Source organism: Burkholderia sp. SCN-KJ (assembly GCF_024656005.1).
Taxonomy (GTDB): Bacteria; Pseudomonadota; Gammaproteobacteria; order Burkholderiales; family Burkholderiaceae; genus Burkholderia.
Genome location: NZ_JANKOG010000020.1, coordinates 57,672 through 112,522, shown reverse-complemented (window position 1 = coordinate 112,522; position 54,851 = coordinate 57,672). Strand labels below are relative to the sequence as shown.

General features: G+C 61.8%; 63 protein-coding genes (2 of these 63 cut by a window edge). 17 read left to right on the top strand and 46 right to left on the bottom strand.

What is annotated here, in order from left to right:
- From traD to NQV17_RS27915, 29 genes are all read right to left on the bottom strand, one after another.
- Positions 1 to 914 carry the 5' end (the start) of a conjugative transfer system coupling protein TraD gene (gene traD / locus NQV17_RS28055; protein ID WP_257774760.1) on the bottom strand. It extends 955 nt beyond the left edge of the window, so 914 of the gene's 1,869 nt are visible here — the first part of the coding sequence; it begins with the start codon at positions 912 to 914; its stop codon lies off the left edge, out of view.
- Entirely contained in the window at positions 911 to 2,257 is a 1,347-nt protein-coding gene (locus NQV17_RS28050; RefSeq protein ID WP_257774759.1) for a TraI domain-containing protein, read from the bottom strand. The genes traD and NQV17_RS28050 overlap by 4 nt, the downstream gene beginning before the upstream one ends.
- The gene (locus NQV17_RS28045) at positions 2,257 to 3,267 is read right to left on the bottom strand and encodes a type IV secretion system protein (RefSeq protein WP_257774758.1); all 1,011 of its coding nucleotides are present in this window, start codon (positions 3,265 to 3,267) and stop codon (positions 2,257 to 2,259) included. The genes NQV17_RS28050 and NQV17_RS28045 overlap by 1 nt, the downstream gene beginning before the upstream one ends.
- Positions 3,264 to 4,007 carry a DUF4141 domain-containing protein gene (locus NQV17_RS28040; RefSeq protein ID WP_257774757.1) on the bottom strand — a complete coding sequence of 248 codons (744 nt, stop codon included), beginning with the start codon at positions 4,005 to 4,007 and terminating at the stop codon, positions 3,264 to 3,266. The genes NQV17_RS28045 and NQV17_RS28040 overlap by 4 nt, the downstream gene beginning before the upstream one ends.
- A gap of 10 nt (positions 4,008 to 4,017) precedes the next feature.
- Positions 4,018 to 4,230 carry a hypothetical protein gene (locus tag NQV17_RS28035; protein WP_257774756.1) on the bottom strand — a complete coding sequence of 71 codons (213 nt, stop codon included), beginning with the start codon at positions 4,228 to 4,230 and terminating at the stop codon, positions 4,018 to 4,020.
- 10 nt (positions 4,231 to 4,240) lie between these two features.
- Positions 4,241 to 6,718 (bottom strand): VirB4 family type IV secretion system protein, encoded by a 2,478-nt coding sequence (locus NQV17_RS28030; protein ID WP_257774755.1) that lies wholly within the window; start codon positions 6,716 to 6,718, stop codon positions 4,241 to 4,243.
- Complete coding sequence (locus tag NQV17_RS28025) at positions 6,715 to 7,026, bottom strand: VirB3 family type IV secretion system protein (RefSeq protein ID WP_082725241.1); 312 nt, start codon at positions 7,024 to 7,026, stop codon at positions 6,715 to 6,717. The genes NQV17_RS28030 and NQV17_RS28025 overlap by 4 nt, the downstream gene beginning before the upstream one ends.
- The gene (locus NQV17_RS28020) at positions 7,019 to 7,399 is read right to left on the bottom strand and encodes a TrbC/VirB2 family protein (RefSeq protein ID WP_059534619.1); all 381 of its coding nucleotides are present in this window, start codon (positions 7,397 to 7,399) and stop codon (positions 7,019 to 7,021) included. Before NQV17_RS28020 ends, NQV17_RS28025 begins: the two co-directional genes overlap by 8 nt.
- Positions 7,400 to 7,416: 17 nt before the next feature.
- A complete protein-coding gene (locus tag NQV17_RS28015; RefSeq protein WP_257774754.1) occupies positions 7,417 to 8,463 on the bottom strand; it encodes a CpaF family protein in 1,047 nt (348 codons plus the stop codon).
- 275 nt (positions 8,464 to 8,738) lie between these two features.
- The gene (locus NQV17_RS28010; protein WP_257774753.1) at positions 8,739 to 9,947 is read right to left on the bottom strand and encodes a VWA-like domain-containing protein; all 1,209 of its coding nucleotides are present in this window, start codon (positions 9,945 to 9,947) and stop codon (positions 8,739 to 8,741) included.
- Between the two features lie 7 nt (positions 9,948 to 9,954).
- Positions 9,955 to 10,884 carry a hypothetical protein gene (locus NQV17_RS28005; protein ID WP_060221199.1) on the bottom strand — a complete coding sequence of 310 codons (930 nt, stop codon included), beginning with the start codon at positions 10,882 to 10,884 and terminating at the stop codon, positions 9,955 to 9,957.
- 100 nt (positions 10,885 to 10,984) lie between these two features.
- Positions 10,985 to 12,010, bottom strand: coding sequence for an ATP-binding protein (locus tag NQV17_RS28000; protein ID WP_257774752.1), 1,026 nt, complete (start codon positions 12,008 to 12,010; stop codon positions 10,985 to 10,987).
- 118 nt (positions 12,011 to 12,128) lie between these two features.
- On the bottom strand, positions 12,129 to 12,380 hold the full coding sequence (locus NQV17_RS27995) for a DUF3717 domain-containing protein (protein ID WP_257774751.1): 252 nt from the start codon (positions 12,378 to 12,380) through the stop codon (positions 12,129 to 12,131).
- Positions 12,381 to 12,636: 256 nt separating this feature from the next.
- Complete coding sequence (locus tag NQV17_RS27990) at positions 12,637 to 13,101, bottom strand: hypothetical protein (RefSeq protein WP_060321686.1); 465 nt, start codon at positions 13,099 to 13,101, stop codon at positions 12,637 to 12,639.
- Between the two features lie 14 nt (positions 13,102 to 13,115).
- Entirely contained in the window at positions 13,116 to 14,636 is a 1,521-nt protein-coding gene (locus NQV17_RS27985) for a hypothetical protein (RefSeq protein WP_257774750.1), read from the bottom strand.
- A 79-nt stretch (positions 14,637 to 14,715) separates the two neighbouring features.
- Positions 14,716 to 15,126, bottom strand: a complete 411-nt coding sequence (locus NQV17_RS27980; RefSeq protein WP_096506462.1) for a hypothetical protein — start codon at positions 15,124 to 15,126, stop codon at positions 14,716 to 14,718.
- Between the two features lie 216 nt (positions 15,127 to 15,342).
- Positions 15,343 to 15,816 (bottom strand): hypothetical protein, encoded by a 474-nt coding sequence (locus NQV17_RS27975; RefSeq protein ID WP_124902172.1) that lies wholly within the window; start codon positions 15,814 to 15,816, stop codon positions 15,343 to 15,345.
- Positions 15,817 to 15,824: 8 nt separating this feature from the next.
- Complete coding sequence (locus tag NQV17_RS27970; protein WP_124902173.1) at positions 15,825 to 16,217, bottom strand: hypothetical protein; 393 nt, start codon at positions 16,215 to 16,217, stop codon at positions 15,825 to 15,827.
- Positions 16,218 to 16,303: 86 nt separating this feature from the next.
- Positions 16,304 to 16,765: a hypothetical protein gene (locus tag NQV17_RS27965; protein ID WP_059848450.1), complete on the bottom strand. Its 462-nt coding sequence runs from the start codon at positions 16,763 to 16,765 to the stop codon at positions 16,304 to 16,306.
- 270 nt (positions 16,766 to 17,035) lie between these two features.
- Positions 17,036 to 17,308: a hypothetical protein gene (locus NQV17_RS27960; RefSeq protein ID WP_175753957.1), complete on the bottom strand. Its 273-nt coding sequence runs from the start codon at positions 17,306 to 17,308 to the stop codon at positions 17,036 to 17,038.
- Positions 17,309 to 17,394: 86 nt separating this feature from the next.
- Positions 17,395 to 18,213 carry a PRTRC system ThiF family protein gene (locus NQV17_RS27955; protein ID WP_175753958.1) on the bottom strand — a complete coding sequence of 273 codons (819 nt, stop codon included), beginning with the start codon at positions 18,211 to 18,213 and terminating at the stop codon, positions 17,395 to 17,397.
- Positions 18,213 to 18,848, bottom strand: coding sequence for a PRTRC system protein A (locus NQV17_RS27950; protein WP_257774749.1), 636 nt, complete (start codon positions 18,846 to 18,848; stop codon positions 18,213 to 18,215). The genes NQV17_RS27955 and NQV17_RS27950 overlap by 1 nt, the downstream gene beginning before the upstream one ends.
- Positions 18,845 to 19,573 (bottom strand): PRTRC system protein B, encoded by a 729-nt coding sequence (locus NQV17_RS27945; RefSeq protein ID WP_257774748.1) that lies wholly within the window; start codon positions 19,571 to 19,573, stop codon positions 18,845 to 18,847. Before NQV17_RS27945 ends, NQV17_RS27950 begins: the two co-directional genes overlap by 4 nt.
- An 11-nt stretch (positions 19,574 to 19,584) precedes the next feature.
- On the bottom strand, positions 19,585 to 20,694 hold the full coding sequence (locus NQV17_RS27940; RefSeq protein WP_257774788.1) for a PRTRC system protein F: 1,110 nt from the start codon (positions 20,692 to 20,694) through the stop codon (positions 19,585 to 19,587).
- Positions 20,616 to 20,834, bottom strand: coding sequence for a hypothetical protein (locus NQV17_RS27935; protein ID WP_059888121.1), 219 nt, complete (start codon positions 20,832 to 20,834; stop codon positions 20,616 to 20,618). Before NQV17_RS27935 ends, NQV17_RS27940 begins: the two co-directional genes overlap by 79 nt.
- Positions 20,827 to 21,045, bottom strand: a complete 219-nt coding sequence (locus NQV17_RS27930) for a PRTRC system protein C (protein WP_175753961.1) — start codon at positions 21,043 to 21,045, stop codon at positions 20,827 to 20,829. Before NQV17_RS27930 ends, NQV17_RS27935 begins: the two co-directional genes overlap by 8 nt.
- A gap of 8 nt (positions 21,046 to 21,053) precedes the next feature.
- Complete coding sequence (locus NQV17_RS27925; RefSeq protein ID WP_257774747.1) at positions 21,054 to 21,500, bottom strand: PRTRC system protein E; 447 nt, start codon at positions 21,498 to 21,500, stop codon at positions 21,054 to 21,056.
- Between the two features lie 78 nt (positions 21,501 to 21,578).
- Positions 21,579 to 23,258 carry a PRTRC system ParB family protein gene (locus tag NQV17_RS27920; RefSeq protein WP_257774746.1) on the bottom strand — a complete coding sequence of 560 codons (1,680 nt, stop codon included), beginning with the start codon at positions 23,256 to 23,258 and terminating at the stop codon, positions 21,579 to 21,581.
- 276 nt (positions 23,259 to 23,534) lie between these two features.
- Entirely contained in the window at positions 23,535 to 24,536 is a 1,002-nt protein-coding gene (locus NQV17_RS27915; protein ID WP_257774745.1) for an N-6 DNA methylase, read from the bottom strand.
- A gap of 495 nt (positions 24,537 to 25,031) precedes the next feature.
- On the opposite strand from NQV17_RS27915, the gene NQV17_RS27910 reads away from it, so the two are divergent.
- The 7 genes from NQV17_RS27910 to NQV17_RS27880 all read left to right on the top strand — a co-directional run bounded on the left by NQV17_RS27910 (position 25,032) and on the right by NQV17_RS27880 (position 29,503).
- Positions 25,032 to 25,472, top strand: coding sequence for a hypothetical protein (locus tag NQV17_RS27910; RefSeq protein WP_257774744.1), 441 nt, complete (start codon positions 25,032 to 25,034; stop codon positions 25,470 to 25,472).
- 24 nt (positions 25,473 to 25,496) lie between these two features.
- On the top strand, positions 25,497 to 25,817 hold the full coding sequence (locus NQV17_RS27905; protein WP_257774743.1) for a hypothetical protein: 321 nt from the start codon (positions 25,497 to 25,499) through the stop codon (positions 25,815 to 25,817).
- Between the two features lie 7 nt (positions 25,818 to 25,824).
- Positions 25,825 to 26,334, top strand: a complete 510-nt coding sequence (locus tag NQV17_RS27900; protein ID WP_257774742.1) for a hypothetical protein — start codon at positions 25,825 to 25,827, stop codon at positions 26,332 to 26,334.
- Positions 26,334 to 27,581: a DUF1173 domain-containing protein gene (locus NQV17_RS27895; protein WP_257774741.1), complete on the top strand. Its 1,248-nt coding sequence runs from the start codon at positions 26,334 to 26,336 to the stop codon at positions 27,579 to 27,581. The genes NQV17_RS27900 and NQV17_RS27895 overlap by 1 nt, the downstream gene beginning before the upstream one ends.
- Positions 27,582 to 27,634: 53 nt before the next feature.
- Complete coding sequence (locus NQV17_RS27890; RefSeq protein WP_257774740.1) at positions 27,635 to 28,054, top strand: hypothetical protein; 420 nt, start codon at positions 27,635 to 27,637, stop codon at positions 28,052 to 28,054.
- Between the two features lie 110 nt (positions 28,055 to 28,164).
- Positions 28,165 to 28,836 carry a Lar family restriction alleviation protein gene (locus tag NQV17_RS27885; protein ID WP_257774739.1) on the top strand — a complete coding sequence of 224 codons (672 nt, stop codon included), beginning with the start codon at positions 28,165 to 28,167 and terminating at the stop codon, positions 28,834 to 28,836.
- An 85-nt stretch (positions 28,837 to 28,921) separates the two neighbouring features.
- Positions 28,922 to 29,503, top strand: a complete 582-nt coding sequence (locus tag NQV17_RS27880) for a cold shock domain-containing protein (RefSeq protein WP_257774738.1) — start codon at positions 28,922 to 28,924, stop codon at positions 29,501 to 29,503.
- Between the two features lie 203 nt (positions 29,504 to 29,706).
- Here the strand turns inward: NQV17_RS27880 and NQV17_RS27875 are convergent, their stop codons facing one another.
- Complete coding sequence (locus tag NQV17_RS27875; protein ID WP_257774737.1) at positions 29,707 to 30,837, bottom strand: integrase domain-containing protein; 1,131 nt, start codon at positions 30,835 to 30,837, stop codon at positions 29,707 to 29,709.
- A 1,474-nt stretch (positions 30,838 to 32,311) separates the two neighbouring features.
- Here NQV17_RS27875 and NQV17_RS27870 point away from each other — a divergent pair.
- The 4 genes from NQV17_RS27870 to NQV17_RS27855 all read left to right on the top strand — a co-directional run bounded on the left by NQV17_RS27870 (position 32,312) and on the right by NQV17_RS27855 (position 34,189).
- On the top strand, positions 32,312 to 33,316 hold the full coding sequence (locus tag NQV17_RS27870) for a PRTRC system protein D (RefSeq protein WP_257774736.1): 1,005 nt from the start codon (positions 32,312 to 32,314) through the stop codon (positions 33,314 to 33,316).
- Positions 33,317 to 33,325: 9 nt separating this feature from the next.
- Entirely contained in the window at positions 33,326 to 33,664 is a 339-nt protein-coding gene (locus tag NQV17_RS27865; RefSeq protein ID WP_059913757.1) for a hypothetical protein, read from the top strand.
- A gap of 118 nt (positions 33,665 to 33,782) precedes the next feature.
- Complete coding sequence (locus tag NQV17_RS27860) at positions 33,783 to 33,938, top strand: hypothetical protein (RefSeq protein WP_168799608.1); 156 nt, start codon at positions 33,783 to 33,785, stop codon at positions 33,936 to 33,938.
- Positions 33,935 to 34,189 carry a hypothetical protein gene (locus tag NQV17_RS27855; RefSeq protein WP_257774735.1) on the top strand — a complete coding sequence of 85 codons (255 nt, stop codon included), beginning with the start codon at positions 33,935 to 33,937 and terminating at the stop codon, positions 34,187 to 34,189. Before NQV17_RS27860 ends, NQV17_RS27855 begins: the two co-directional genes overlap by 4 nt.
- A 45-nt stretch (positions 34,190 to 34,234) precedes the next feature.
- Here NQV17_RS27855 and NQV17_RS27850 read toward each other — a convergent pair whose 3' ends face one another.
- The 6 genes from NQV17_RS27850 to NQV17_RS27825 form a co-directional block, all read right to left on the bottom strand.
- A complete protein-coding gene (locus NQV17_RS27850) occupies positions 34,235 to 34,462 on the bottom strand; it encodes a hypothetical protein (protein WP_226158749.1) in 228 nt (75 codons plus the stop codon).
- Between the two features lie 96 nt (positions 34,463 to 34,558).
- Positions 34,559 to 35,701, bottom strand: a complete 1,143-nt coding sequence (locus tag NQV17_RS27845; RefSeq protein ID WP_257774734.1) for a toprim domain-containing protein — start codon at positions 35,699 to 35,701, stop codon at positions 34,559 to 34,561.
- A gap of 397 nt (positions 35,702 to 36,098) precedes the next feature.
- On the bottom strand, positions 36,099 to 36,686 hold the full coding sequence (locus NQV17_RS27840; RefSeq protein WP_257774733.1) for a single-stranded DNA-binding protein: 588 nt from the start codon (positions 36,684 to 36,686) through the stop codon (positions 36,099 to 36,101).
- Between the two features lie 11 nt (positions 36,687 to 36,697).
- Positions 36,698 to 37,540 carry a hypothetical protein gene (locus NQV17_RS27835; protein ID WP_374692760.1) on the bottom strand — a complete coding sequence of 281 codons (843 nt, stop codon included), beginning with the start codon at positions 37,538 to 37,540 and terminating at the stop codon, positions 36,698 to 36,700.
- Positions 37,528 to 37,977, bottom strand: a complete 450-nt coding sequence (locus NQV17_RS27830) for a hypothetical protein (protein ID WP_257774731.1) — start codon at positions 37,975 to 37,977, stop codon at positions 37,528 to 37,530. The genes NQV17_RS27835 and NQV17_RS27830 overlap by 13 nt, the downstream gene beginning before the upstream one ends.
- 113 nt (positions 37,978 to 38,090) lie before the next feature.
- On the bottom strand, positions 38,091 to 38,453 hold the full coding sequence (locus tag NQV17_RS27825) for a hypothetical protein (RefSeq protein ID WP_257774730.1): 363 nt from the start codon (positions 38,451 to 38,453) through the stop codon (positions 38,091 to 38,093).
- Positions 38,454 to 38,877: 424 nt separating this feature from the next.
- Between NQV17_RS27825 and NQV17_RS27820 the strand changes: the two genes are divergently transcribed.
- The 6 genes from NQV17_RS27820 to NQV17_RS27795 all read left to right on the top strand — a co-directional run bounded on the left by NQV17_RS27820 (position 38,878) and on the right by NQV17_RS27795 (position 44,072).
- A complete protein-coding gene (locus NQV17_RS27820; protein WP_257774729.1) occupies positions 38,878 to 39,579 on the top strand; it encodes a nuclease-related domain-containing protein in 702 nt (233 codons plus the stop codon).
- Between the two features lie 229 nt (positions 39,580 to 39,808).
- A complete protein-coding gene (locus tag NQV17_RS27815; RefSeq protein ID WP_096506430.1) occupies positions 39,809 to 41,044 on the top strand; it encodes a hypothetical protein in 1,236 nt (411 codons plus the stop codon).
- 52 nt (positions 41,045 to 41,096) lie between these two features.
- Complete coding sequence (locus NQV17_RS27810) at positions 41,097 to 42,296, top strand: flagellar transcriptional regulator FlhC (RefSeq protein WP_257774728.1); 1,200 nt, start codon at positions 41,097 to 41,099, stop codon at positions 42,294 to 42,296.
- Positions 42,286 to 42,483 (top strand): hypothetical protein, encoded by a 198-nt coding sequence (locus NQV17_RS27805; RefSeq protein ID WP_257774727.1) that lies wholly within the window; start codon positions 42,286 to 42,288, stop codon positions 42,481 to 42,483. Before NQV17_RS27810 ends, NQV17_RS27805 begins: the two co-directional genes overlap by 11 nt.
- 7 nt (positions 42,484 to 42,490) lie before the next feature.
- Positions 42,491 to 42,856 carry a hypothetical protein gene (locus NQV17_RS27800; RefSeq protein WP_059534545.1) on the top strand — a complete coding sequence of 122 codons (366 nt, stop codon included), beginning with the start codon at positions 42,491 to 42,493 and terminating at the stop codon, positions 42,854 to 42,856.
- Positions 42,857 to 43,049: 193 nt separating this feature from the next.
- Positions 43,050 to 44,072, top strand: coding sequence for a CAP domain-containing protein (locus tag NQV17_RS27795; protein WP_257774726.1), 1,023 nt, complete (start codon positions 43,050 to 43,052; stop codon positions 44,070 to 44,072).
- Between the two features lie 883 nt (positions 44,073 to 44,955).
- Here NQV17_RS27795 and NQV17_RS27790 read toward each other — a convergent pair.
- The 10 genes in view from NQV17_RS27790 to NQV17_RS27745 are tightly spaced (at most 29 nt apart) and all read right to left on the bottom strand, a layout consistent with a single transcriptional unit that may run on beyond the window.
- Positions 44,956 to 46,173 (bottom strand): hypothetical protein, encoded by a 1,218-nt coding sequence (locus tag NQV17_RS27790; protein WP_257774725.1) that lies wholly within the window; start codon positions 46,171 to 46,173, stop codon positions 44,956 to 44,958.
- A 9-nt stretch (positions 46,174 to 46,182) separates the two neighbouring features.
- Positions 46,183 to 46,776, bottom strand: coding sequence for a type 4 pilus major pilin (locus NQV17_RS27785; protein WP_257774724.1), 594 nt, complete (start codon positions 46,774 to 46,776; stop codon positions 46,183 to 46,185).
- Positions 46,777 to 46,787: 11 nt separating this feature from the next.
- Positions 46,788 to 47,891, bottom strand: a complete 1,104-nt coding sequence (locus tag NQV17_RS27780) for a type II secretion system protein (protein WP_374692763.1) — start codon at positions 47,889 to 47,891, stop codon at positions 46,788 to 46,790.
- Positions 47,892 to 47,917: 26 nt separating this feature from the next.
- A complete protein-coding gene (locus NQV17_RS27775) occupies positions 47,918 to 50,209 on the bottom strand; it encodes an ATPase, T2SS/T4P/T4SS family (RefSeq protein ID WP_257774722.1) in 2,292 nt (763 codons plus the stop codon).
- Complete coding sequence (locus NQV17_RS27770) at positions 50,206 to 50,790, bottom strand: hypothetical protein (protein WP_257774721.1); 585 nt, start codon at positions 50,788 to 50,790, stop codon at positions 50,206 to 50,208. The genes NQV17_RS27775 and NQV17_RS27770 overlap by 4 nt, the downstream gene beginning before the upstream one ends.
- Positions 50,777 to 52,099 carry a hypothetical protein gene (locus NQV17_RS27765; protein ID WP_257774720.1) on the bottom strand — a complete coding sequence of 441 codons (1,323 nt, stop codon included), beginning with the start codon at positions 52,097 to 52,099 and terminating at the stop codon, positions 50,777 to 50,779. The genes NQV17_RS27770 and NQV17_RS27765 overlap by 14 nt, the downstream gene beginning before the upstream one ends.
- A 5-nt stretch (positions 52,100 to 52,104) precedes the next feature.
- Positions 52,105 to 53,709: a type II secretory pathway protein gene (locus tag NQV17_RS27760; protein WP_257774719.1), complete on the bottom strand. Its 1,605-nt coding sequence runs from the start codon at positions 53,707 to 53,709 to the stop codon at positions 52,105 to 52,107.
- A 5-nt stretch (positions 53,710 to 53,714) separates the two neighbouring features.
- Positions 53,715 to 54,257: a toxin co-regulated pilus biosynthesis Q family protein gene (locus tag NQV17_RS27755; protein WP_257774718.1), complete on the bottom strand. Its 543-nt coding sequence runs from the start codon at positions 54,255 to 54,257 to the stop codon at positions 53,715 to 53,717.
- 2 nt (positions 54,258 to 54,259) lie between these two features.
- Positions 54,260 to 54,652 carry a lytic transglycosylase domain-containing protein gene (locus NQV17_RS27750; protein WP_257774787.1) on the bottom strand — a complete coding sequence of 131 codons (393 nt, stop codon included), beginning with the start codon at positions 54,650 to 54,652 and terminating at the stop codon, positions 54,260 to 54,262.
- 29 nt (positions 54,653 to 54,681) lie between these two features.
- Positions 54,682 to 54,851 carry the final stretch of a TrbG/VirB9 family P-type conjugative transfer protein gene (locus NQV17_RS27745; RefSeq protein ID WP_257774786.1) on the bottom strand. 1,096 nt of this gene lie beyond the right edge of the window, so only the last 170 of its 1,266 coding nucleotides appear in the window; the start codon falls outside the window, past its right edge; its stop codon occupies positions 54,682 to 54,684.

The window sequence follows — 54,851 nt, the reverse complement described above, 5'->3', positions numbered from 1 at the left end:
AGCTGCGCGTACTTCAGGATCGAGCGCAGGTTCGGCTTGTCGCCGATGTACAGTTCGCCGTTCACCGATCGGCTGATGAACAAGTACGCAAAATCCCGAAATGGCCCTTCCTCCATCAGCTGCGCAATGCGGCTCGGAATCTCGGACGGCTGCGACCAACTATCGAGCGGCTCGAGACGAATGGACTCGGATGGCTTTGCCTGATTGAAATATAGGAACTTGCGGCCGGTACGCTTCGCCTCGCGCTCGACACGCGCCTTCCATTCCTTGTCGTTTTTCGGATCGATATCGATCAGCACATCGCCGCAGTGGATCACCTGCGTCGAGATGACTTCGTACGTCCTCGTCTTACCCGAGCCAGTGGTGCCGCCCACAGCGGTATGGCCGCCCATCGCCTTGTAGTGGAACGGCACGTACCCCTTTTTGGCCTCCAGCCCGTGTGTCCAGGACACGCCCTGCGGCGTCCGGTCTCGGATACTGTCTTTTGGTGCGAACAGATTCTCGATCATCTCCTCGAACGCACGCCCTATCTGGGTCTTCGGCAGCCACCTAGGCAGACCCGGGATCTCGGTGGTCGGCATCCGCAAGATGTCGTGGGCCATCTGGCAGTGCTTCTGTGTCCATTCGAAGCCCGTGCCGAGGAACATCGCGTCCGCCTCGGCCTTCATCCGCGTCTGGATCGACAGCAAAGCCGGCACCGCAAGTGTCGTCAGCCATTTCGTCGACAGCCCCATCCGGAATTTCAGCGCGCGCCAGACTTGACTCGAGCGGAACGTCCACAATGCCAGCGCCACAAGCGCGAACGCCCAGCCGTACGGCATGCCCGAGAACGGAAGAACGAGCAGCGCAACCAGCCACCCAAACGCGGCCCTGACCTCGTAGATCGGCCGAAAGTGGTTGATATAGCCCCTCATGCACCACGCTCCTGAATCAGCTCACCGATGCGCGGCGCCAACGTGACTTCCGACGGCTCGTTGGCGAGCAGCAAGCTTCGGCGGCGCATGTGCTCGATCAGGGTGTCGCTCGCGACGCCATAGCTGCCGATGGTCCGCTTCGACAGGACGAGTCCCTGGTCGGTCCAGCGCACCTTCGCCTTCGCCGCCGCGACGTCCTGCTGCAGCGCCGAGAAGAAGTCTACGATCATGCGCGGTGCACCCTTCAGCACCTCATCGAAGTGGTTGCCGCTTGGCGCGGCAGCGGCCGGCTCGCGACGAATCTCGACCGGATTAACGGCGGCGGCCGGCGGCGGAAGCTCGAGCGCCATCTGCCGCGCATCCGGGCCCTTCGGGGCCGTGTGCGCAGCCGGCGCCGCTGGCGTCACCGCCGTCGTCGTACTTTCGGGGGCAGCAGTCGGCAGCGATCCTGAACCAGACGGTGCGCTACCGCCGGCTGCAACGGGCACCGGCGCAAGATCGGCTGTCGCTGGCTGTGCCGGTGCCGGTGCCGGTGCCGATGCCAGTGCCGGCGTTGGCGTGGCCGCCGCCGACGCCGCCTCGACCTTCGGCTCCAGTTCCGCCGCCACATGGATAGCAGAGGGAACAGCGAACGTCACCGGCTCGAAGACCGCCTGCTGCGCCTTCCGATCGAAATCCGCAGCCGTCGCGACTGCCTGCCGCACGACCTTGTGGGTCAGCGACTCGACACCCATCGGGCTCCGCGTCGGGTTGATGGCGCCGAACATCTCGGCCTGAACTTCGGAATCGAGTCCGCCGAGCAGCTCGGTGCCGACCAGCGCATGCGCCAGCATGCCGGTCCTCATCCGTTCGACGGGAAGTGGCGTAGCGCGACGCGCCACACGGTAGCTCACGCCGGCAAGCCACGGCCCGAGTGCACCGTGAACGGAGGGATTCCAGACCTGACGGTCCGTCGCACGTTCTATGTCGAAATGACGGTACGGTTCGTCCAGGCCCGAGCAGATCGCTGCGAGAAACACGCCGTAGTTGTATTGCGGTTCGATCCGCCGGCGACGCTCGGACGAGAGGTTGGTTCCAAACTTCAACCCACCGGCCAGCCGCATCGCATAGAACGCCGTTTCCACCGTCCAGCGGAACGCGCCGGCTGGCTCACGGTACAACTCCGGGCTGAAGGGTATGGAGGAAAACCAGTCTGCGCAGCGCCGGATCAGCACCATCCACTTTCGATCGAACTCGGCACGTGACGACTCGTTCGCACACTGCGCGATGAGGTCGATTCGGCGTTCATTGCGGGTCACCAGCTCCCCCGCGTCAATTGGCTCGAAAAGACGTGCGTCCGTCATCACACCACGCCCTTCGTTGCGAGTTTCGTCAGGCTCTTGAATGCCGCGCCGCTTGCGTTCGCGCCACCACCGAACATCGAAGCGAACTTCGGAATTTCGAATGCGAGGATCAGGACGAAAATCGACAGGTCCAGGGTCAGCGATCCGGAATACGGTGTCGTAAGTCCCTTCGAGATCGTGTTGCCGAACGACGTCGCAAGCGTCGTCGTCATCAAGCGCTGAAGAATCGCCGCGACGACCATGTACATGCCTGCACCGATCGTGAAATCGAGCCAGCTCTTGAACCACCCCCGCGTAAACTCCGACATGCCGAGCGCGAACGCGATCTTTCCCATCACGATCGCGACGGCCATCTGGATCGTGCCGAGCGAAACATAGAAAAGAAACACCAAGGCCGCGATCATCAGGAACAACCACGCGAACAGCAGCGGTGCAAGGTTGATCAACAGCGCAATATAGTTCCACCAGTGCTCCGCCTTCAGCGCCTCGATGACTGCGTCGTAGATCGCGCCAGCCGACTTAACCATGGCCATCGGCAATGACTGGGCGTCGGTACCTGACACTGCGATCGCCATGTCGTTGAACCATTTGTAGAACCCGGGCGCCCACCTGCCGTAAGCGATATAGACCGCCGCGAAGATGCCCAGTATTGCGAGGTCTTCGAAGAGGCTCTGCCAAGCCGCGATCGGATCTCTAGTAGCCGCGAATCGGAGCGACGCCAGCACGACCGTCGTCACCGACAACCCAAACGCCATCTTGTTGGATTCGTTGTCGAGCGTCTTGCTGACCTCTACCGCGAGATCGATCAGATTCTTCATGATTTTCGAAATCTCTTCGATCGCCGCAGTGGCGCCCTTCGCGACCTCCCCGTTCACATAGCTCGAGCTCCAGCCGGACGACATCGCCTGCGACAAGCCGTCCATTAGCCCCGCGCGTGCCGCAGTCGGTAGCGCGAGCGCGAGAATGAGCAGCCCACATCGGAGCCACATGCGAAGTACGCTTTTCTTCATTGCTGCCCGATCCCGTACGCAGCCCGCTCGGCCTGTTGCTTCGAGATGAATTTCTCCGCGTCGCCCGCCTTTTCCTTGTCCTCCTCTGCTTGCTGCGCATCCTTCTGCGCGTCCTTCTGCGCCTTGGCCGCGTTCAACTGGAGGATGTCCGCGTTCTGGCTCGTCACAATATCGAGGTAGTGCGTCGTGATCTCGGCCGTCGCCTGCTGAGTCGGCGACATCGCCAGCTCGGACTGCAGTTGCTGTCGGCGCTGCGCCATTTCGTTCGTGTGCTGCATGATGTTCGAACCCATCTGGAACAGGTTTCGCGCGACCTTGTCGTTCTGTTGGACCAACGTGTTCAGGTCCGCGAACCACTGCGCATTCGACTTGCCCGAGCGAGTAACCAGTCCCTGGACCTGGGTGACCCATTCACCGCCCTTCTGGAGATCGCCGTAGAGGCCCTGCAGCGTGCCGACCAGCCCCTTCACCTTGTTGATATCGCCGGTGATCTGGTCATACGCAGCCTTCCACGCAGCAGGATTCAGATTCTTCGCCTGCAGCAAGTCATTCACCATCATCTGGTACTGGTAGAGGATGTTGGTGTTCTGATATATCTCGCCCTTGACAGCCTTAGCCGCCGTGATCACGTTCTGCGCAAAGTTCGTCGGGTCGAACACCGTCAGCTGCGCGAACGCATGTTGGGTAACGAACATCGAGGCCGCGAATGCCGCGGCGCGAAGGGTCGGCAAGAGTTTCATCGTGGGCCTTTCAGTCGAGGAATTGAACCGCCGTACGAGCGGCGCACGGCATCGTGGGTGCGTCTTCCGGCTTTTCCCGGGGTGACGGCTGCTGGCCGGCCTGCGGCGCCACCAGTCGCACGCGGACGGGCGTCCCGATGGCGATGTTGTTGATTTCGTCTGCCGTGAGCGCGAAGAGGTCGCGGTACAACGACTGCCGGGTAGAGCTCAAATTGAGCTTCATCGGGTTCCTGTCAGTCGACGGTGGCCATTTCACGCAGATAGTCCTCACGCCAGGTCGGCGAGCCGCTCGCGAGATGCTTGTCGAGCGTGCGCTGCGCCGCGCCGTCCGCGCGCAAGATCGAGAGCGCTTCTTTCGGGAACTTCGCCTGGAGCATCCGCGAGTGATCCGGCGTCACCCATAGGTAGTCTCGGTTGGGAACGCCTTCGCTGATCATGTCGATCTGGTCTTCGGTCAGCCCGAACACATCGCGATAGAGCCGCTTGTTGTTTCGCGCATCGCGGTTTGGCAGAAAGAAGAAGTTCTGGATGTTTTCCTTCAAGATCTCGAAGTTCGGAACCCGCTCAAGCTGGCTCAGCGACTGTGTCGCCATCACCAGCGTGCCGTTCAACCCACGGATCGTGACGGCCCACATTTCCAGACGCGCATAGAAGCGTGGGTACCGGAAGAAGAAGCCGCACTCCTCGACCTCGATGATCGTGACGCGCTTGCCATCCAACCATTGCGAGATGCGGTAGAAGGCGTAATCCATGAACAGCGCGGCGGCGACCGGATAGCTCTCGAACAGCTCGCCCATCTCGATCGCAAGATCGTCGGAAAGGGAGAACGCGTCTTCGACGTGATCGAAGAATCGACCGTTCTTCTCACCCTTCGACCAGATCTGCAAGCGATCCCGCAGCTCAACGGGCAACAGCGTGGTCAGGAACGAGAGCGTCCAGTACTCCGGGCCATAGCCCTGCGCGAGCGTGACGACCCGCTCATAAATCGTCCGCTGCTGCTGCGGGGTGCAACGGAAATCCTCCCCGTCGCCCTCGATTGCCATCTGGACCCAGTCCGACACGTAGGTGTAGTGCCGTGGGTCAACCAACATCGAAAGCGGATTGACCTGCGTCGCCGCCGCGAACTTGCCGGTTGCATCGACGAACTTTCCGTCTGCGAACACGGTGGGGATACGTGTCGATCGATTCTTGTCGAACTTGATGCGCCGCGGAGCGAAGCGTCCAGTTTGCGAAACGAGAAAGTTGAGAAAGATCGTTTTGCCCGCGCCGATCGGGCCCACGATCAGCGTGTGAGACTTCCCGCTCGGATCGTGCAAGGTGATACGCTGCAACGTCCGGTGACGCGTCGGGAGCAGCGTGAGCGGGCCGACCTTCTGTCCGAGCTGCTGTGTAAGCCATCGGTTGACGTCACTGCCTTCCGCGACACCACGCACCGGCGCAATGTCCGAGACCACGGGTGTCTCGACGAACTGCAGCCGCTTCTGCTGATCCCACCGGCCGGGCAGCGTCGAGGCCCAGGCTGCCGCGAGATTTCGCTTCTCGACCAGCACGCCGAAGCCAGCGTTGCCGATTCGGCCGACGATCTCGCGCGCGTTGTCGTCGCACTCTTCGATCGTGTCCCCGTAAACGACTACCGAGATGTTCGCGAATCCGTATTGCTGACCGTCCGCGATCAGGCGAGCGAGCGCGGTTTCTGCCTCTTCGGCCAGGATCTCGCGCCCTTTCTCGTTTTCCATGTTCTCCTTCTTCTCATCCTTCGAGAAAAAGCTCTTCAAGATCTTCATCGGGCTAAACGCTGCGACCTTGTAGAACGCGCGCATTTTCTCGATGTACGCCTGTGCCTTGCTGGTCGACAGGAATCGAAACATGACGCACACGTCGAACTCGGCGTCGACGTCGGCGAGCACGTCGAGCGCGGCCTCCTGGAAGCCCATCCACTCTTTCACCGCGATGATCTTCGCGTACCGTGTCCCATAGGCGGACTCGAACATGATGTGTTCTGCACCGTATGTCACGAAGCTTTCCGTCAGATGCGTGTCCAGCATCGTCACGGGGTAGCGTACGCGCCGCGGTGGAACCGACGGATTGGCGGTCTGGTGGAGGAATGCCAGCGCGTTTTGCAGCTGGAGCCGCGTCATCTTGAGGCGCGCGACGCCACCCTTGAACGCGTCCAGGATGCCTTCGAAGCGCTTGATGTCCGACGCAATGCGCTCCATGTCGAACACGAATGCACTACGCGCGAACACCATATCCTTGACGGTCTCGAGCAATGCAATCGGAACCGACTTGCCACCGACCGTGATGTGATACGCGATCTTCTCGAAGAGCTTGTTGATCCCCGTCTCGGGCGTATACGCAAGCGCGAGCGAGTGGGTGTTGCGGAAGTACTTCCCGCTGCCCACACTCTTCTGGTTGATCTCGTCAACGCGCTGATCCATCTCCGACGCGAAGCGTCCGCCGATCTCGCCCCGAACACGGCGATGCGACATACGCCACCATGCGGTGATCCGGTGATCGAAGTTCTTGCACGCCTGGTCGAGGTTGTCGCGGGCCGCCGAGATTTCATCGGCGTTCGGACTATCCGCATCTACTCCTTCGAACGTGTACAGCGTCAACAGTGACCCGTCCTTGTCGAGAATGACTTCGGGGGTCACCATCGTCGCCCACGGGGCGATCTCCTGAATCGCCCGACGCTTCGGGTTCGCGCTCACAGTGGGAGCTCCTGATCAAAGCCGTATGGCCGTTTGAATCGCACCGCGACCCGTGCCGTAGGCAGCGGCTCGTGCACATCGGGATACCGGTTGTAGACGACCAGCACGTCTTTCCACCACGGATCGTTCGATGACAACCAACGAAGCACCCAATGCACCACGATGCCGACGACTAGATAGATCGGCGTCATGCTGCTGTAGCAAAGTAGTGCCGTTAGCGTCCCGTTCGCGATCGCGAGGCCGCGATCGGCGCCGCCCATTTGGCGCGGCAGCGAAAGCGACCGGCTAACTTTCTTCGGTTCACGCACAGGTGTAGTTGATCTTCAGCTGGTTCTTCACGAGCGGAAGCGCGCAGGAAGCGATACCGAGGCCGACGATCACGGACGAAATCATCTTCCCGATATTGCTTTCCGAGTTCGCGATGGCCACTGCACCGACGATGATCAGCACGATGCCAAGGCCGAACAGGACCGGGCCACTGACGTAGGCCTGGATCAGGCAGATGAAGTTGGCCGCGTTGCCAAGGTCCCCGAGATCGACCGCCTTCGCGGCCGGCGCGGCCAACGTCAGGAGTAGTGCGATCAGAGTCGAGAGGCGGTTGCCACGTCCGAACAAGTATTGGCTGGTATCCAGCACCTTTTTCGAGCCCAGCGAATACAACGTTTGAATGTGCTTCTTCATCGGTAAACCCCGTGTGGTTAGAAAACGCGTTCGAGGACGTAGTCCCCGTCTTTGAACCCTTTGATCGCCAGCACTTCCGACACATGGCGCAGCTCGCCAGAGCGGCGCAGGTGGACGACGTAATGGAAGCAGTCGGCGATTGCCTTGCGCATGTCGGTGAGCTCCCAGCGGCTGCCGGGCGGGATGCCCAACATCGCGAGACTCTCGAGCCGGCTCAGGCCGCCGCGCGCATCGTTCGAGTGAATCGAACCCATTCCGCCGTCGTGACCGGTGCTGAGTGCCTGGATGAAGTCGTACGCTTCCCCGCCGCGCACTTCGCCGACGATGATCCGATCGGGACGAAAGCGCAGGCAGAGCGCCACCAGAACTTGGGTCGTGACGCCCTTGTCGGGGTTCGACAGCAGGCGAACCCGGTTCGGAAGGTCGACCTTCAATTCCATCGTGTCCTCGATCGTGATGACACGCTCCTCCTGGGGAATCAGCGCATTCAACGCATTCAGGAACGTTGTCTTCCCGGTCGACGTACCGCCGGCGACGAGAACATTGGCGCGCTGTTGGACCATCGCGGTGAATGCCTCGGCGAGCGCTTCGTCAGCGACGTCCGGTGGGAATATCGGTCGGTCGGTATCTCGCTTCGCGTGAACCCGCGAGAACGCGCCCATCCGCGCATAGTCCTTGATCGACAGATTGGTCTCGCGATGCCGGCGAATCGCGAGTGCGTCTCCGTCGATCGCCGTCGGCTTCATCACCGTCGCGATCCGGAGGTTCTTGTGGCCGCCGTTGATAATCCCCTGGGCCGTGCCGGCTTGCGCCGACTTCTCAACCGAGGCTGCGAGCGAATGAATCGCACCCGTCAGCGTCGCTGGATTGAACTCGACGTTGAGGCGACGCATCACCCCCCGCTCCTCGACCCAGATGTTGTTCGCCGAATTGATCATCACTTCGGCGACGTTCGGGTGATCGAGGTACGGTTTGATGAGCTTCAGCGATTCGAAGAACAGCTGCACAGCGTTCTCTTCGAGTCGCGCGACCTTCAGAAAGGGATTTTCGGCAATTTCAGACATGCAGCTATTGTTGAAGCTGGCACATCCGCCGATCGCCCGAAAGAATGGCTAATTTGAACAGCTTTCACGGCCTCGACGAAGCGCATGGCCACGGCGTCGGCGCGCCGACTTCCACGCAACTGGTTGTGTGGGCAAACTCGAAATGCTCCATAAAAACGTATAGCTTTCTCCCGTCTCGGACCTGTCGACTCGTGGCATGCGTTTGCAACCGACGAAAAAAAACCCGGTCACAAGGACCGGGCGTGTTTCAGGAAATAGCGAGCCATTGCAGTCGCTCAGCACACAACTTCGATTGTCTCGCCGAACGGGGCACGCCGAGCGCGCTTGAGCGGTGTCGTCGACGCCCAAAGCACTGGGTAAGCCGGCTCTTCGGACGGAAACGTACCGACCATATCAGTCAAGTACACGAGAAACGCGGGGTCGATACCCTCGCTCTTGATCCGTCGAAACGGATCGATGAACGAGGTACCGCCACCACCTTTCAGCGGCGCCAGCTCGACCGGGTCGCCCCGCTCGATCACCTGAACCTGCGTTACGCGCTCGTCGCAATCCATCACGATCAAGCGACGCGGGCGAACCGCATCGGCAACGGCCAGGATCTCTGCCGCGAACTGCGCCTGCGTTTCATCCCAGACCGAGCCGCTGGCGTCGCGGACAAACACCGCGTCGCCCACCGCCGGCTCGTTCAGTGACGGCAGATACATCCCGAGGTGCAAGTAGCGACGATTCGGCTGCGCCCACGTATAGTCGGTCGGCGCAGCGTCCTGCGCAAAGCGATGCAGAAGCGAACGCCAGTCGACGACCGCGGCGACAGATTGCTCGACAGCGGCCTGTAATCCGCCGCCGAGCTTGCCGCAGGCCTGCGCAGCCTTGGCCGCCTGCAGCACGGCCACCTTCCACTCCGCCGCTTTCGCCGCCTTGTCAGGCCCGGCATACTGCCGGACTTCACCGCACGACGCTGCCGGGCCACCCGCCTTGTCGTCGGAGGGTCCCGGAGGCTGCGAGCCGGGCGAACCTGTCGGTTTGCCCGCCTTACCTCCCGACGGCGGATCGCTTGCCTGCTTGCCGCCAGGCTGCTTCGCCACTCGGCGTTTCTCATGCGAGAGGACGCCGTACACCTCTTCGGCCGACATCCCCTTGAAGCGGTGATCAATGAGCGCGCCCGACGGAAGCTGCATCCCTGCAGCCTCCACCATCAGATTGACGACGTAATCGCACGCCTCGTTCCAGCCGTCGGGGTCGCGATCACCTTGTCGCCAACAATGCCCGCCGGCTACGTGCCATACCTCATGGGCGAGCACGCCACGGACCTCCAGGTCGTTCAGGCGCTCGGCATAGGTCGGGTTGTAGCCCAGCGTCTCTCCGTCCGTCCAGAACGTCTTGCAGCTCAGGTCCTCGCGGACTTTGAGCCGTAGCGCCAAGGCGCCGATGAACGGATGGTCGAGCACCAGTGCCGTGCGCTGCTTCGCGATGCGTGAGTCCATGACGACCTCATGCAGCGGCGAGGAACGACAGGCCCGTCGCCGACTGAACCGGGATCTGGTCAGTCAGCGGCGCCGCCGGCGCGCCGCCCATGAAGGCAGCCATCAAGCCCTCGATCTCGGTCGCCTTGCTGGCAACCTGCGACCGGAGCACTCGCGACTCCTTCAGATCCGCTCCGTTGTGCGCTGCGAGATGCTGCTTCGCCTCCGTGAGGATGTGCGCGAGCTTCGGGTCGTCGCTGAAGTTCAGCTTCGGCAGCAAGTCGCACAACTCGCGCACATGGTTCGCGACGTCGAGACGGACGTTCCCGGTCGCGTACAGGCGAGACGCCATCGTCGAAACGGCCTCGTACAACCGCCCGACCAAGTCGTTATTCGCGGTCTGGATCGATGCCATCGCGTGCTCGTCGATCTCCGTGCGCAACGTCGTCAGGACATCGCTCGGCAAGTCAACGCCGAACTGGCTGGCGTCCGGGAATGGCAGGACGGACAGCTTGACGCCGAACTTGCCCTTCAGCTCGGCCAGACTCGGGTAGTCCGCCTCGTTGTACAGGGTGTTCATTTCCGCCCTCGCCTGCTCCTTCAGGTCGAGGTAGTTCGTCAGGAAGATCGACACGGCGAGATCGAACTCGTCTTTCATCGCACGCAGCCGCTCGGCCAGCTCCATATAGACCATGGTCGGCAGCAGCCGCACGCCCAGCTGGTCGTACTTCAGCGTCCGGCTGTAGTAGTGCGAGCGGATCCGATTGCCGATCGACACCACTTCGGCGTAGCTCGGCGCGTACTCCGGCAGCAGGCGCTTGTTGAAGCGCCCGATGCCGCGGGCGTGATGGCTTTTCTCGACCTCTTCGGTGACCTTCCCGTCATAGCGACGGGCAACCCACGTGGAAATCGTGACCGACGACAGCATGACCTTGGATTGCAGATCGGTAATGTTCATGAATAGCTCCAGACAGACAGAAAATGGCGAGACGAAAAAAAAGCCACGGACCGGAATCGGCCGTGGCAACAGGGAAAGGCACTACAGGGCTTGAAGGCGGCTATTCGCCGCGGAGGATCTTGCCGATCTCACCGCCCTGCGCACGGATGAACGCATGATGGCTCTGCAGATCGGGCGTGCGCGCGATCGAGTCACGGACCAGCACCGCCGTGAACTCCCGTTTCCCCGTATCGGCGAGCCGGTCTGCATACTGCAGAACTCGCTCGAAGTTGCCATCGCTCGCCTTGTGCGCGAGCGCCGCAGTGAGGGCGTACAGGATGCTCGGCTCGTCCGGGATTGCGCCCCGGCTTGGGTCCAACAGGATCGCGTCGACCGACGGCAGAGCGCGGTAGATCGAAAGAAAGCTGATCAGCTCGGCACCGGCACCTTCGCCGACCGTCGCGCAAATTGCGTCAGGCAGCAAGTCAGCCGAGACAGCCGGCATCGTCTTCGCGAGAAATCCCCACTTCCGGGGACTTGCCGACGCGACAATATCGCGGCTGCTGCGCGCCTCCCAGAGCAGGTCCGGTCGGAAGCGAAGGAACGCGATCAGCTCGGGCAGAACGTTCTGCCGTATCGCCCAAGTCGTCCAGTCATCGACAGTGGCTTCGAGCTCGACGACCGCCGCAAAACGCGAGATCAGCGGATCGAGGATCCCGCTGACACCCGCGTTGTCGCTGCGGCGATTCGTTGCCGCGACGAACGTGACGCAGTCGGGCAACTGGTGCTCACCGATGCGGCGTGCGAGCAGCAGCTGCATCTTGGCCGCCTGCACCGCCGGCGAAGCCTGCCCGAGATCGTCGAAGAACCAGACCAGTGGACGCGCCGCCGACAGCGCCCGCTCGAGGTCGCCGAAGGGCAAGAATCGGGCATGCGTGCCGTCGGCCGACGGAAACGGCAAACCCTTCGAGTCGGTCGGATCTTCGACAACCGGGTGACTGATGAGCAGGTCGTGCTCCGCCTCCTCGGTGGCTGCTTCGACGATGTCGGATTTGCCAATACCAGGCCGGCCGGTAATCAGCACCGGAAGGCGCTTCGGAATGTATGTGGCGAGCAGCTGGGTGAGGCGTGCGGGAGAGAGTTTCATGGGGACCTTGAATGAAAGAGCCCCACGGGAATCGCGCCCGGCAGGGACGTGACCCTGCGGGGCGATTGGAGATGCCGCGATGCGGCGATTCGATGCGTCCTGAGACGCGAGTTGATGCCTACGAACGAGCGCCGATGAGCGCTGCGGCCTGCGTCGACGTCAGCGATGATCGCGGAACGCACGTGGCGCGGTTCACGATCATGACACCGTAGACGTCGGCGAGAACCCGGGCCTCGGCACAGAGAACGATCAGCTCGTCGGGCCCGGTCGGCGCCGGCGAGCGGTTGCGCCACACGTTGATCGCCACCTCGATCTCGGTGATCGACACGGCATCGGGTGGCAAAGGATTGGAAGTTTCAGATTGGTTCACGAGTGACCTCGGAAGTGTCGCCCCGTGAAAGACGCCCGGCGGGACGTGATTCCCTTGGGCTGGAAGTGGCCGCATTGCGGCGGATTCGATGCGTCGGTGACGCGGTGAGTAAAGCCAGTGTAGGAGCCGCCATCCTGCGTGCAGGCCGGAAAGATCGAGAAATTTACGGGGCTTAGAGACCATCCCGTTCCGAATGGACGAAAAAAAACCGGCGCACGTGGCGCCGGTTGTTCAATGTCGGGTGGCGAACCACCTCTTACGTCCCAAGCAGGTCGCCCTGAACGTTCACCATCGGAAGGACTGCATCACGGATCTCAGCGTCGCGCTCACGCATCCGTCGGGTTCGCTCCTCGCCGACACCGTTGTGCTTTTCGACCACATAGATGAAGTACAGTGGCGTTGCCGGTCCGCGCCACGCACTCCATTCGGCCATGATTCGCGCTCGGATCTCCGGCTCGCACGCGAAGTAGGACGCACGACCGGCGCGCCAATGTCTCGCGTCGAGATCGCGCATCACCTGCTCACTCTGGCGCGCTCTATCGATTCTCAGCGCCTTCTCCGCGTCGACGTCGGTCTCGGGTGCCGGCGCGAGCTGATCTGCGAACAGCGGGCAGTCACGCTCGAGCTTCCGAGCAACACGTTTGTGCCGATTGAGAAACGCCTGTTCCTTTCGGCGGGTCCAGACGTAGTCCCCGTACCGCACGGTTCGATCGAATCGCATGTTTCGCTCCTCGATCAAGCCGCGAGCAACGTGAGCCGCGACCGCGCATAGTCCAGCGTGCCGTTCTTCGCGTGGAGTATCCGCCCTTCAGTCGAACCCGGCTTCGCCAACGCGTATCGCGTCGCCGCACCATGGCGAAAGCTTCGGATCTCCGAGTAGCCGTCGGCGATCGCCTGATCAACGTGCTCGACGCCCGTGATCAGCACGTTGTCGTGCGTGCGGTACCGGGCGAGGCCTGCCTGTTTCTTCGCGTCATTGGCGGTCTCTTCGGCGCGACGGTGCGCGCGGGCGGCGTCCTGCTTTGCCTCCCACTCGGCTTGTGCCGCCTCGTCATAGCCGCAGAACGCGAAGATCGCACGCCGCCGGCGCGTCGAGTGCAGGCCGCGCAATGAAACACCGAATTGCTCGCGCAATACACGCTTGCTCTGGTCGTTCCAGCCGGCCGCGTGGTCCAGGACCGACAGCAAAGCGCCAACGTTACGCGCCTCAACATCGGCGGCAAACCGGTTGGCCCCTTCGAACGTCATGCGGCCTCGCTCCAGCTTCGCCATCTCGACCTGCAGGTTGTACTGCCGCAGCGAGATCCGCCCTTTCTGTCGGTCGGCTCCGAGCCTGTCCAGCGACTTTTTCAGGACGGCGTCCCCGATCAGATCACGCAGGCGCTCGGCTACGGGCGACATCGCGGAGCCGACGTCCACCGGACGCTGGTACTGTTCGGGAAGATCCGGCTTGTCGACGAGGCCTGCGGCGAACAGCCGGTCGTCAACCTCCACGTAGGAGATACCGGCCGGCGCGGACTGCAGCGCGGCGACGATACCGGCACCGAGCTCGGCGTCGATCTGCCTTTTCTCGTGACGGTAGATCGCCACCGCGGACTGCATGACGTCGTACGGGAGCGTGTTGCGCAGAACTGGCACGTCCAGGAGAACGGGGAACCACCGCAGGTCGTACTCGAAGCGCTTAGCGTCGCCACGATAGTCCGCCAGCACCGAATCAGGAATCGGGTGATCCAGAAACAGCGCATAGGCGACATGAACCTCGTGCCGGCCGTTTACCCCGCCTGAGAGCGAGAGACGCGGCCCTTGCGACGTGAAGCCGAACAGCGCGTTTGCAACGTGGTCACAGACATCCGGCAGGTGGAAGCGCCGACCGGCGCCACGCGCGGCCTCGACTTCGGCCTCGAGTTGCTCGCCGGACAGCATCCATGCCGGTTTCGTCGCCAGCTCGAACATGAACTGGAAGACCTCCCAGCGCTTGCGCGTGACTTGCCAAGGCTGCAGTTGTCGCCCGTCCCGGCTAAACCAGCGGTTGCGGATTTCTTCGAAAAGCGAGGTGAAGATCGCTTCGGCCGTGCCAGGCTGTCGTACGGTCAAGATTCCGTTGTAGCGGAGGATCGGCATTTCGACGCCACCGCGCGTGAGCGAAATCTCGGTCGTTTCGTAAGCGGATAACGTTGCGTCGTGAAAAAACACGTGGAATACGTGTGCAAGGGTGTCGACGTGGATCGAGGCGTCAGGAGTTTTGATCGTGTACATCAGTGGTTGTCCTTGCGAAAAGGGGCAACCACCCCATCCGGGCAGTTGCCCCGGATTGGGAAAAATTGAAGGTGACTCGTCAGTCGATGTTGAGCAGGTTCGATACCACCGCGGCAACGGCCCAGCCATGGGAACGCGTCAGCGTCTTGATGCGAATGAGCGGTTGAGTTCGCCAGTGGCCGACGCCCAACGCTGCATCGAGCCAAACTGTGTCGAGACGGACAATCCACCCTTCCGACTGACCCCGCTCGATCGACACGCAGCAACGCCGCTTATTCTCGCCAGCAGCCGGCCATTTGGACCATGGCTTTCGACCAAACACGGCCTCGTTTGCATACATAGACCGATTGGCAACGAACACCCATTCCGGCTCGAGCTCCGTAGCACGAAGAGAGTCCTCGATGTATCGAGCAACCTCCTCGACCGTCTTACCTTCGAGTTCAAACGCGTCCTGCGACCGCGATACCGGCCGCTCCAGTACTTCAGACATGGAAACCCTGAAAATAAAAAGGGCCACACCGAAAGGTGCAGCCCTTGATTGATAGGCGGCCGCCCAGATGGGCGACCGTCAGTTCGATTTAATGCGTGTGGTGCCGCAGAGAACGACGTTGGTCGCGCTCCGCCTTACGACCGCGTTCGCATGCGACGATGCCGTAGCCGCAGAACACCAACGTCAGAAGCAGTGCAACAGGACCGAAGTACATATTCATTCTCCGTTCATGGAATCCATGCCTACGACATAAGTTACCACACCGATCACGACCAGTGCTGCAACGTTCATCGCCGCCCAGATCGAGAACTCCGAGATGGCGTGCACGTAGCCGACCACACCGACGATCGACGAGACCGTCAGCGTATGGCAGAACCGCCCGAACTGCTGCCGCTGGTCCTTGGACCAGGAAGCGCGAACCAGTCGCGCGCCCAGCCGGGACCGCGGCGAGGCGGCCGGCGGCTCTACCGAGACGACAGCAAAGCTGTCGACCGTCGATTGAATGAGCTTTGCCTCATTCCCATCCCAGGATGCGGTGATCACCGGCGGCGATTCACTCTCATGCACGACCGCCAGGAAAGCACGAACACGGGCCGAAACATAGACCATGCCGAGTTCCGCGTCATAGGACCCGCGATCGATTATCGAGATCCCCGAGGGGTACTCGATGCAAACGTCGACGAATTGCATCCCGCCCCCTATCGCCGGTCGTTATCGAGACCATCCACGAGCCGCAGGCCGCCAAGCAACGCCTGGTAACCCTCGTCCGTGTCGAGCTGCGTGAGCGGCACGACGTTGTCACCGCCGCCCGACAGGTCGCGGTGACCGCGCCGGGTGCGAAACGACACCGCGACATGCTGGCGCGATGTCGAATCCGCAATCTCAAGCATCATCCGACTGGTGCGCAGGGTGACGCGGCAGCCGCGGCCGGCCTTCGCCGGCTCGGCTACCACCTCGTGCTCACCTGCTCGCAACCGCAGATCGCGCGCAACACGATGCAGCATCCGCGTCGCATGGTGGGTCAGCGCAGCGTCGGACGCAACGCCACCCGCGCGCCGGTCCGCGTACAGAACTTTCGGTACCTTGAACATCTTGCCCTCGGAATAAAAAAAGCGAGGCCCCAAACGGGAACCTCGCTATGCAGGAAGAAGCCGGCCGCTGCCGGCGAATGAACGGCTCAGCGCGTGATGCGCATGCCGGAAGAACTGCTGACGAGCATCACGCGATCGCCAGGGGCGAAGCGCTGCTCGTCGGACTGAACGACGACCAGCGTGCGGCCGGACACCGTGCGCACGACGACCTCAAGGCCAGCGTGGCGCGCGAGCGATTCCGACAGACGCTGCGACACGTAGGCAGCGCCGGCGCCAGCGAGCGCGCCAGCGATGTATCGGCCGTTGCCGCCGCCGATCGTGCGGGAGCCGAGAAATGCGCTGACACCCGCGCTCAACAGTGATGCCAGACCGGAACGGTCCGACTCGTTGCTGATCGTGACGCCGCGCACGCTGACGACCGTGGCCGCCTCGATTTCTCCCGCGCGCTGAACGTCGTAGCGCTGGTAGACATCGGGCGAACCGAAGTCATACGAAGCGCACGCGGTCAACGAAGCGAGGAGCAGAACAGAGATGAGAAGCTTGAACATGACGATTGCCTCAAAAAAGAGGGCAATCGCCCGTCAGGGAAATTGCCCTGACTGGGAAGCCGACGCATGGTCGGTGAGAGAAATACGCACGGACAGAGCCGATGCGAAGGGGTCGATGCGCAGACGCGCGGGAAACAGGATCAGTGTAGGCCGGCGTGCCGCCATCACCCGCCGGAATCGTCGAGAAAACTGCCCCGCTTTCCTCTGGACGAAAAAAAAGCGCCTGCCCGATTACTCGGGAGGCGCTGGTATCAGAGAAATTCAGTTTGCCTAGATGTATCCTGCGGCCCGGCTGAAATCGAGATTGCCGGGCCCTTCGTAGATAATTTCGACGTCGATGGCAAGACATTGACCACCTGCGAACTCGAACCTATCGCCCGCCTTGATCGCGGCTATTCGGTCCGCTGTCTTACCGTAAACGACGAACCCCCATCGCTCCCCTTCGGCCATGCTGAACCGTGGGAACTGAACCGCACGCTTGAAGCGTATCACCGCATGCGGCAAGTCAACGTCCCGCACGGTCTCGGTACCCGAGCGTCCCATGAGTAATGCTCCTCGAACTTGGGCAGCGCCCAACGGGCTACCACCCGTTGGATGAAGAAAAGCCGCCTCGAAACGAGGCGGCAAATTCAAACTGCTGCCGTCGCTTTCCGGCTCTTGCGAGCCTTCGGCTTTTTCGGCGGGGGCGCCTCGTAGCCGAAGCGCGCCCACGCGGCGGGATCAATCGATATCGGGCTGGTGCGACCCGTCTCCAGGTTCACAAAGCTGCCCGAATACTTCAGCGACCCCGTCCTGTAAAGCGTCCAGAGCAGGTTGTAGGCCTGTACCGAGATCGCTTGATTGATGACGAGGGACTGCTTGCGTAGCGCATCGGCCATCGAGCAGGACGGTGTGTCGTCGTCCCTGTCGTTCTTGGCGTTCAGCAGGTCCGGGAACAGATCGCCCACGTGGGGCAACCGGTCGTGCCGGGCCTTGCCGAACTCCCCGAGAATGACCTGACCACGATCCGTCTCATTGCCGCAGTCGAGGTAGTAACGACAACTCCCGCGCTTCGCTGCCTGCACGATGGCGTGCCGCGCGCGACGTGAGTCGACGCAACCCACCACGATGTCGGCGACAATCCGCACCGACGAATCGACACGCCGCGGCTCCGCAACCCAGTTGGTTCCCATCAGGTTGTTGAGCCGGTTCACGAGCAGCAACGCCTTGTAATGCCCGACGTCATTGGGATAGAACCCCTGCCGCCCGACATTCGTCTCGCTGACAGTGTCGTCGTCGTACACCGTGCACTCGATCCCGCCAGGGTGGCCGAGCTCGATCATGGCGTGATGCAACCGCGCGAGACTGGGAAGAAATGCGCTCCCGGTCCCGCCGGCTCCAACCACCACAACGCGCCACGGCCGGCGGAGCATGTCGGCGGGAATACTATGAGTGATCACCTCGCTCATCACACCCCCTCCATTGTCAGCGCCGCCGCCCACGACTCGGGCGCGCGCTCGAACTTCTCGAAGATCCCCTTCGCGCAAAGCCGCAGCGCGACGGACGGCGTACGATCGCAATGGCCCAGCACGAGCGCAAACTTCACGTCATGCTTGTCATCCTGATTGTCCGTGCGCGAGAAGAACGCCGGGCTCGTGCCATGGGAATGGCAATCCACCACTAGCCATTCGCCGTCTGCCAGTCGCGGCCGCTCATAGACCAAATGCCCCGGCCCGTGCGACAGCGAAGGCAAGGCAACGATGCGGAACGCACAGGTCACGCTGTTCCAGACAATCCACGCCCCGACCTCGTTTGGCAACGCCGGCCGGGCCATCGCATGAAACTCCGCGACGAGCGCGGCCGGAATCTGCCCGCACAAGAGCGCCGTCGTCTCTTCGATCTTCCCGTACGGGACAGCTGTCGAGACTGCGTACTGCGCGATGCGACGCACCACACGCACCCAGGGACGCAGGACTTCGAGATAGACGCCATCCGATGCGATGAGCAGGCGCTCTCCCGAACGCGTCATCGGGACAACAGTCTCCCGCGACGGAACCATCACCGCCGGGAAGGACTGTTGGAGAACGGTATCGAGCGGATTCATGCGCCCCTCCCGACTTGCCCGTTGACCAGCTGCTCGAGCGTCCGGTTCATCGGCACCAGCGCGTTGAGCGGAAACGTCTCGCCGAACTTGCCGTCGAGCATGTCGCGCCAGAACGCGTACTCGCCGTCCTTGTACTCGATCCGTTTGCCGCCGGCGTTCGGATGCGTGAAGGCCGAATCGAAGAACCCGGCTTCCCAGCCATCGATCGACGCCACATCCACACGCTTCGGAACCTGCGCACTGCCGATGCAGATCCGGCCCATGTCCCAGGTGTTGAAGTACGGCGGTTCGAACAACGGCGTCTCGCGAACGGGGCGATCGCTGCATGCAACCGCGAACACGCGAAAGCCCTGATTCGAGGCCTGGAACACCAGCCCCGGATGCGGAACAACGGCGCTTCGCTTACCAAGGTTCTCGCATTCGAAGAACACTCGGCGCATCGCTGGCGGACACCACCACGTGACTGCTTCAGGCGACACCCCGAGCACCGTCGCTGGCAAAAACTCCGCCCGCGGTGCGACGTGCTCGGCGAGCTGCTGAAGCGTTTGAACAAGCACCTTCCGGTCGAGCGGCCGACCGGCGCCAATGACGGGTCGGCCGCTTTTGCGGTCAGCGATGACAGCGTGGGCTGTCGCAAAATGCGCACCATCCTTGCCCGTATAGAGCAACAACGCTTGCGACAACGCGACATCCGAACCGGTTCTGCCGGCCGAGATACCAGACATAACACACTCCTTTAAGTGGGTTGACTCACCAGCGCAAGAAGCCGGTCAAGGTGAGTGAGAATTCGAAACGCCAGTGCCAGGTCGGCGTACTGGCGGCGGATAGCTTTCGGCGTTGACGCCAGCCGGGAGAAGCCGCTGTAGGTCGTCGCATCCCCGCATTGAGCGGCACCGTCAAAGTGATGGTCGAGAAGGTCGCCAACAAACTCGTTGTCCTCGACGATCACCGAGCAAATTCCATAGACAGGATTTGCGTCATAGCTCACGTGAAACAGATCTCTCGTTCGGCTACGGCGCATCAGTGTCCGGAGGTTGAGGACCTCGGTGCATACGCGCCGAGGCATGCCCCTGCTACGAGCGCGAAGCCGCACCAGTTCCGGGTCCGTCATGGCGCGTCGATCACGCCACTTACCGCCCCTAAACACACACGGATCAGCGTCGTCGGGGCAGAGCTGTGGGCGAACAACCGACGGCAGATACGCAGAACGGGTCTCAGTGTCGTCCTCGAAGCGTTCCTTCAGCGCTTCGTCGGCATCCTCGTCTGAAATGTTCGGATCGCCGTCCCAGTACCAGCAGGAAAATTCGTAAATGAACCAGTCTGGCAGGCGGATGAACATCGTCCGAGCCGATGCGCGATACAGCGCGCCCATCACCGTCCGGAAAAGCAACGGGTGGGCCGAACGCAACGTCTCGATCGCCCCTTCAAGCGAGTAGACCCACTCATCTTCAAGGCCAAACCCGAAAAACAGCGGCGTCGGGTCGTCATCGTTGTTCCCGTTACCGAGGGCATCGAGAACATCACGAACCGCATGCGCGTCAAAGAGATGCGGCGTGAATCGGAGTCGGGAAAGACGCCCATACTGGCGTCGCGTCCACGCATGAAACGCCTGCTGGAACGCGTCGCCGGCGTCGGCCGGATCATGAACATCACCTGCACGCAACGGTCCGTACTGGAAATGCTTCAGGACCAAATCCGACAGGTTCACGTCTTCACGCCACTTCAACCGAACCGCCCCCGGCACCTCCGTCGAGAAGGACGGAAGCGTCAGAAGATCAGCGGCAGGTCGACGTCGGGCAGGGGCAGCGCGTGGCGGTTGCCAGCGCGCGGCCGAGCCAGCTGCGATGCTTGAATCAGGGAGTGCAGGATCGAAGAACATTTCCGCATTTCCTCGTCATATAAAAAAACCGGCCTTTCGGCCGGTTCCTGTTGGTTGAAGCCACCATCCGGATCGGACAGGGCTTTGAGCAGATCGCGTTTACGCATGGGCGCCCTTGGCACCCGCCGCGCGGACAAATTTGTAGTGCGCCACCTCGCCCTTCATTTCCGGGCCGTCGACCGCAGCGGTCGTCAGCTCCGGATACTGGGCGGTGTAGAGATCGCGTACCTGGTCAGGCGAGAACGTCGGACCGGGATCCAAAAGCGCCATGCCGTTGTAGGTGAACTCGCGAACCAATACTGCGATGCTGATCGACATGGTTCACCTCACAGGAGCAACGACGACAGATCCGTGCCGGCCGGCTTCTCGTCGGCCGGGGGCGTCACCCCGGGCGCGGCGGCGGTCGGTCCGGCCCCTTCCTCATCGGCATCAGCGTCTTCGTCCACAGCCGCATTTGCGGCCTCAGGCTTCGACGCTTTCGACAATGCCTTCTGGGCCTTCGTCGCCTGCGACTGCTGCTGGGCCTCGAGGATCGCATTGGTCGCCGCCACCTGATCGCCGAGCGACTGATGCGCAGCGGTAAAGCTGCTGATCGCCGCTGCGAAACCCTCGTCGAGCTCTGCGGCCGTCGCTTTCAGGATCAACGGCTGCCGCAGCATCGCGTCCTTGCCGCCTGCCGGCGTCAAAAACACGACGATGTTTTCGCCATCCATCGTCAGCGACAAGACGAGTTTTTCCGCAGAACGAAGCAGCGGTTCGAGTGCTTGAAACATTTAAATCTCCAGAAAAAATATGCGCCGCACGAGGCGGCGCAGAATTTTGATGCGGCTCGATCGTGAGCCGCCCGCTACTTAAAACTTGAGGACCTTCAGGAGCTTGCCCTCGTATGTGAAACCTTCGACGGCGAGCAGCGCCGTGATGACTTCGGCCTTCGACTTCGAGAACACTTTCTTGAAGTTGTCGCCCATCGCCGCGCGCAGCCCGAGCTCGTCTGCGATCACCATCATCTCGGCCTTGGTGACGAGGTCCAGGAACTCCTTGTCGAGCTTCCAGTACTGCGTCAGGTCGAGGTTGTGGTGCTTACAGAGTTGCTTGAGATACGTGACGTCGAGACCTTCGATCGCCGCGACAAACATGCCGGTGACCAGCATCGCAGCCTGCTCATCCGACGTGGTACAAGCGAGAAGAAGAGCCTTCGGGAGATCGGCCGCAGGAGCCTTCTCGTCCGTCACCTTTTCGTAGACAGATCGGAAAACTTCGTCCTTGATCTGACGCGCATAGCCCGCGAGGACGATTGCGATCAGGTACTGTCGAGCGAGCACCGCATTTTTGCCGACGTCGCGCCGCAGTGCCTTCCGCCACAGCGCCTCACGGTATTGCTTCACCCGGTCGGATTCGGCGACGACGGATACGGCCGCCGGCGCAGATGTATCGGAACCCGATCCACTCTTGCCAGCTGCTTTGGTCGAAACGGTAGAACCCTTGGCGTCAGAGGTCTCGGCTTTCGCCGCCGCCTTCTCAGCCGTGATCCGGTCCGCAACCTTGCGCATATTGCAGACAGTGTCGAAACACTGGCCGCGGAAGGTCTTGCCGAGAGAATCGGGCAACCCGCTGACCGCGACGCCGTAGTTCTGGCAACCGTGGCACGCCTTCGCCTGCTCGGCGCCAACGCCGTTCGGCCCATCGACCGCGAGTTGAACCCGCGTGTGATTGTCGCCGGCGCGCACGATACGCACGGTCGGGAACTCGTCACGCAAGCCCGCGGCCGTGACCTCGAGCTGCTTGTCCGTCTTCCCGTTGTAGCACTGGCGATTCGTGCAGTTGCCGGTCGCGATCGACTCACCGAACATCTCGGATTGCATCTCCGAGTTGTGCGGGCACGCCGCGCAATCGGTCTTGTCGAAGATCGCGGCGGACAGAGAGCATGCCGCGCTCTCGACGAGCTTTCGCACTTCAGCGACGGACTTCTTCTCGTTGATAATCACCGGGAGCACGCGATCCTGATTTTCCTTGGACAGCGCGGCAAGCAACTCCGCATGACCGAGGAGAATCTGGCGCGTGTTCAGAGCGATGAGGACTTCGTTACTGCAATTCAGCAGTGCGAGTCGGCTGTTGAGCGTGGCAAGGCTCCAGCCGATCCGCCTGGCAGCTTCTTCGCGATCCCCTTGGCAGCGGCCAAGAAGGCGCGCCGCCTCGACTGCCTCGTCACCGGGGGACATGTCGTCACGCTGAATATTCTCGGTAAAGGCAATTTCCTCCGCCTCAACCGGATCCACGTCTTTAACGTTCACCGGCATGTCGTAGTCATCGCCGCGCGTTTCGAGCGCGGCTTTGTACCGACGGCCGCCGGCGATGAGTTCGAAGAATCCGTCGTCGAGGGGACGGACGATAACCGGCGTATCAACACCGCGCGCCGAGATCGACGCCTTCATTTCGGCCATCTTGGCGTCATCGAAGTACGTGCGAGGGTTCCGGCCCAGCTTGATGCGTCCGAGCTTGATAGTAGGTTGCTGCAGAGGGGTTTGTTGCATGGCAGGTTCTCCGAAGAGGGAACCTGCCCCCGATCGGGGGTGGTTCCCGATGGGGTTGGAAAGGAATGCCGGCGGCGCCGGCGGAGTCGATGCGTCAGAGACGCGGTAGATGAAGAAAAGATACCGCTTGAATTTTCGGGAACTCGGCGGAAAGCCCGTAAGAACGCGCTAGCTTTCACCGGTTGCCGGTAGCGGCACCCGCAGGGACTGAAGGAAAAAAAGGCCCGATCGAACGATCGGGCTTTGGTGTAAGAGGATGTCGCGCCACCGCGCGTTTTAGAAGAGGGCCAGCTGATCGACGGCCTCAAAGATACTGGCCCTCGACTGCTCGACAGCGTCGTCGAAGAGATCGCAGAGGGTATCGGCAGGAGGCACTGCAGCGACCGCCGGCACTTCGACGGCCGTTGCCACGGCGACCTCACTATCGAACATCAGGTCATCGTCCGGTTCCTGCTTTGCCTCGGCGTCCGGAGCGACCGCGCTCCGGTCCAGCGCCAATACTTCGCGCAGAGCATCTGCCTGCCTGCGCTGCCGAAGCTTCGCCCGCCAACCGCCGAGAATGTGCGCCGGGGTGTACCACATGCCCCACACTTCGCCGGTGAGTGCATTCCCATGCACGACAATCGCTGGGATATGCATCATCGACAGCTGCAGGTACGTCATATGGACGCAGCGTGCATCGATGTCGATGCACGTTGCATGCATGGTCTGCTGATAGTTCTGGCCGATCGACAGCAATGCATCTGCCGTCGCGATCACCATCCCACCAGCACCACATGCAGGCTCATGCATCCGCATGAACCCCTCCTGCTCTATGACCTCGCTGCGGCTACCGATCGAGATGCCGGCCATCAACCGAGAGACGCAGTAGGGCGTGAAGAACTGGCCGGCCCGGTCGTTGCCGATGTCCAGCATCATGTACGTCTCGCCAAGCACGTCCGTCAGGTTTCCTGGGCACGGCAGCGCGCCCGGAGGAAGGCGGTCGTCGACGCCAAGCCGATGCTCGAACGAGAGTGTCAGCTCCGCGAACATCCTGGCAAACAGTTGCAGCTCTTCGGCTTTGTATTTTCCGACTATCTCTAGGTAGCGTTTTTCCCGCGGTTCAAACTGCGGCTTGTCCACGCTGTTGCTCAGCGCGATAGCGGATATCTCGACGAAATCCGCAAACACAGTATTGATCTGATGGGCATAACCAAACTGCTTGAGCAGCTTCACGAGTTCAGCCTGATGGGGATCGGCTTCGCGTGCAAACTTTTTTTCCGCACTCTTTCGGCTCATACAGCGGCCTCCAGCGTACGGACAGTTGAAATGGACATGGTGCTCTCCAGATTGATGACGGGAGAGCACGCCCGACAGGAGTGATCCCGTAGGGGTGAAGTAGAGGGGCCGCGCGCGGCCGTAGGTCGATGCGTCGTAGACGCGGTGGTCGGAACGGATGGTAAAGCGCGGGACCCGAACTGGGCGCCCGAAATGACGTCAGGTTCGGGCACGCTTTCGCCCCTGCGGCCAAGATGCCGAGATACCCACAATTACGCTGCACAAGCTTGTGGATAAGTCGCCGCCACCCTCGCGTAGCGGCGCTCGCAGCTTGATGCTCACATTTTAAGCAGAACCTGAGCCGCGCAACCGGTTGAGCGGGGTAAGGCGAAAAGCTCCAGCAAACAGATGCGCTTTCGCAGTATTCGTAGCGTTCAGAGGGCTGCATGGTTGTAGTGGGCGCATCCGTCGCCCCCGTCAAACCAACCGGGCACCCGCACAATGACCAGTCGATCCATGCGCGCTCCTCTGGACCGCGCCCGCCATCTCGCCAGCCACACCTTGTTCGTGGGGAAATGGGCCTTCTACATTTTCTTCGTGTTTCCGAGCGTGATTCTCTGCGGCGCTCTCGCGCTGTACAGCAACTTCTCGTTTCAGACGATCCCACGAGAAATCCTGGAGTTCGCCGCACAGACAGCGAACAACCCACCCGCGCAGCCCGGCTCGCTTTCGATCCAGGTATGCAAGGACAAAATTCCCGACCATGCGCTTCCGGCGTCTCCGATCTGCCGGTCGAAAGGGTTCGAGCAGCGGCCGATCGCGGCACTGGCTCGGGATCTTGGCGAACGCCTCTGGTGGGCCTATGCGATTGTCGTGAGTGTTCCGGCAGCACTCGCGATAGGGCTCGGGCTCTTCGGCCGCGATCGCGCCGCGCTTCGCCGGCGACTCGCTAGCTGAAACCGGACGCTTCAGCTTTCGATCGTGTTCTCTTCGACCTTAGCGGCGCTGGCAGCAATCGCCACCGGACTGGTCACCCAGCTCGGCGGCGGCAGGGCCTGGTCATGCCTCGGGATCCTGGCAATAGCCGGGCTGCTTATTGCGGCCGCCAGTACCGTCCGACTCGTCATGGCCACCGTTCGGCACTACGAGCGCAGCCGCGCCGCGCGAATCATGCAGATGCGTCACCCGCACTGCCACGTGAAACGGCTCACCAACGGACAGTGGCTGCTGATCGACAAGGACACCGGAACGGTATACATCCCACCGCGGCTCAAGCATCCCCCCATCAACGAATGGATATAGACCACGCATGACAACCATGAACGGCATTCCGTCAACGAGTGTCATAACACTCGGCCGCCTCGCAAGGCAACTCGAACGCGACTCACTGGCATATGCAGTTCGGATCGCCGGCATGATCACCACTGGCTTCAGCGTCCTGTCGCTGATCACGCTGTCCGGGCTCGGTCGGAACACCACAATTGCGGCAGCACTCATTCCGGCCGGGATCGTCACATTTTCCCTTGCGTCCCGTGCCGCATCCCGGATAGCGATCTACCGCAACACCCTCACCGATCGAATGCTCGGAGCGATTGCCGATAGCGATCTAATTCCAGAGTGGGCCAAGGAGGAAGTCGCGGTCGAGTATCTGGTCCGAGGCCATGTATCCATCGAGACCCTGACCAAGATCGATCTGCGCATCGTCGAGCAGCGCCGTACCGAACGACCCGTCGTGAATTCGTCACCGGGCGCGGATCGACTGGTGGCCAGGTACGGCAATGCCATCGGCAGCACCGCATCATCTGAACGGAGTGCCTGATGACGACCTACAAATCGCCGACCAAGGTCTCGTTCTCGGGCATCGCTGTCCCGGTCGATGACGTTCAGGAAAACCCCGCCGCCTTCGTCCGTCAGCTTGAGCGCGCGAAAATCAACCCTGGCTACGCGCAGTGCTTATGCCGCGGCGCGGCCTCGCAGCTGCGCCTCCAGATCCGCCGATACGGGAGCCTGTTCCATCTTGCCGGGTGGCCGGACGAGGGACCGTTGCACGACCGCCTGACTTGTTCGTTCCACAAGGATCCGAGTGACGGGGGCAACGAATCCGGAAAGACCCTGCCGGGCATCGTGGCCACCGCGGCGGGCTTGCGCGCGAAGCTCGACGTCGCCCTCACACAGCGCACGGTCGGTGCGGTATCAAAGGGCCCACGGCAAGCCGGCGCACCCCCTACCTCGCGCCGCTCGGCGCCGCTCCTCGGCTTCCTGCAGACGCTCTGGCAAGTTGCCGGGCTCAATCGCTGGTCCGGTGTTGAGCGCGCGCGTAATTGGGGCGTCTGCAATGCGCGTGTTCTCGCCGAGATCAGCGACGCGGTGATCAACGGCGAGCCCGCCGAGAAGGTTCTGCACGTCATGCGCAGGTTCCATGAAGCTGATCGCACCGCCATCAACGCCGAGTTCGACGCATTTCTCGCACGCGTTGTCCAGCGCGACGGGACGAACCATCGCGGCCTGGTCATCGGCGAGACCTCAGAAATTGGCGTGACCCCTTACGGGCGCTCGATCATATTGCGACAGAGCGCAAAGCGGTACTACTGCAGTACCGAGCTGATCGCGCTCGCCGAGAAGCGATACGGCCACGCGATGCGCGCCCTCGGCGACGGGAGCGCCCGAGTTGTCGCGATTCTCGTGATCGAGCGTACGCCGAAGGGACATCACGTTGCAGTCGAGCTCGCAGCAATGCTTTGCTCGTCCGCGTACATCACATGCGATTCCATCCACGAAGTCGCTATGGCAAATCGGCTCGTTGCCGAAGGCCGCGCCTTCGACAAGCCAATCCGGCTAAATGAAGGCACCGACATGCTGCCGGACTTCGTCCTAACAGACACCGCGGAACCAACCCACATCGAGGTCTATGGCATGAATGGCGTTGCCGAGTACGAGGCTCGCAAGCGGGAAAAGCAACGTCTCCGCATGGCGCGCGGAATCCAGGCCGTGGAGTGGGATATCGATAGGTGTCAGCTGGTCGATGTCCATTTCCCTCCTATCGCGCGACGAAGCGCCAGACCTTGACATCGCGACGACGCCGGCAAGATGAAGGCATCTTCTCAACCTGGACGCCTCCTATGCACGGCAAGTCGCTTTTCCTCCATCGCGCGGTCTCCCGCACCGATCAGTGGGGTCCGCAGTTTCCCGCCCTCTCCATGGCATGCCGTCACTCCGACTCTTTCTCCGGCGGGCGGCAGCTCGCCGTCGCGGTGACGGACGCTCGCGGACTGCGGTGTGCAGTCTTCACGAGCTTCGGCGCCATCCTCGAGTTCCGCGCGTCGTGGGACGAACTGGAACGCGCCGGCACCTGGTGGCATTACGCGCGGGCATGGCATTTCTGGTTCGTCGACGATCTTCAATCCGCGCGACGAGTATTTCCTACCGATTCCGGCCAGATCGTCGTCGCATCCTCCGAATCAAGCGACACATCCAACACGTCCACCGATTCGCTCCTGTCCCTTATTCGCGTTGCCGAACTACGGGCCTCACGCGATTAATTCAGACGAGTAGGGAATTACCGGAAGGAATATTCGCGCTTTTCTCGGTTTTGCCGGCATGCAAAAACAGCAATAATGCCGACGACGAGAAACTTACAACCTTCCGACAAATGATCGAACAGCTCTATCCATGTGAGCACTGTGGCGGCCGGCCGACCGTCGGCCGATCGCAACGACTCGTCGAGTGCGACGAGAATCGCCGATTCGATTTCAGCCAGTTCGGCCGTTTCGGCGGCCCCCCGAACATCGGTGACGTACTTCCCCGCCCACCCGACGCTCCGCTGACCGAACCATTGGTCTGCATCTATTGCACAGGTTGCGGCATGTCGACGCAGTGGGAAACGATCGGCGACGACGAAGCGGCCGCGAAAGACCGCTGCGCCGAAACATGGAACCGGCGCTTGAATCGACCGAAGGCAACGGATGAGGACCTGCGAAGGCTGATCGAGAGAGAGCTCGGCGCCTGCGATACGCAGCAGGTTCTCGACATGCTGTCCCGCGTAGAAGGAGACTGGAACGAGATTGGTCCGGTCTTCAAGATGTTGGCGCAGCGCATCGTCGACGCGACCGTCGTCACCTTCGATACGTGGCCGATCGCACCGGTACTCGAAGACGCAGCACGATATCGAAAACTCGTCCAGTTGGCGAAGTGGATCGAAGTCGACGGCCAGGACTATGTCCAGTTCCCGAAAATCCACTCGCCGAGCGAGCATCGAGATTTTCTGTTTGAAGATCGGATCGCGATCGCGGTGGACGCCATGCCCGACCGAGATCGGTGGTAGCTGGCGAACGCCACAACACGTCGGGCGACCAGGCGCCGGACGGATATCATTACGAACTCGACCAACCAACTACAAAACCAGAACCATGCGAGGAACCATAAAGTGGTTCTCGAAGGATAAGGGCCACGGCTTTATCCACGGGGAAGCAGCCACCGACTATTTCTTTCACGTCAGCGACGTCATCGGGGCCGAGGCGCCACGCGACGGTGACATAGTCGAGTTCGACGCGACTTCAAACAATCGAGGTCCGCGCGCGGCCAAAGTGCGGATCGTCGAAAGACAATCGCGAGCGCCCGCCTCGCAACATCGCGATGATCGCGTCGAATGCATTGCATGCAAGAAGAAGATGGTCCCGCGGATCATCACGCATCGGGGGCGTCCGGAGCGCTCGGTATGTCCGTACTGCGCAGCCACCTACAAGCGGTTCGGCATGTGCTTCATCGCGTCTGCAGTCTATGGCGACTACGACGCACCGGAAGTCCTTGCTCTCCGTGGATTCCGAGACAATATCCTCCGGACCACGAAGCCGGGCCGATGGGCGATCCGGACGTACTACCGGGTATCGCCGCCGCTAGCGCGATTCCTCCATGCGCATCCGAAGCTCGCGCAGCGCATCAAACCAGTTCTCGACGAAGTCGTTCGCAGTGTCCGGCAGCGCCCGCACTGAACAAAAAAAAGCCGGCTTGCGCCGGCTAAACGAGGGTTCTAGCGATTTCCGAGGGCCAGTGCCAGAACCTGAGAGACACACTCAGTCTATCGAGTCGTGGCTCGACGCGATCCCCGTATCACGTCCGATTTTCAGGTGCATTCTGGCGAACCGATCATTGCGCTGGGATTCGCGCGTATCGCGGCCGCAGTCGCCGCGCTTCCCTATCGCGCCCCAAGAATCCTATACAACGCTTGGCGCGAAATGCCCAACGCCCCAGCAGCATGTGTCTTGTTCCCACTGGCCGCCTCGAGCGCAGCCTTCGCCTCATCGACGGTCGGCAACGCATTCTTCAGCTCGGCCTGCCGGGTGAAGGTCGACAGGTAGGCGTTCGCCTTCGACACCCGGCTATGCCCGGCAGCCTCGACCACCCGCCGCTTTGCCTCGTCGTGCGCGGCAGGATCGGGCCGCGACGACGAACCCTTGATCGGCGCCGGCACCTCGGCCACCTGCTCATAGAGCGTCTGCAGATACTCGTGACGCAGTCCGTGACTCGTCACGCCGATGCCGCTTTTCGTCACGCCATGCTTGCCGAGCACGTAGTAGTACCAGTCGCGCCACTGCTTCAACGTCCGGCCGGCGGGAATCGTCGACCCAGTGACACCGTTGCTCAGGCGGGCCGCCTCTTCTAGGATCGCGATCTTCCGCTCAATCGGCACCTGCCGCGGACGCCCCCCCTTGGTTCCGCGAGTCACCGCAAGCATATGCGGATCCCGAACCGCTTCTACCGCGCGCAGCATGAAGCTCTCTTCGACACGCAGCCCGAACGCTGCCTGCAGTTTGAGCTGCACGGCGGTGTACGGACATGTCTGCGCGATCTCTGCAATCTTCGCGACCGCGTCAACCCCGTTCGCCACCCACGACTTATCCTCGGTCGCCACATAGCTGCGCTCGAGGCCCGCCTCACGGCGATCGACGTAGTCGCCGAGCGTGCCGACGAGGTTCGCCTTGCCGAGCCACTGCGCAAGCGCTCGCAAGTAGGTGAGCTTGTTCTCGATCGTGCCGCCCGACTGCTGATCCTTGACCCAACGGTCAACGAGGTACTCGACGTGCTTGGTCTTCAGCGACCACGGCGTTTGCAGCGCGAAACCACCCTCGCGCAATTCGACGAAGGCCTTGCAGATCGCCGTCGCCCGGTATTCCTGCGTCTTGATCGACAGCGCTCGCTTGCTGATCCGCGTCGTGCTGTGGATCTCGGCGACATGCTGGTCGAACAACACCAGCAACGCGTCGCGAAACTCGGGCGACAGTCGATAGCGGCCCACAACAGCCCGAACGTTGAGGATCGCAGCCATCCTTCTACTCCTTGCGGTCAATGCCGCTTACACCTGGCGGAATTCACCCGCCATTTCCTATCTTCGATCGATCGTCTGAGCGCCCCGCTTTTCGCCGCGGCGGCAGCCGGCCAATCGCGCTTCGCGAAATCGTCCACCACGATCCCAAGGACCGACACAGATGCCATTCGCGAATCCATCGTACGATGCGCGGCCGTTCGGTCAAGAACCGCTTTGCGCTGCGCAGCGGTGCGCGGCCGATCCTGCTAACGCGATCGATCCGTAATCCGCCGGCGGCCATCGCTTCGCGCAAACGCTCCCCACATCAATCGGTGCGGGTCGGTCTGGAGCGCTCGCGGCGACCCCATAGACGTTCACCTTTACCGTCCGTTGCGCGTCCCTACCTGATGCGACAACGGCTACTTCTCTCGCCCTCGCTCGCGCGTATGGCTCTGCCGGTATCCGCCGGCGCGGTCTTGCTGCTTCCCGTCCTTTAGCGATTCCATCCGATCAGCCCGACGCATGGGAAGTACATGCGTTCCGACCGTCCATCCTGCTGCCATGACCGACGCGGCCCGCGCTTCGCGCAAACCATCACCGATCATTTCGCGCCCGCTTGTCGGACGCGCTGCGCGGATTGCCTCCGCCCAGTCCAGCTTCGTGGCTACCCTGCCAGCCTGACGCTTGCGCGTCTCGGCGTCGACGAACCTCGCGGTCGCCGGCGCCGGGCTACGTGCCGGGCAATTCCTGTTGCGCATTTGGGTTACGGCTGCGCCTACCGTTCGTTCTTCCAATCAGGGAATCGCGACGCCGGTCTCTCCGGTTCGCAAGACTTCCCCCGCCCCCAAGCACGTTCATGTCCGCCGCGGTGTATCGGGCTTCCTGAACGCACCCAGCTCGTTCGCTGAAAGGGCGTGAGTAGACGCAATCGAGGTTGCGTGGACTGTCCGGTGTCCGGTGTCCGGTGTCCACATGTCCTCATTGCGTCCCATTGCGGCAAACCGCCGCCGATCGTATGGATATCGCACTGTCCAGGGGTCCTCAAGGTGGACCACTGTGTACTTGATTTGCTTCAGAAAAAGGCTGCGTCAATGTGCGGGCCGGACGTTTCACTGCGTTGGAGGCCCAAAGCGGGCCGGAAGGAGGGGTGTGAGCGCGTGGCGCTCGGTTTCGATGCGTCGATGACGCGGTAGGTGATGCCCAGAATAGGCGGTTTTGTCACTCTCGGCCGCGCGAAAGCTGGCGGGAAGTGCGCCGCTTTCCAAAACTTGACTTTGCGTACCGCTCGATAGACTGGATCACGCAATCTCGGACTTTATCCGGGAGATTCAAGGGCTCGCCGTTGCAATCTCCCACTTTATGTCCGACTTCGGTAACGGCCCGTTTTCAATGTCCGACTTTATCTAGGACTTTGGTGCAGTGGCCGTGCCGAAGTTCGACTCCGGGTTCGACGTTGCACTTACCTTCCATGAACGAGTGACCAAAGGAGTCGCCCTTGAAAACTGCAGTCTTTGCTATCGACGTCGGCTACGGCAATACGAAATACGCACACCGTGCCGCGAACAACGCCGTGGCCTCCGGAATGTTTCCGTCGCTCGCGCCGCTTGCGGCGAGCCGTTCGATCGCCGGCTACGGAGACAGCGTGCTGACCACCCGAAAGGTAGCCACCATCGTGATCGACCAGGTCGAGTACGAGGTCGGCCCGGACGTTTCCCTGACTGCCGCATACGGCAATACCGGACGCGCGCTGGCGGACGATTACATTCTCACGAACAACTATGCCGCGTTGCTCCTCGGCGCGATCCACTTTTCCGGCGTAACCCATGTCGAACGCCTGGTGCTCGGCCTGCCGGTTCACAACCTGAAGAAGTACGCAGGTGCGTTGATGGAACGGTTCACCGGCACGCTGGACTTCGGCGCGGACCGCGTGAAGATCGACAAGGTGATGGTGATCCCGCAGCCGCTCGGCTCGCTCGTCCTCGCCTCCAGCAACCGGAAAGGCGGGTTTGGCCGCGACGTTGAACATCTCGTCGTCGACGTCGGTTACTTCACGACCGACTGGGTGTACGCGAGCGGCTTCGCGATGGACGACAAGCGCAGCGGTGGTATGCCGGGCGGCGCATCTCAGATCTATCAGCGCATCGCCCAGCTGATCGCACGCGACCAAGGCGACGCGGTCGAGGACATCGAGCGGATCGACAAAGCACTGCGCGAGCAGACGCCGTTCTTCTTCTACGGGAACGATATCGACCTCGCGCCCTATCTCGAGAAAGCGCAGCCGTTGATTTCGGGCGTCGTGAAGGAAATGCAAAACAACGTCGGCCGTCTGGCGAACGTTCGATCGATCATCCTGTCCGGCGGAGGCGCGGCACTCTACGCGTCCGTCATCCGACAAGCGTTCCCGCGGGTCGTCATCGAGGTGATCGACGCGCCGTGCCTCGCGAACGTTCGGGGGTTCCTGCTGGTCGGGGAATCGAGCGTCGCGCGCGAACGCCGGTAAGGAGGGGGCATGAGCGACAAGATCGAGATGACCATCACGATCAACGAGCTCGTGTCGCCGCTGCTGTTCGAGCGGTTGAGCGCGTGTCCGTCGGCCCGTCGCCGGGCCGCCGTCCTCAAGGCGTTGGCCGAATCAGCGCTTCGTCACGAATTGACCGGGCAAGCGCTCGTCGTAACGCCTGCAGTGGCCGCGCCGCTCGTCGCGCCCGCATCACCCCAGGCTACGCAAGCGCGCGCGACTGGCGCCGACGAGAGCGACGCGTTTCAGGTACTCAGCGTTGGCGATGGGAGCCTTGACGGCGCCGGCTTCGCCGACTCGCTTCACGATCAGCTCGGGGTATGGGCGTGACAGCCCATCGGTCGGTTTTTTCGGGGCTTGCTTTTTGTATAGACCTGAGAGAATTGCTGTACGAGGTAGGTGTTCAAAACGTGCGCCACGTCTTGCACCGATAGATAAGGAGAAGAAGATGCTGGAACTGATCGAGTGGATTCGCAACGGTGAACTGATTCACAAGCTCGCATCCCCCTACTTTTGGCTGGCGGTCGCGGCGGCCGCGATTGCTGCCGAATACTGCGTCGAGGCATGGCACGCCCATATGGCCAATGCCAAGGACGAGCAATGAACGCCGTCGCCGGCACCGCTTCCACGGTCATCCGTGGATTCCGGGCCCTCCCGTTTGTCCTGCGCCGCCTCGTTCTGGTCTTGGTGTACTCGCTGATCTTCATGGCCGGCGCTTTCATGCACAACCGCGGCGCGGGCGACATCGCCAGTCTGTTTCTTCTTGTTGGCGCGATCGGCACATTTTTGGCCGCCGGGGCGTGGCGAGTATTCAGGCTCATCCTCCTTCTCGTCCTGGTTATCGTGGGCGACTAAGCAAAAAAAAAGCGACTTCCCGAGGGAAGTCGCTTGTCTTCAGGTTTAGTGCGCTCGGCTCTTCTCTTTTTCTTCGAGCCACGCCATGCAAAAATCGACCGCCGGCTGGAACGCTTCATCCCGGAGGATGTAGCGATCGTCGCCTTCGAGCAGCCGGTCGATCACGTCGAAGCGCGGACCTTCGGAAAAGTCCGCTGCCCCCTCTGAGGCCACCTTGGGCGGCACCTCGATCACTTCAAACTCATCCAGCACCAGTCGAAACGAGCCCATCATTCACCTCGTGATGTCGCCCGGCGCAATACGGCCCGGAGGGGACGTATCCCCACCGGGTAAGAAAGAAAAGAATGCCGGCTACTGCCGGCGCCAAAGTCACATTGCTGCGCACATTCCACTGGTACGGATCCGCGTCAGGTTCCTTTTCCGCGTTTCCTCATGCGCCAGTTGCCTAGCGCGCACATGGTCACGCTGTTGCGCGCGCCGTTGGTACTGCAACTTCCACACGTCACAGAAATCCACGCCCTCGACCACCGACTTCACGATCGAAACGCGCTTGCCGTGGGCACGAATGCGATCAGCAAGAAGCTGCGCATGGTGTTCACCCGGCCTGAAGTCGCGCCGGTGATCTACCTTGTCTCGATCGGCATAGATGATCACGTGGTCGTAGTCGTTCCAGTTGATATCGGCATGCTCCAGGCCACCACAATTCAGCAGGCAGCGGACCTCGATGCGATTCTCGTACCGTGCGACGACCGCAAAACCAGTCTCGGCGCCCTCCACCAGCGCTAGCGTGCGAGAGCGCGTTGTATTGAGCCGCACCGACGAACCGAAACTGCCGGCCGGCGCGCTCATCTCCAGCTTCGCTCGCGGCTTCCCGTTCTTCGTGAGAAACGGAACCTTCTCGCCATCGGCCGTGAGGTAGGTGCGATGGACACGCCGCGGCTTCCCGGCTTGCGACCGCGCGCGCTGAAGCATCACGGGAAACTTTCCCTGCTTCTTGCCGAAGGCGTCGACGTACTCCAAGCCTCGGTGACAGCGAACGTCGCGCCCGATCCACTCGAGCCGTAGCCCGGGAATCCGCGTCGATAGGTATGTCCAGACAGGCGAATCAACCGTCACCGGAGCGGCGCCGTCCCACGCGGCCTGCATTTCATGACACTTCTGCTCGTCGCTTTTTTCAGGCCGGACCGGGACCGGCTTTGCCTTGCGGACCACCGCGACCGGAATACCACCGTTGTAGTTGCCGGTTCCGAGCTCGTAGTAGATCTCGCGATACGGCTTACCGGTCACCTCGTGAATCAGCTGTACGCCGGTACCGCCCTTCAAGCAGCGCGCACAATGCCAACCACCGCGGGGGTCCTTCTCGGCTGGATAGAGCCGGAAGGTCTCTTCCCCATCGCAAAGCGGGCACGACCACCAGCGCCCTTTTCCGTTCAAAAATCGACTGTCGATGTAGTGCGGAAAGACATTGGGCCAGTCGATGGCTGCGAGATTCAGCTTCTTCAGCTCTCCCATGATTCGTCCTCCGTTCGCACAACGGCGAAAACGCGTGCATTCGCCACCGGTCGGATAGCCAGCACAGATGGATCAACAAACCTTCCTACCGCCGCGGACTCCAACGGCACGTCGAATCGACGCGTCATGGAGAGCCCAGAGCGGGACGAAAGGCAGAAACACTTCACGTTCACGGATCTCTCCAGTTGGACTGCGGGTTTTTCGATGCCTGAGACAGGCGCGGAAACGCTTGCTCAACGAAGCCGCGCGCGGGCGCGTCGGCTTGGTTCAGCAACGTCAGCGGAACAGGGAATTGCGGGTGGGAAGGAAGACGGCGTGTGACGTGCCCGAAGGCACGTCGCACGCTATAGGTGAGAGAAAACGGGAGCGAGTAGCAGGATGGTGAGCTTTTCCGGGATCAGAGCGCGGCCCACGCTTTGCGCGGATACCACGATTCGAACGGAATATCGTCGTCCATTTCATCGAAGCCGCCCCCACCGCCATACGACCGCGTCTGGTCCGCCGGGGGTGCAGCGCGCTGGGGACGGGGTGCTGCATTTGCAGGGGCTTGGCTCGGTGCGGAACGTCCGGCCGGTGCTGCTGCCTGCCGACGCGTGCCCTGTTCGAAGCCACCGTCGCCGGCATGATCGCCACCTTCGCGACCACCACCGTTGCGACCGCCGAGCATCTGCATCTGATCGGCCACAATCTCGGTCGAGTAACGATCCTGCCCGTCCTGGCCTTGCCATTTGCGCGTGCGGATGCGGCCTTCGACGTAGATCGAGCTACCCTTCTTCAGGTACTCGCTCACGATCTCGGCCAATCGACCGAAGAACGAGATGCGATGCCACTCGGTCATTTCTTTGTAGTCGCCGCTCGCCTTGTCCTTATAGCGATCGGTTGTCGCCACTCGAGCGTTCGCGACCGCGTCGCCACTGGGCAGGTATCGCACTTCCGGATCAGCGCCAAGGTTGCCGACGATGATCACTTTGTTAACAGATGCCATCTAGAACTCCTTCACTTGGTAATTGACCACAGCCACTTGTCCCACATGACTTGCTGGCCATCTTTGTAAATAGGTGAACCGTCTTCCTTGCGGAACGCCGGCACCTTGATCTTGCGCAGGCGCTTGACCGATACGCGGTCGCCAATGCGGCAACCACACTCGCTGATCGCTTCCTTCAGGCCCTCGCCCTGCAATACCTGTTCGCCCCCTCTCGTCTGGAGGCGAAGGGCAAACGACCGATAGCTCCGAGATTTGCCTGGTCGACGGTCGGGGAAGGTTTCTTCGCCCCAGCCGTTAATCCGGCCTTCGACCGGAGCGGAACGGCCGGTTTCGGCATCGCTACCGCGACGTGAAGAACGGAACCCACCCGATTCACCCACAGTCGTCTGGCGACCGACTTCGCGCTCAACGTCGGCTGGCGTTTCAGCCCCCTCCGACGAGCGTGCCGATCGAGCTTCCGAATCTGCGGTTGGTGATGCGATACCCATAGCGCCAGTGGCCGGTACGCTTGTGCGGCGGATCGCTGTCGCGATCGCGTCCTTCAGCGGGGCCGGGTGCTGCTGCAACATCGCCCAGTGCGGCGCGAGCGCCGGAAGGATCTTCGTGCCGAACATCGTGTCGCCAGGTGCGTCATCGAATGCCGGTACGAACTCGACGACACAGTCGCCCTCATCGACGAACAGATGGACGATCCCCGCGATTGTCACGAGCGTCTCATTTTCGGCGCCAGTGCCAACAGGCTTCGCGCTGCCGCACGCTGACGAAGGCTGCTCGACCGTCGACGCCGATGCCCGCGGACTGCCGAGGAAGGCCTGAGCGAGCACGCGCGTGAAGAACATGGCTACACCGCCCATTGCGCCTCCAGCGACAGTTGACCGCTACACCAGCGGTTGAGTCGGTTGAAGTCATAGTTGAGCAACGGAACGTCGCGGATCGCGTCCTGCATCGCGCGCGGTCGGACACGGCCGAGTGCGCAGACGACCGAGTACGGAATCGCCCCCGTCCAAAGCTCCATGATCCAGCCGAGCGTCGCGTAGTAATCGACCTTGTCCACCGGTCGGTTGCACAGCCGTTGATGGAGCATTTCGGCGCAGTCGATCAACGCCTCGGGGACGTTGTCGCTATGCCGGCTGTCGAGGGCGAAGAAAACCACGGCCTCGGCGAGCTTTTCCCGCACGTGCGGCTCCCAGCGATCGGGATCCGGCAAAGGATCGGGTTTGGGTGGAGTGATGAGAATCGGCGAATCACCGCCAAACATGTCGAGCTGCCAACCAGCTACTTGCGGTTTCATGAGCGTGCTCCGGATATCAACCGGGCACCTCATTCCCCTTACCGGGAACGTGGTTCCCGGTGGGAGATGGGGGCGCCTGCGCGAATTGCTTCGCGCGGGCGGACAGGGGCGACTTACTTCGTGCCCGTTTTCAGGTGTTGGGCATTCGTCCGGTTCGACGAAGCCTTGATGGGGATGACAACAGCGGATTTCGCATACTGACGTTGCGAGACTGCCGGTGCCTGAGCTTCGGCTTTCGCCGTCGTGACAGGGCCGCTCTTCGCGTGCCGCGGACTTTCGTCAACATCGTGGCGATCCGCAGTGTCACGATCCGACTGACCCGGGGCAACCTTCGCGCTGCTCTTGAAGTGGTGAACTGCAGCAATAGCCAAAAAAACGAAAACGATGATCGAGTGCGCGGCGATATAGGCCGCGAAGCACAGAGCGAGGAGCTTGACAGGCGATCTGAACGCGCCGCTGAACAGGGACTTCAACATGTTTCTCTCCAGAGAAAATCGAACAAGGGGATGTCCGGACAACGCCCGGTGGTTTCGATGCTCGGAACGAGCAAGGAAATCGGCGCGAAGCGCTTTCGTCTGCGACCTCGTTGGTCAGCGCACGAAATCGCTCAGGGCCGATTGCAGGGAAGGCGCGGGCAAGCCGCGAAATGGCAGAGCCGGTTGGCTCAGGTAGGTCGATGCGTCGGAAACGCGTGATAGAGGTAGGGTAAGCCGGACCGATGCGCGGTGCACGCGGAATGCTCGGCAATCGCGTACAGCTTTGGCCGTACCGTGCGAACGCAACCGGTTGTGGGGCAAAACCGAGAATGCTCCAGAAAATCGTATAGCTTTCTCCGGAACTTGACTTCGAAAAATCCGAGACAAACTGGACGCGTCACTTCATCAACCGAGGCGCATCCCAATGTTCTGGATTCTCATCGTTGTCGCCGGTGTCTGGGCACTGACCAAGCACTACGCGAAATCCCACCCGCGTCGCCAATCGACGCCCCCGGTTACCCGCAGCCAGGCATCGGGCGATGCCGGCGAGGCGCGCGTGCTCGGCGAGTTGCGCCGCGTCCTGTCACAACTCTGCGGCAATGACTTCTACGTCCACCCCACGGCGCTGTTGTTGCTACACGCGCCTGGCGCCGAGTTCCCGACCGCCGAAGTCGACCATCTCGTCGTCACGCCGTTTGGCATCTTCGTGATCGAGACCAAGAACTGGGCCGGTGCCATCGCGCCTGGCAGCAGCGCCGATACGGTCGTGTGCCACCTGCCGAGCTGCAAGCTCGAGGAGCGTCGCTCGCCGATCAGCCAAAACCGGGCGAAGGTTGCCTTCCTCCGCGGGACGTTGCCTTCCGTCTGGAACGTCCAGGGCCTTGGCGTCTTCGCGAACGACAACTGCTCGCTCTCCCCCGACCTCCCGCTTGCCCTCGTCACCCTGCGCGATCTGGGCTACTGGTTGCGTACTCAACGGGATCGGCACGCGAAGTCCGGAAATCCGAACATCAACGTGCAGGCTGCGTGGGGCGTCGTGCGCCGCCTGAGCGTGGACGACCCGACCGGATCGGCGCTATCGGCTCACCGCCATAAAGTTGCCGGAGATTCATCCGTAAACAACTGACCACCTCCTTACATTTTCTAACAAAGTGAAACAATCCGTTTCATTTTGCCGGCGTGCGCGATTTGGCGAAAGACACATTGTTTCGTGCAGCTTTCGCCCCTTGGCGCCGAAAAGCGCCGCGTAAGCTGGTGCAGGCCGCCAGGTCTCATTTTCGTCGGACGGGCGTCACCCGATCCGGCAATCCGCCGAACCCGTGCCAGGGAAGGCCCATCCTCTACTGGAGAGCGCTTTGTCCAAAAAGCCGTCGAAGAAACCCGAAGACGACGAGAACTTCAACCCTACCGTTCCCGACAACGCCACGTCGGCAGACGGCGATCTCGAACTGAAAGCCACGTTCGCCCATGTGCCGGACCAGCTTGAACTCACCACCGCCGCCCGCGAGATGTTCACCGGTCTGCCGGACAGTCTGATTAGAACAATCATTCAGGAAAGTGAGGAAGTCGCCCACTCGACTCGCAAGATCCTGCAGGAGCACATGCGGATCGGGGGCAATTTTGCCCACATCCATGCATCCGTCATCGGCCATTTCGTCAGTACCCAAGGCGACAACCAGAAGGTCAGGAACCGAGCCGCCGAGCTCGTCTACTCCTTCCTCACCAAGGTTTTCCAGAAGTCGAAGTCGTCGGTCAGCCTGTACATCCGTGTCTACAACAAGTTTTCGAGCAACATCGGCGCGGTCGAAATGTTGACGTACAGCGATATGTCGCTGCTGGTGCACAACCACATCGGCGACGACATCATCGAGAAGGTAATCGAAGCGAAGCGCGATGACCCGACGCTCACGAAGAGCGAAGTCAAACAGCTCATTGCGACGCTGGAGGACCAGATCGCCGGAAAGGACAACAGCATCGAGGAGGCGACTTCGCAACTGCACGCCACCATCGGCCGGTTGGACGACGCGCAGAAGGAGATCGACCGCCTGTCGGCCGAACTCAGCAACGTTCGGCAGGAGCAATCGCGCGAGAAAGTGAGGGCCCAAGAGACGCAGGTTTCCCTCGCATCGACCGGAAAACAGGTCAGCACGCTACAACAGACGCTCGCCAACAAGGAGCGCGAGGTCGAGCAGCTCACCGCCGATATCGTCAGGCTCAAGGCGAACCCGGTGAAGACTGAAGTGCCTGTGCCGACCCTGCCCGAGTCCTACACAAGCCTCCAAGACGCAGTTAAGGACAAGCTCGCCGAACACGAGGCCATCGACCTTCAGCTTCAACAAGCCAAGGCGGAATTGTCTGATCTCGAGGCTCGTGCGAAGGAGCAGCGCGCAGCGATCGAAGCGAGCGAGGTGCTCGAAAAGAAGATCCGCGGCCTGATCGATACCTTCAGCTCATTCGTGCAGGACTATCACAGCGCGCAGCTGCTTGCGACAGCAGACGGAAACCCGGCCCGCTTCAAGCCGCTGTTCCAGGCGTTCAGTGACCTGATCGGCAAGTTCCACGGTGAGGTGACTGCGGCCGTACGCGCCTGATTTTGCCCGGGCCACGCTTTATTGTTGTGCAGTAGAAGAGAGACTCAGAAAAATGGACAAGAAAAACTCGCGCGAGACCTACCGTTCGATCGAGCGACTGTACGTACCCAACTGGTTGGCCGAGCGCATCCAGGTGACAAACTTCGACCTCGTCGATCAAATGAAGTGGCTGCTCGAAATGAATGGGGATTTCAACGATATCCTCGCCGTCGAGCGCAAAGAGATCGACCACGTCAAACATAACGAAGAGTCGCTGCGCAACCTCCTGCGCACGCCGTTCCTGATGGTCGCGCCGACCCTCGAGTCGGTCGAGGACTGGCGCTGCTTCGTCGACGACACACCCACAACCGTCGCGGTCGACCTGCTGATTCGCAAGCTTCCGCCGCTGGACGCGCTCGCGAAGTTCTCGGTCGAACAGCACAACCGCGTCTTCCTCGACCTGGTCACGAGCGTCATTCACCTCAGCGTACTGGCCGCTCCGCTTCTCGGGGTGACGACTGAAGTGGTCGCCTACCTCGCGTCCGTGCCGACCTACAAGCTGCGTATCGCACTCGGTCGAATGAACGGATTGCCGCTGTTTCGCTGGCGCTTCAACACGCCGACGTTCTGGTATCAGTTCACCGCCAGCGATCTGACCGACGAGATGGTGGCGCACCAGATCATGGCGACGTCGCCGATCAGGATGAACAGCGCGCCCGGCAAGGCCGGCTGGAGCGAACTGCGCTTGCCGCGCGAGAAGAACGAGACGTACGCACATGCCCTGATGGCATATGGTTGCCGCGCGTCGACGGCCGCCAGCCTGTTTCGCCTGAATCAAAACGCGATGCGCCAACGGTATGTCGAGATGCACGGCACCAGCTCACCATGCGGCAACACGCCCAACTCGCTCAACTGGTTTGTCGAGACGCCGACCAATCGCCTGCACGGCACGATCTTCACGTGGCTGTACCGCGCTGCGCTCGCATCCGGCGCCAACGCACCGCAAGCGCTGATCGCAACCAACGACGTCTACCAGCAGATCTTCGGCGGGCAGCACGCGATCTCCGTCGACCGCGGCTGCAACCTGACGCGGGCGATGGCCGCCGACAACCGGCTCACGATCGCACCGTGCCGGACCTGCCGGACGGAATACATCGTCAGCAACAACGATACCAAGATTGAGATGCACCATAGCTTCGACTGCCCGGCCTGCACCGGGCAGCTTGGCGCGAAGCGGCGGAGCACGAAGGCGAGGTTGCGCAATGGCGAATAACGACGAACGCGTGGCACTGCATGCCCTTCCGGAACTACCGGCGAGCCTGATTGTGATTAACGGCGATCGCCGACCGCAATTCGCTTGGTATGACGCCGAAACCGAGCAGTACTACTCCGAGGCAGACGGCCGGGTCATCGTCGACGTCCGAGCCGCGCTGCCGTGGGCAGCAGCCTACGTTCACTAGAGGGCACATGGACGACCTCGCCTACCTGGTCGCAGAAAGCAACGCCGCCTGGCTCGACGGCCGCGGCGACGGCCGATTCGAGCGATATGAACGGTTCTATCATGCGCAGCGGGAGACAAGAGCGGAGTCGTTCGAACTCGAGCAGGTCAACGAAGCCTATCCTGATTGGGTTGGCAGTCAGCCGCCGCAGGTACTTGGAATGCTGGCCAGGCCTTGGTTCGGTAAGGTGCTGGTCGCGCTCACCTGCATGTACGTCGGTGCGGCGGCCGTCCCCGCCATGTCTTCGGCCATTCCGTACAAATCGACCGTATTGCTGGGCGTGGCCTTCATCGGGCTGCGCGTGTTCCACTGGAAGCGACGCAAATCCAGATGACCTTCAGACCTTGCCCCCCGCCCGATGGCGGGATTTTTTTGCCGATTCACCATTAAGTCTGACGAAATCGAACCGTAATCTAGAATTGGCCGTTTTTGGCTCGCCCAAGCCGTTTCAAAAAAAAGGCCCCCGGCCGCCCGAACTTGACTTCGGCGCCGGCTCGGTAGGATGGAATCAAGGGTGTGCGAGGGGCATGCCCAACAACAAGAAGGAACACAAGGCAATGAAGAAAATCATGACTATCGGCCTCTCGGCCGTTTCGATCGCAACATTGCTGACGCTCGCCGCGTGCGGGGGCGGTGGTGATAGCGGCGCGAGTGCGCCCGGCGCTGGCTCGTCGCCCGGTAGCCCCACGCCGCCCCCGTCGGCGTCGAGTGGTGATGTCTCCCCGGCGCAATACGCTGCGGGCAGCGCGAAGAGGGCGATCTTCGATACGATCAACCAACAGCGGCTGACGTGTGGCTTCCCCGCGCTGACAGAAAACACGCTTCTTGATACCGCCTCGCAAGCACACGCTGACTACATCGGCACGAACGGTGGCACGATTACTGACAGTGAAGTTGCAACCAATCCGGGCTTTACTGGCGCCGGATATGCGGATCGCGCCACGCGCGCCGGCTATCCGGCAAGCACGGTCTTCATGGGAGGCGAAAGCGCGGGGTACTGGACGAACGCCACGTTGAGCGAAACGGCCTACGGGACGAACATCGCCATCGCATGGTCCAGTGGCGTTTATCACGTGGGTGCTTTCGTGTGGCCGGTTACGCAGATCGGCGCTGGCTGGAACGAAACGACGGTCAACGGCTTCCCGGAAGCACACGGCGTCATCACGGTCGCGAATCTAAAGTCGATGACCGGTAGCGTTCCGCTGATGTTCCCTTGCGATGGCGCAATGGGGGTTCCATATAAGGTCGTCGGCGAAACGCCCACCCCGCCGAATACGAGCGGTACATTGGGACCGACGCTGGCCGTGTCAGCAAATCCGGGAGACGCCGTTGTTCTGACGTCCGGAACCCTGATCGACACGTCCGGGAATGTCATCACCCTGCAAGTGCTCAATTCGACGAATGACACGAACAAGCTGATTCAATCTTTCGAAGCTCGCGCTTATTCGGTGACACCGCTGGCGCCGAACACCAAGTATTCGGCGTCGCTCGCAGGGACCATTAACGGCGCTCCGTTCAGCCGAACCGGTTCGTTCACGACTGGAAGTTAACCCGGGTAACTCACCGTCTTCGAACCACCAAAAACCCCACGTTTCTGACGTGGGGTTTCTTTTTTCTAGATGATCGCTGCGTCCAGCGTCCCGAAAAACGAGACGCTATATGATCCACCTCTATAGTCTCAGCAGCGCGGCACTAGCCTTTCTCATTGATTTACCGGCCACCACCGCATGGCCCACCTGTTGCGTTTTGAGATTGAGCCAATACGAATCCAACAACTTGTGCCGATCCCGGGTTTAGCATGCAGGCAATCAATAAACTGCTCGCGCCAGAAACGTTACCGCTATTTGGATCTGTGTATTTACCAAATCCAATTTTGTAAACATCGTAGGGTCCATTGGTCGGCGGCCAGTTTCCGCGAACTGCATAGCGAGTGCCTGGAGCCTCGCAGATTATCGGAGGCGGTTGCGTGTTGATGTCGTTGGACACTTGACTCGTTGTCTCGGATCGTGGGCCGAGAAACGTTGACACTGGATTGACGAAAACCCCATAGCTTGCCCCTACATTGGCGCAAGCCTGCTGCTGATCAGCCTGGGTCACTTGCGGAGCCTGCGGAACGCACGCGATGCCCACCCAACCTGAGCCGTTCCAAACGGGCGCCGATTGCTGGGCATATCCGCTCGGACATGTAGGCGGCGCCTGATAGTTGCATTGCGGCGCGGACCATTGCGATCCCTGCCAGACAGACGCCGATACGGTCGACCATCCTGCACCCGTCGAACATTGCGGCTGTGCGACCGGCGCGGACCGGATGGGGGTAACGCAGGTCGAGTCCTGATTCCCATAGGAGCAGCGCGCCGGCCCGGCGAAACCCAGATTCGCCCATGCCGCCGTCGCGAGCACCAAGGCCTTACTCAATATTCTCAAGTTCTGCTCCTAGTAAGCGCAGTACGTCGTGGCGATAGCGATCACCCCGATGGGATTACCGCTGCCGTCCGTAATGGCGATGGTCCAGGGGCCTGCGCCGCTGGCAGTGAAGTTCAGGGCGGCTGTCGGATCGATGTAGACACCCTGAGGCGCGAGCAGAATCTCGGGGGTCCCAGCCGCGTTACAGCTGGGCGCGGGGACAAACGAGCCGTGGGCGACGACAAAACGCGCGTATTGTTGCCACGACCCGCCAATCGGCAGCCATACGCGCGAGCCGGTGATCGGATCGCGCTGACAAGAAAGGACCATCCCCGAGCCATCAGCCGCAGAGGCGAGCGCGGTCCCCGCACACGCGGTACGCGGCCACGCCACATTACCGATGGTCGCCGTTCCGGTGATGGTCGCGTCGCCGTTGACGGTCGCCGCGCCTGTGTTGATCGGTGCAGGCGCTGTCCCCGCGGCGTTTTGGACATTCAGCGTCCCAGGCGTCCGAATCGCGTTGCTGACCGCTGCGTTGGAAGCAGCCAGCATCGGCGCCGCAATCGTTCCAGTCGCGTCGATATTGCCCACGTTATGCAGATCGACACCGTTGACGTCCTGACTCCCCGTCCACTTCAATGAGCCATCACGCCGGATAAACACCGAGTTTCCGTCCGACGACGGACCGTTCGTTGCCATCACAATCGCCGCAGGCGCACCAGGCACCGGGTTGACCGCCTGCCATGCTCCGTTCAGCCCCTTGATCGTCGCAGGATTCTGGCTGGTCGAGAACCCGAAGTCGTTGCCGGCTGCTTGTGCCACGACGCCAGCGCCGGACACGTCCGGCTGCCCGAGTCGAGTCACGGGTTGCGACGAATAGAAGACGTAGGACACCTGGCACGAGCCGGATCCGGTCGAACAGTTGTCCGGGCCGACGCTCATCTGAATCATGTAGCTACCGCCCCAGATCGGTCCGGTGGCATAGTCCGCCTTCAAATATCCGCCGGCGCGCAAATCCGCGAACGTCGGCGGAGTGACCGCCGTCGCTTTCGAGCCGACCATCTGCCCCACCAATGACGCGTACTTGTCGGTCACCCATTTCGACAGTGCGGCATTGATTACCGCCTGATTCTTCCCCTCGACGCTCAGCACGTCTTGTCGGCGTTTTTCGACGTCGTGCTGGATACCCTGCAACGTCACGAGCGCAGTTGCGACCAGCACGATCACGGCTTCAATGATGCTGAGCATCGTCGTTCCTTAGTTGCCCTTGGTCGCGTACATGATCACGTTCGCAGTCGCGCCTGCAGACGCACACGCCGTGGCAGCCGTGCCCGAGCTGAACGTCGTCGACGGCCCGGAGATCGTGGTGTTGTTCACCTTCACCTGCGTATAGGCCTCCGAAATCGAATCGGCCGACAGTGCGCACACGGTGGCCGGGATCGGGTACGTCACCGCGATCGCGTCGTTCGTCGCCGTCACGGTGGCCGGTGCTGCCGTCACCGCGCCCCCGAAGATGCCCGTCAGCGCACCGGAGGTTTTGTTCAGGCGACGTCCGGCCGTGTCGAACGCACGGTTTTGCGTAAGCGACAGCATGGTGACGCCCGAGAAGTCGATCTCACCCGCCGTCGCATCTTGAATGCCGCTCACGAAGTACTGCGCTTCGCTCTTGAATTGCATCGCATGGATCCGGTCCATCACGTAACCCCGCCCCATGTACACAACGAGCGCAATCAGCGCGGCCGCGGCCATCACGCCCGCCGCTTCGACCAGGGAAAGCTCGCCCTTTTGCTTGCGGCGCCCTTTGCCGATGTACAGTCGTTTGCCCGTGTTCATTTTGTTGGTCTTGTTCATTTCGCTTGCTCCTAGAATTTTTGATTGAGGGAAGTGGACGCACCATCGAATGCGACAGCGCCGGTTGCGAAGTACGACCCGAGGCCGAACACAAGGAACAGCAGCACCGCTCCACCCAACAGCACGTAGTGCGTGATTTTTGCGTTCCGTTTTACTGCCTCGACCACGCGGGACAGGGAGTGCTGGCCGAGTTCCTTGATTGACTCAACGAACTGGTCACGGCCGGCCGCGTCGGTCATGATGTCGATGGTGGTCTCCGAGAAGATCCCGGTATCGAGTGCCTGCATTGGTTTGTCTGGATTCGCGGTCAATCTGGTGCTCATCCGCCGTAGGTGCCAACTCATCCATGGGTCAGCCGCCTTCGTCAGCCGGTCCAGCGCCGCGCGCAGTGTCAGCCCCGAATCAAACAATCCAGCCAGCGATACGATCAGCAGCGCGGCACGAAGGTCGCGCCGATTGCGCCACATCAGTGGCATCGCATCGACCTTGTTTCGCCGCTCACCCGTCCAGCGCTTGAGCGTATAGAAATAGCCCGCCACCAGCCCCGCGACGACGGAGCTCGTCAGCCACCAGTAGTTCGCACAGAAGGTGTCGAAGGCGTAGACGAATTGCCCGAACGCCGACCACTTCTCGAGAGGTTGCACGTCCAGCGTGGCCGGCAGGATCTCGGACCCGAACAGCACGCAAAACGCGTACAGGTAGACGATCAGAAACGCGGGATAGGCGATCTGCATCGACGTTGTCGCCGACAGCACACCTTTCGCATGCGCCGCCATCTCGGCAAGCTCCAGGCCGCGGATCGCGGCGTCGTCGCGCGGCGATTGGCCTGCCAGCTCAAGCAGCACGAACTCGTCGGTGGGGACGAACGGCTTCATCGCCGTTGCGAAATCATCGCCAGCGCGCATGCGCTGCGCGATCTTCTGGAACGCCGGCCACGACAGGTTCTTGCGAGAGCGATGGCGCTGCTCGAGTGTCGTCAATCGTTCGAGCAGCGTTTCGCTGTTCCGCAGCCCTTTTTTCGCCACGTCGAGTCGCGTTTCACGATAGAACATTTCGCGCAACGCGCGGAACCTCCAGGTCGCAACACGCATGCGTTCCGTCGCCGGGAGCGACATGACGATCCAATAGACAAGGGCTTTGATCACGATGGAATTACCCCATCCGAATCGGGAAAGACGCGGTAAGCGTCGAACGCACACATCGACTCATCGATGAAGCGAGGATCGATCAGACCTTGCGACGCCTTGTACAGCGCGTGCTCATAGACCGTCTTGCCCGTCATGTCAGCGTCCGAGAAATCCGTCTTCCGGCCCGTGCGCCAGACCTGCTCCGCACCTCGCCAGTCGCGCTCTGCGACGCGCTCGAGGAACTCTGGAGTCGGGCGATACAGTTCCATCGCGAGCGTCTGTCCCTTGACGCCGGCGGCTACTTTGCCGGACCGCGTGAACAATCCCGGGCGTCGGCAATGCTCGCACCCGTCCTCATCTCGACATGCCATGGTCGACGGGTCGAGTCCGAACTTCTGCTCGAGAGTTGCAATCTGCTGCGGCGTCAAGACGTCACGTGCCGAGCGCTTGCAATGCGGGCAAAGCTTCGGAATCAGCTTCTGGTTGCCGACAGCGTTCAGGAAACTGCCCGACGCCACTTCGTCCATCGGCAGCTTCAGGCGGCCGCCGACCAGCCGCATCACCGCACCGAGAATGCTGTTGCCGTGAAGCGTCGCGCGAACCGGGTGTCCGGTCAGCGCCAGTTCCGCAACGAGGCCTGCGAGCACGGCATCCCGTACCTCCCCGATCGTCAGGTCGTCGGGGTCCATGCGCATCAGCGTGCGGATCACTTCGACAATCTTCCGATTCGCGTCCTCTTCGGTCTCGCCCGGTCGGCGCTGAATCGAAATGTCGGACAGCCACGGAGCGGGCACTTCGGACGGCTCATTGACAGCGAACTGCTTGATGCGATCGCGATTGGGGACGAGGTAGGACATCGCGCGCAGAAGCGTGGTCTTCGCCGAGCCAGTCTCCCCGGTCAGGAAAGTGGCACCGCCCGTGACTTTGCCCAGGCTTTCGATGATCGCCAGCTGGCTTGGCTCAAGCCCCATCTCGTGCGGCAGCAAGACGTTCACATGCTTGAAGTTGCCGTCAAGCAACCGCAGCGCGACGTCGAATCCACCGACGAGCGGCGCGCTCTGCCAGCGGATATTGACGATATCCATGTGTGCGACGAGCGGGATCATCGCGGACTGCGGCGCAGTCGGCTGGAACGTCTCGCCCGAGTTGGTATTTCGCTGGACGAGGTCCTGATAGGCGGCCGACAACGAACGGCGCACAAGTGCCTTCGGCATCTGCCGATATGAGTACAGGTCGCCGTCGACACGCAGCCGGAGCTCAACGTCCTCGGCGAAGTCTCGGTATTCCCAATGCACATCGCCGGCACCGTATGCCTTGGCAGCCTCAATCACATCTCGGAAAACCCCAATCGCGCGGGACGCCTCCGGCACGAACGCAGACGCGCGCTGCTTCTCCTTGCTATAGAGGGCCGCAATCACGTCCTCTTCCGCAACCATTTCTTCGTGAATCGAAATATCTGCGCGCGCGAGGTCCTTCAGATAGGTCGCATAGAGCTGGCCGTCGTGGAATCGCTGCGTCGCGACCACGATCGAGATACCGGCCTGCAGCTCAACTGCGATGAACTCGCGCCGAGCCGCATCGCTCACGGCGAGCGCGGCATTCGGGTCGCGTTGGCACAACACGCGTTTGAACGTCAGGGATTCGGCAGACACAAGCCGTGGGCGCCCCGTCTCGATCGCCATTTCCGGCCCCTCGGCGAGATCCATTCCGATGCGCCGAACGGTCGGCGGTTCGTCGTAGCCGCTGCCCTGCTGCAGGGTGGCTTCGTCAGCGGATACCTCCTCGACCGGAATGCGCGTCGATTCCTCCGGCGCGGCGGACGCGCCCTTGGCAGTTTCAGCACCTGGTTCAATCGCTTCGTCGGGAGCCGGTTCTTGACCGGTTTGGACATTGGACGACGAGGCTGCAAAGTCGCCATTCGCTTCCGAAGCCTGTGCCGCCGCTTCCCGAGCCATTGCACCACTCTGTATCGCGGCCGCCGCCCCTTCCGAGGGCGACGTACCAACGTTCTCACCCAGAACCTCGACGTCTTCGATTTCCTGTTGTGCCCGGCGCAACATCATGCCCATCGTCATCGGCTGGCTATGATTTGCCTGTCGAGGAGTGACAGGCTTGCTCGCGGTCTTGAAACGCGGCTCACGCGGATCCTGCACGGGTGCCGACTCACCATCGTCGGTCGGCTCCCGTCCGACGATGGGCATCGCCGCCGCCGAGCTGTCCACGAAACCCGGCTTCAGCGCCTTGAGGCGGCCGAAGAAACCGCGCTTGGTCGGCTCCGGCGTTTCCATTTCCGAGAAGAAGCTCATCGGGTGCCTCCAAGGGGGATACCCGGCAACGGTGCGCCTGGGGGCAATGGCGAGCTCAAGTCCACCAGCGAGCGAACTGCGGCCGTCGCCGGCGACATCTGGACTGGCGCTTCGCCACGAATCGGCTCTTTCCACGTCCGCTTGCCTTCCGCCACGGTGACTGCGTAGCCGTCAACAGCCTTGACGCTCCAACCGTTGAGCAGCGTCGCACCGACGCGTGCGGGATAGATCGCATCGCGATACGAGTACAGGACATGTGGGCCCGCTTCATCGTTGAATGCGCCGAGAAACGAAACCGGCTCAGCATGGGCTCGAGTCGGCCGCATCGGTTTTTCGACGGGTTTCGGTGATTCGTTAGCGGCAACGCCGCGAGCGGCGATGCCCGGTTGCGGTTGAGACATCGCACCCGGCGGTAACATCCCGGCACCCGGCGCGGTCCCACCCAGACTACGAACAACGTTGGCTCGCGCCAGTTGGTCGATGTCGTCGATCGAGAGCTTGGCGCCGACGGGGTCGGCATGTGCGGACACGGCGAAACCGGCTGCCGCCGCCGCGATGAGGACGTGCTTAATCAAAGACATAGTATTTTCCCTTCGCGGTGAAGTGGACGCCGTAGGGCGAATCGCCGGTATCGCTGCTGGTCGTCGGCCCGACGCCTTCTTTGAGACGCAACTCCACCTTCAACGACTCAAGCGCCATGTTGGCGGGCAGCTTTTCCAGGAGCGGCGACTGCCAGCGGAAGCCTTCGATCGTCCAGTCGCCCTGTTTGATCAGACGGCCGATATGGGCGCCGGCGCCGGACATCGCAATCAGCGGTCGAGCCTCGCCAAGCGAAACGGTGTATCCGTACGAACGCAGCTCATACGGCTGCGCCGACATCCGTTGCGGTGGCGTCTGCAACTGGTCGATGAATGCTTGTGCGGAGGGCCATTTAGTGGATTCGCTTTGTGTCAACGAGGCGACAGCAGGCACCGCTGCTCCGCGCGAAGTGAGCGTCAGGCCATCACGCGCAAATGCCACCGGACGCATGCCTGCGGTTGCGGCCTGATCGAAGCCGGAGAAGGTGCCGCCATGACGGCGGAACGTGACCGTGCAATACCCCGCCGTCTGGCAGTTCGCTTCCTGAAACAGCCATCCCTTGATGACGGTCTCCGATCCGCCCACGGCCGCCAGTAACGCCGGCGCAAGCGCCGACGCACGTGGTTGAGGCTTAGCGAACGTCTCCTGCACGGCCGCAGCGTACTGTTCAGCGAACGTGGGTGCGCGAGGTGGTGGCGGTGGAGGCGAAAGCACGTCCATCAGCTTCGGGACACCAAGGAATGCACCCGCTACGATCGCCGCGACCGGGAGTATGGTCGGGACCGACACGGGCAGCTTCGAGATGCGACCGACCTTCCGGTTTGCGAGCAGCTCGCTTGCCTGAAACGGTTCATCAACGTCGCCGATCCTGTCGCCGATGCCGAGCGACACAAGCGACAGGTTGCCCTTCAGGCATTCCTGCTCGATCTCGAGACGGCGCGACTGCGCGGCCTCTGGTGTCAGTACCTCATCGCTGCGCACCGCACCACGCACCACAAACACCGTGTAGACGCGCTGGTCATCCTGCAGCAGGACCAACGCCGCGGCTCGGTTCTTGATGCGATCGTGCAGCGCGACGCGCGCAGCACCCGAGTACAAATGAGCGCCCTTCAACTCCGACATGTCCGGCATCGCGAAGCCGCCAATTTGCTCGGTGCCGACCTTGAATTCGACATAGTGCGTTGCACCGAACGCATCGGCATAGCGTCGACGCTCGGCCTTGCCGCCCTTCACCGGGTAGGCCCGCCAGTCGATGCCGAATACAAGGCGTGCGCGCTTGTCGGTCGGCAGGGGTTCCGTGATGTGCATCATCGTCATCACATCGACGGAACGACCGTCGCCTTCAGCATGATGATCTGGAACGTCTTCGCCTTGTTCCAGCTACCCGTGATGCCGGCGATGCCAGTGTTCGTCGTACTGTCGGCCTGATCGGTGATCGCGCCATAGAGCACGATGGTCTGCCCGTCCGACAGTGCGATCGTCTGGTCGTCCTTCGTGCCGATCGTGTGTGCCAGCTGGATCTGCTGCTGGGTCTGACCAGACCCGGCGCCCGCGCTCGTGAACGGGCCGTTGAGTTTCGAGCTATCCGCCCAGTACGCGAGGACGATCTGGTTGTGATCGTTGACCGCAGGCAGGACGTTCACGAAATCGCCCGTCGTGATCGTGCCCGGCGTCAGGCCCGGCACACCGCCGGACGTCGCCGTCAGTGAGCCGGACGACGGCGTGGTCGAGCGCAGGTAGTCGTCGCTCTTGAACGACGCCACCGACACCGGCAGGCCGTTGAGCGTCATTTTGGTCATCGTGTTGTCCTGGACAGTGCGCCCGTACTGGTTCAGCGCATTGACGACCGCATTGGTGCCGGAGAACGGCGCATCGGGACGCAACACCGACACCCCGACTGAGCCGCCACCCGTGGCAAGCGACGTCGGCGACGTGAAGCTGATTGCATATCGCGCGAGGCCGGCGTGCATCGCGTTGAACACAACGTCCGCGTTCATGCCCGCCTGGCTGCCCCTGTTCAGCGCAATCTGGATCGTGCGGACCGTGATGGCCACCTGACGCGTCGAGATCGCGTTCTCGTGCTTGAGCAGCTTGCCGATGTTGTCCGCGGTTTCCTTCGTGTCGTACACCATCACGAGTCGGCTCTGCGGGTTCACGCTCACGCGACCCATGGGCGACTTCAACTTGTCGATTTCCGCCGTAATCGCCGCGATCTGATCGAAGTCGCCTTCGCGGCCGGTCGACGTCTGCGCCGAGAACGATCCCGTATTGCCGCCCGAGCTGCCACCACCGCCGCTGCCCGACTGATTGCCGGTCGACGTGTCCATGCCCTTGCTCATCGTCGATTTGATCGACACCTTGCCCGGAATCGCCGCGATCTGGTACATGCGCGTGACGAACCGATTCACGTTGATCGTGCTGCCGTCGAAGGACCAATCGAGGCCGAGATCGGTCGTCATGTTCTTCATGTACATCCCGGCTCGACCGGTAAACGCCTGCCGGTAGATCGGCTCCTCGGATCGCGCGGCGCTGTTCTGGCCTTTCGACTCGGTTTGCCCCGGCACCAGCGAATCGCGCGGCACGAACACATCCGGGCTCAGGTGCACGGGATAGCCGGTCGCGGTGGAAATTAGCGTGGCGATTTGCTTGATACCGAGGTTCGCCGGTAGGGTGACCGTCTTGTCGCGGAACACCGCAGGCAGCGTCGCCTCATAGGCGAGCGGCACCAGCCGGTCACCGAGGAAAGCGGTCGGCACGTCCTCGACGAGCGCCATCGGCGTCGGACCTTTCCCGAGCGCATCTGAGATCGTGCGATGTGCGGCGTCGTAGCTGTCGTTGACGTCCTGCTGCGTCACCGCGCAGCCGGCGGTCATCAGGGCGGCTGCGATCGCGATCGTGGATTTCAAAAGGTGAACGCGCATGGTTCTCAGTCCTGGCAGTTGCCTGCGCGTGCGATCACGCGGATGACGTTGTTCGAATGGCGGCAAGCACGCGTCGGCGTACGCATATGATTCGTCGCCTTCATCACCTGCTGTAGTACGGAGGTGAAGTCGCCCGTGAATGACGCGTTGAATTCAAGGGGCAAGTCGTCGTCGATCTTCCATGCCAGTTGCCAGCCGTGCTGCTGCAGCCAGCGGTCAAGCGCGTCGCGAAGATTGACGTCAGCCGGCGTCACGGAGAACGTGAGCGTGCCGCTCGCGGCGGGTGCACTGGCACCCGGCAACTCGACTGCAGCAACGTCGGTCGACGACGCTGGCGCACTCGTGCTCGCCGGCATCGCCTGCGCCGGCTTCGGGCTTTCGGCGGCCGCCGATGGTGCTTTCGGCGCCGATGCCAGCACCTGCCAGCCGTCCGCATCAATCGAGCTCGTCGTTGCTTGAGGTGCCGCAGTCGCCGCGGCGCTGAGCGCGACCAGTGCTACAGCTACGATCGCGCGTGCTCGTGCCTGATTCGAATGTGTCTTCTGCATGGTTACCGACCCTGTTGCATAAAGCGGCGATAGATCGCGCTGGCGTAGACGAGCTGCTTGGACGGCGTCACCGCGTTATAGGCGCCGACCGCCTTCCAGTTCGGCCCGAAACGGCGCACGTTCGACGCGAGGATCCACGCACCGACATACGCGCTCACGCAGCCGTTGAAGAGGTGTTCGCGACGGATGCCATAGCGGGACAGCGTCGGCAGCCACGACGTGTTGATCTGCATGAGCCCGATGTCTTCGCTTCCGTTCGTGTTCCGATTCACTGCATTGGCGCGCATGCCCGACTCGTGTTGCGCGATGACGCGCAGCAGCCGTGGATTGACGCGATGAAATGCGGCCGCGTCATCCAGGCAATCTGCGCGCGCCGGCAACGCGGCGACCACCATCACGGCGGCGGCGATCGAGACGATGTGCTTCACGACGTTGGCCCTCCGCTCGCCTGCAGCGTTGCGTCCGGCGTTTCGCGATAGATGACTTGCTTGCGGCGCTTGACGTGGATCGTGTTGCCGTCGGCCGTCACGGTGAACTGATCGGACGTGCCCTCGAACATGAAGTAGCGCCCCTTCTGCTCGCCGATGCCCAGGT

What these genes read in the sequence shown, in the direction of transcription:
- NQV17_RS27930 (WP_175753961.1), bottom strand. Translation starts at nt 21,045, where the DNA reads ATGTCGATCAGCATCGCAGTATTGGTTCGCGAGTTCACCTACAACGGC.
- NQV17_RS27975 (WP_124902172.1), bottom strand. Translation starts at nt 15,816, where the DNA reads ATGCAATTCGTCGACGTTTGCATCGAGTACCCCTCGGGGATCTCGATA.
- NQV17_RS27920 (WP_257774746.1), bottom strand. Translation starts at nt 23,258, where the DNA reads ATGCAACAAACCCCTCTGCAGCAACCTACTATCAAGCTCGGACGCATC.
- NQV17_RS28035 (WP_257774756.1), bottom strand. Translation starts at nt 4,230, where the DNA reads ATGAAGCTCAATTTGAGCTCTACCCGGCAGTCGTTGTACCGCGACCTC.
- NQV17_RS27855 (WP_257774735.1), top strand. Translation starts at nt 33,935, where the DNA reads ATGAACGCCGTCGCCGGCACCGCTTCCACGGTCATCCGTGGATTCCGG.
- NQV17_RS27860 (WP_168799608.1), top strand. Translation starts at nt 33,783, where the DNA reads ATGCTGGAACTGATCGAGTGGATTCGCAACGGTGAACTGATTCACAAG.
- NQV17_RS27890 (WP_257774740.1), top strand. Translation starts at nt 27,635, where the DNA reads ATGCACGGCAAGTCGCTTTTCCTCCATCGCGCGGTCTCCCGCACCGAT.
- NQV17_RS27945 (WP_257774748.1), bottom strand. Translation starts at nt 19,573, where the DNA reads ATGTCTGGTATCTCGGCCGGCAGAACCGGTTCGGATGTCGCGTTGTCG.
- NQV17_RS27915 (WP_257774745.1), bottom strand. Translation starts at nt 24,536, where the DNA reads ATGAGCCGAAAGAGTGCGGAAAAAAAGTTTGCACGCGAAGCCGATCCC.
- NQV17_RS27750 (WP_257774787.1), bottom strand. Translation starts at nt 54,652, where the DNA reads ATGGTGGTCGCCGCGTTGCCGGCGCGCGCAGATTGCCTGGATGACGCG.
- NQV17_RS27820 (WP_257774729.1), top strand. Translation starts at nt 38,878, where the DNA reads ATGTTCTGGATTCTCATCGTTGTCGCCGGTGTCTGGGCACTGACCAAG.
- NQV17_RS28050 (WP_257774759.1), bottom strand. Translation starts at nt 2,257, where the DNA reads ATGACGGACGCACGTCTTTTCGAGCCAATTGACGCGGGGGAGCTGGTG.
- NQV17_RS27830 (WP_257774731.1), bottom strand. Translation starts at nt 37,977, where the DNA reads ATGAAACCGCAAGTAGCTGGTTGGCAGCTCGACATGTTTGGCGGTGAT.
- NQV17_RS28020 (WP_059534619.1), bottom strand. Translation starts at nt 7,399, where the DNA reads ATGAAGAAGCACATTCAAACGTTGTATTCGCTGGGCTCGAAAAAGGTG.
- NQV17_RS27925 (WP_257774747.1), bottom strand. Translation starts at nt 21,500, where the DNA reads ATGTTTCAAGCACTCGAACCGCTGCTTCGTTCTGCGGAAAAACTCGTC.
- NQV17_RS27955 (WP_175753958.1), bottom strand. Translation starts at nt 18,213, where the DNA reads ATGAGCGAGGTGATCACTCATAGTATTCCCGCCGACATGCTCCGCCGG.
- NQV17_RS27950 (WP_257774749.1), bottom strand. Translation starts at nt 18,848, where the DNA reads ATGAATCCGCTCGATACCGTTCTCCAACAGTCCTTCCCGGCGGTGATG.
- NQV17_RS27880 (WP_257774738.1), top strand. Translation starts at nt 28,922, where the DNA reads ATGCGAGGAACCATAAAGTGGTTCTCGAAGGATAAGGGCCACGGCTTT.
- NQV17_RS27765 (WP_257774720.1), bottom strand. Translation starts at nt 52,099, where the DNA reads ATGATGCACATCACGGAACCCCTGCCGACCGACAAGCGCGCACGCCTT.
- NQV17_RS27825 (WP_257774730.1), bottom strand. Translation starts at nt 38,453, where the DNA reads ATGTTGAAGTCCCTGTTCAGCGGCGCGTTCAGATCGCCTGTCAAGCTC.
- NQV17_RS27775 (WP_257774722.1), bottom strand. Translation starts at nt 50,209, where the DNA reads ATGAGCTTCTTCTCGGAAATGGAAACGCCGGAGCCGACCAAGCGCGGT.
- NQV17_RS27965 (WP_059848450.1), bottom strand. Translation starts at nt 16,765, where the DNA reads ATGTTCAAGCTTCTCATCTCTGTTCTGCTCCTCGCTTCGTTGACCGCG.
- NQV17_RS27810 (WP_257774728.1), top strand. Translation starts at nt 41,097, where the DNA reads ATGGACAAGAAAAACTCGCGCGAGACCTACCGTTCGATCGAGCGACTG.
- NQV17_RS27770 (WP_257774721.1), bottom strand. Translation starts at nt 50,790, where the DNA reads ATGTCTTTGATTAAGCACGTCCTCATCGCGGCGGCGGCAGCCGGTTTC.
- NQV17_RS27960 (WP_175753957.1), bottom strand. Translation starts at nt 17,308, where the DNA reads ATGGGACGCTCGGGTACCGAGACCGTGCGGGACGTTGACTTGCCGCAT.
- NQV17_RS28045 (WP_257774758.1), bottom strand. Translation starts at nt 3,267, where the DNA reads ATGAAGAAAAGCGTACTTCGCATGTGGCTCCGATGTGGGCTGCTCATT.
- NQV17_RS27935 (WP_059888121.1), bottom strand. Translation starts at nt 20,834, where the DNA reads ATGCGTAAACGCGATCTGCTCAAAGCCCTGTCCGATCCGGATGGTGGC.
- NQV17_RS27760 (WP_257774719.1), bottom strand. Translation starts at nt 53,709, where the DNA reads ATGCGCGTTCACCTTTTGAAATCCACGATCGCGATCGCAGCCGCCCTG.
- NQV17_RS27845 (WP_257774734.1), bottom strand. Translation starts at nt 35,701, where the DNA reads ATGGGAGAGCTGAAGAAGCTGAATCTCGCAGCCATCGACTGGCCCAAT.
- NQV17_RS27785 (WP_257774724.1), bottom strand. Translation starts at nt 46,776, where the DNA reads ATGAACAAGACCAACAAAATGAACACGGGCAAACGACTGTACATCGGC.
- NQV17_RS28015 (WP_257774754.1), bottom strand. Translation starts at nt 8,463, where the DNA reads ATGTCTGAAATTGCCGAAAATCCCTTTCTGAAGGTCGCGCGACTCGAA.
- NQV17_RS27980 (WP_096506462.1), bottom strand. Translation starts at nt 15,126, where the DNA reads ATGTCTGAAGTACTGGAGCGGCCGGTATCGCGGTCGCAGGACGCGTTT.
- NQV17_RS27865 (WP_059913757.1), top strand. Translation starts at nt 33,326, where the DNA reads ATGAGCGACAAGATCGAGATGACCATCACGATCAACGAGCTCGTGTCG.
- NQV17_RS27850 (WP_226158749.1), bottom strand. Translation starts at nt 34,462, where the DNA reads ATGATGGGCTCGTTTCGACTGGTGCTGGATGAGTTTGAAGTGATCGAG.
- NQV17_RS27780 (WP_374692763.1), bottom strand. Translation starts at nt 47,891, where the DNA reads ATGTCGCTCCCGGCGACGGAACGCATGCGTGTTGCGACCTGGAGGTTC.
- NQV17_RS27985 (WP_257774750.1), bottom strand. Translation starts at nt 14,636, where the DNA reads ATGTACACGATCAAAACTCCTGACGCCTCGATCCACGTCGACACCCTT.
- NQV17_RS27835 (WP_374692760.1), bottom strand. Translation starts at nt 37,540, where the DNA reads ATGGGCGGTGTAGCCATGTTCTTCACGCGCGTGCTCGCTCAGGCCTTC.
- NQV17_RS27840 (WP_257774733.1), bottom strand. Translation starts at nt 36,686, where the DNA reads ATGGCATCTGTTAACAAAGTGATCATCGTCGGCAACCTTGGCGCTGAT.
- NQV17_RS28000 (WP_257774752.1), bottom strand. Translation starts at nt 12,010, where the DNA reads ATGAAACTCTCTCCCGCACGCCTCACCCAGCTGCTCGCCACATACATT.
- NQV17_RS27895 (WP_257774741.1), top strand. Translation starts at nt 26,334, where the DNA reads ATGACGACCTACAAATCGCCGACCAAGGTCTCGTTCTCGGGCATCGCT.
- NQV17_RS27800 (WP_059534545.1), top strand. Translation starts at nt 42,491, where the DNA reads ATGGACGACCTCGCCTACCTGGTCGCAGAAAGCAACGCCGCCTGGCTC.
- NQV17_RS27875 (WP_257774737.1), bottom strand. Translation starts at nt 30,837, where the DNA reads ATGGCTGCGATCCTCAACGTTCGGGCTGTTGTGGGCCGCTATCGACTG.
- NQV17_RS27790 (WP_257774725.1), bottom strand. Translation starts at nt 46,173, where the DNA reads ATGCTCAGCATCATTGAAGCCGTGATCGTGCTGGTCGCAACTGCGCTC.
- NQV17_RS28040 (WP_257774757.1), bottom strand. Translation starts at nt 4,007, where the DNA reads ATGAAACTCTTGCCGACCCTTCGCGCCGCGGCATTCGCGGCCTCGATG.
- NQV17_RS27910 (WP_257774744.1), top strand. Translation starts at nt 25,032, where the DNA reads ATGCGCGCTCCTCTGGACCGCGCCCGCCATCTCGCCAGCCACACCTTG.
- NQV17_RS27755 (WP_257774718.1), bottom strand. Translation starts at nt 54,257, where the DNA reads ATGCAGAAGACACATTCGAATCAGGCACGAGCACGCGCGATCGTAGCT.
- NQV17_RS28010 (WP_257774753.1), bottom strand. Translation starts at nt 9,947, where the DNA reads ATGGACTCACGCATCGCGAAGCAGCGCACGGCACTGGTGCTCGACCAT.
- NQV17_RS27805 (WP_257774727.1), top strand. Translation starts at nt 42,286, where the DNA reads ATGGCGAATAACGACGAACGCGTGGCACTGCATGCCCTTCCGGAACTA.
- NQV17_RS27885 (WP_257774739.1), top strand. Translation starts at nt 28,165, where the DNA reads ATGATCGAACAGCTCTATCCATGTGAGCACTGTGGCGGCCGGCCGACC.
- NQV17_RS28005 (WP_060221199.1), bottom strand. Translation starts at nt 10,884, where the DNA reads ATGAACATTACCGATCTGCAATCCAAGGTCATGCTGTCGTCGGTCACG.
- NQV17_RS27990 (WP_060321686.1), bottom strand. Translation starts at nt 13,101, where the DNA reads ATGCGATTCGATCGAACCGTGCGGTACGGGGACTACGTCTGGACCCGC.
- NQV17_RS27900 (WP_257774742.1), top strand. Translation starts at nt 25,825, where the DNA reads ATGACAACCATGAACGGCATTCCGTCAACGAGTGTCATAACACTCGGC.
- NQV17_RS27970 (WP_124902173.1), bottom strand. Translation starts at nt 16,217, where the DNA reads ATGTTCAAGGTACCGAAAGTTCTGTACGCGGACCGGCGCGCGGGTGGC.
- NQV17_RS27795 (WP_257774726.1), top strand. Translation starts at nt 43,050, where the DNA reads ATGCCCAACAACAAGAAGGAACACAAGGCAATGAAGAAAATCATGACT.